Genomic DNA, 57,671 nt, shown 5'->3' with positions numbered 1-57,671 from the left:
CGTTGCAGTGTAATTCCCCAGCCTGAACCCGGGCTGTAAGCAGCCGGTTTTAATGGCGGTGTCAGAATATGGCGCAGTGTCAGTTCTTTGCTTTTTGCCATCTGTAATAAACGGACCGATTCCGGCAGGCGGGGCAATTCATCCAGAAGCTGAACCAGTGAGAGATAAAGCCGTTCTGCTATCATCGGGCTGTCCAGCAGGATAAAGCGTGGCGAGCTGTTTACCTGTTGTGAGAACAGGCAGGTATCCCACAAAATCAGTTCCGGTGCAGGCAGATCCGCGCCACATATCGCCATAGCACTGATTTTCGGCGCTGATTCGATAAGCCGGATATACGACGGTGTGATAGTCCGCCAGTGGCGGATCAGAGCATCATCACCTGCCGGGATAACGGTATCCGTGCCGCGCAGCAGAGCGGCATCACTCAGTCCGGGGCAAACAACATCATACCGCGTATTGCCCGGGTCCAGATGTCGGCACAGAGTAATCAGCCACTCCCGGTGGTGCCGGGTTTTAATGCGGATGGCCGATCCCGTAAGGCAGGCGGTAAGAAAGGTATCCAGAGTACTGAGCGGGTTGCATCCGTCATCAATGATAAGGATCTGTTCCGGTGCCAGCCAGGGAGCCAGTCCCAGATCTTTTTCTGCCTGATGCTCCAGCGCATTACTGTCCGCCAGCCATTGCAGGCGCAACTGACAGAAAGATTGTGTTGCAGGATCTGCTGAAAACAGTAATTTCCGGGTCTGCGGGTCACTGAGCCAGGCTTTTACCGCACTGATGCGTTGTCTGATTTCATCTGTCATCATATATACCCTTATTCATTCAAACTGCAGGTTCGTTGGCTGCACTCAGCTAACCGGGTCACATACTGATGTATGCTCCCCGTTTATCTTCCCTTGCCGCCTGCCTGCATTCTGAATGACGTTGGGTATCTCCTTATTCATTTAAACTGCAGGTTCGTTGGCTACGCTCAGCTAGCGGCACAGTGGTTTTCCGGGGATATAACAGTGCGGTGATAATGAAGCCAGGGCAGTGCGCAGCCGCACGGACAGCCGGTTCCCTGTTCACATTCATCCATTGTCAGCAGCCGTTGTGCTGACAACCGGGTAAGAAGCGGCGTTTCCAGTTGAAGAAGCCCGCGTTTTCCCGGGGCTGCGGGGTTGCCGTCGTCACCGATAAGGGCAAAGCGGGCGAATGCAGGGATATGAAAATGCCCTTCTTTGCAGCTGATATAATGCAGCGGGTGTTCAGGAACGCCGTAAATTTCACACAGATCAGTTGATGCTGCACGGAGTGTCAGCTGTAATTTTCCGGCCACTGCCGGACGATCAATGTGTTGTCCGCGCCCAGTTAAGCCTTTAACCGTCCCTTTCAGCAAAAACGGCTCAGGGCAGTGCTGCGCGAGATGTTCCATGTGATGTGTTAACCCTAAGATATAAACAGGATCTGACTCTTCTGCCCAGCGTTTCAGTACAGACCAGGCCAGTGCCGCGTCTGTGCCTCCGTCAGCCGATACGGCACAAACACACTCTTTGACCGGGGCGAATAATGTTAATCCCGGGAAAATAGCGGTATCACCATCCCGCACAGCAGTGATTAAACCGTCTGACAGCAACAGAAAACGCGATGGTGTAGTGGTTGTCAGTCCGTTCTCTCTGAGAATAGTCTTCATGGCGCGCTGAATGTGTCCGGCATTTTTATCATCAGCCTGTATTGCCGGACATATATCGTTAAAGAGTCCGGCAGGAATAACCGGGGACGGGTTGGCGTTATATAGCCGGGCATAAACTGAATTATGTTCACGGTGGTAATTATCCGCTTGTGTCAGCGCCTGCTGATAACGTGTTTCTGTTGACGGCGTGACAGCGTAATAAGGTGCGGGAATATCTGCAAGTTGCTCAATAGCCCGGATTGCCTCTGTATCGGCGGACTCCGGTTGTATTTTTATTGTCTGCATAATTCCTTCCGTGAAATAACTGATAAGACAGACCGGTTAGTATATAAGTGTTCCTCATCCGATGATTCTTAATTATACCCTTATTCATTCAAACTGCAGGTTCGTTGGCTGCTCTCAGCCAGCCGGGTCACATACTCATGTATGCTCCCCGTCTGGCTTCCCTTGCCGCCTGCCTGCATTCTGAATGACGTTGGGTATACCCTTATTCATTCAAACTGCGGGTTCGTTGGCTGCATAGCTGTTTTTGTGACAATACATTACCAGTATCCGAGGAATTTCCACCACAGGCTGCCGGTAACAATCCAGATAATCAGATTAACAATGCTCATCACAAGCCCTGTTTTCCACCATTCCCCGAGAGTGGCATAGCCGGAGCCGAAAATAATCGGCGCGGTTCCTGTGCCGTAATGGGTCAGTGACATCATCAGGGAGGATGAGAATGCCAGTGTCAGTCCGAGCAGCATAGGCGGGGCGCCGAGTGATAACCCGGCGGCATAAAAAGCAGCAAACATTGCGGTAATATGGGCGGTGGTGCTGGCAAAGAAATAATGAGAATAGACATAGAACAGAACCAGCAGCAACATGCCGCCCATCCAGCTGATTCCCATATGGTCGATACCGCTGCCGACAGTGAGTGACACCCATTTTATCAGCCCGAGTTTTCCCAGGAATGATGCCATCATCACCAGGGCGGCGAACCAGACGACCGTATCCCACGCGCCTTTGTTTTTCAGAATATCATCCCAGCAGAGCACACCGCTGCACAGCAGAGCGGTAAGGCCGATAAAGGCGGCGGTTGTCGGATGAACATTGTGCTCTGCGCCGAACAGCAGGCCCGGAATACCGGACCACAGCGCCAGAAGCAGGATAAATACACCGAGTGTGATTTTTTCCGGCAGGGAAACCGGTCCCAGTTCATTGAGCCGCGCGCGGGCGAAATCCGGCGCATCAGGTGTGGCGGTAATCTCCGGTTTATACAGAAAATAAATAACCAGCGGCATGGTGATGAGTGAAATCAGAGCAGGTAAAAAGGCGGCAATTGCCCACATTGACCAGCTGAGTTCGCTGCCGGCACCAGCTTCCTGAACAATCAGAGTGACAATCAGCGGATTAGGTGCGGTAGCCGTAATAAACATGGCGGAGGTAATAGGATTGGTATTGTAATTAACGAGTGCAAGATAGCGTCCTATTTTACCTGACGTGCCATCTTCGGCTTTTGAATTAAAACTGTCAGCGATGGAGCGCATTATCGGGTGAATTATTCCGCCGCCGCGCGCGGTATTACTCGGGGTCACCGGAGCAAGAACTGTTTCGGCAATGGCCAGGGAATACGCAATTCCCAGAGTCCGTTTGCCGAACAGTGAAATAAAATAATAGCCGATACGCGCGCCCAGCCCGGTCTTATTCAGGCTCAGGGAAACCATAATTGAAATACCGATAAGCCAGATCAGTTCATTGGAAAAACCACTCAGTGCATCATTAATTGCACCTTTAACAGAATCCGGATTAGTTACGCCGGTTACGGCAACCAGCGCAATGGCCACAATAGCGACAGCGCCGATAGGCAGCGCTTTACCTATAATCGCCGCGATAGTCCCGACAAACAGAGCGAGCAAATGCCAGGCATTTGGATCAACCTTGTCAGGAACAGGAATAACAAACCAGATAATTAAGGTAATCACGATAGCAATTAAGGCGGGAACCGGTTTAAGCGGGGTCAGTTTATTCATAAATCCATCCGTAGTGATTTTATTTAACTGCCGGTGGGTGAATGCTCAGTACTGATATATTATATTGATTTTCTGGTGGTTGTATTTTGACCGGAATCGATTTTTTACCATCAGCCGGCTATTTTTATGTTACAAAAAATAAACCGGCGTCAGTATTAATCATTGGCTGGCTGAGTGTAGCCAGCGAACCTGCGGTTTGAATGAATAAGGGTATAACTCAGAGGACAGGAATATAGTAATCGACCCGCAGCCGCTGCGGCAGATTGTCACTTATTTCTTCTGTGCGGGTATGTTTTTCAATATCAAGACCGGGGCGGCGGCATAATCCGAGCTGTGGTAACGAGTAAAGATACATATTGAAGGTAAAGTCGCGGTAATCACTGAATAAACCATCAAAATGAAACTTCGCGTATTTCCCACGGCTGATAACTGCCGGTGTGAGCTGATTTTCCTGACGGATTAACGCAGTATCATCAACACCAATATAATAGCTGATAGCAATACCTTCCGGATCATCGGCCATATTGTCCCAGGCGGTCCGGACATAACAGTGCTGAATATCCGGTGAGACTAATTGGAAAAAATCGCGCCAGAATGTACAGCGGATCTCTTCATGTAAATGCCCTATTTCATCTAATGATGACAGATAGTGATAACCCTTTTCATGCAAAGGGATAGCATTCAGAACCACAATTTCCGGTTGTGGCAGCGCGGTTACGTCTGTGCGCAGCGGGGGTTGCAGCGTGTTCAGATCCCAGTTCGGACTCTGGCGGTACTCTGTCGGCGTCATCTCAAACACCGCTTTAAAACGCCGGGCAAAGGATTGCTGAGAATCAAACTGATATTTAAGGGCGATATCCCCGATATTTTTTGTGGTCAGGCGCAGCTCAGTAGCGGCTTTGGTCAAACGACGCCTGCGGATATACCCGGCGAGTGTCAGGCCGGTAAATCGTTTGAAGATCCGCTGGAAATACCATTTGGTATAACCGGATCGCTGCGCAACCACATCCAGTTGCAGTGATTTATTCAGGTTATGCTCAATCCATAAAATAATGTCTTTTATCACACTGAGATAAAAGGCATTTTCATCCTGTTCTTTCTCCGGAACTGATGATAAATCAACGGGTTCGGATGTGGCGGTATTATGTTTCAGCATACGGATTTCCGGCTCATTGGCACACAAAAAAATACTGTGATACGATTACATACCAGCGGTATGTAACAGGGTTATATTTACCATGAACACATTGACCGGGCAACAGGAAAGTTCAGCGCGAACGCGCCTGGCATTGCTCAATTCGGCTCATCAGCTTTTTATTGAAAAGAGCTATCAGGCGGTTTCTGTTGATGAAATTGCCCGTGATGCCCGGGTAACAAAGGGCGCTTTTTATCATCACTTTAAAAATAAACGTGATGTGTTACTGCACTGCTATGAAGCACAATTACAGCGGATAAGCGCCCGGCTTGATGCCATTGTGCCGCCGGCGGATAAATGGCAGGAACTGGAAGACATTGTCAGTTGTTTTATTGATTACCTGCAGGGGCATTACCGCGGGCTTATTCCGATTCAGGAAGTTATGCCTGTGCTCGGCTGGTATGAATTTGAACATATTAACCAGTGTTATATCAGCGGGCGGGTTGATAGTATTCTCAGTGAGCTGAAAGCAGAGCGCTGTATTAAAAATTATAACATCGATCTGCTGTGCAGCTTAATTCACGGCTTTATGAGCCATATAACGCTCAATATTAAAAATCTGGTCGATTATCCGGGTTTTAAAGAAAATTTCATTGAAATTTATAACAATTTTCTGCAAACACTAAGGAAAACCCCCGGCTAAGAGGGATTTTTAAATGTCATATGAAGTATTTTCAGCCCGACCATTCCGAGAATAACACCCGCCGTTTTATCTATCCAGAATGCGCAGCGGTTAAATTGATGACGTACCGCCGGACGGGTCAGAAGATACATAATCAGACTGTCCCATATTAACACTGCCATTATCATCCAGAGCGCGATGCCGGTTTTAAATAATGCTGAGTTATCCTGACTTTCCAGTACGACAGTAAAGAGGCTTAAATAGAATAATAAATTTTTCGGGTTTAATAACCCTGATGATAAGCCAACCAGGAATTCCTTAAAAAAAGTACTTTGACGGCGAGATTCTGTATTTTCAGCAGCCTGCGCCATCAGAAAAGCATAATCTGATTTTTTTTGCCCGCAGTGCCTGCCACGCGATATAAAGCAAAAATAACCCGCCGAATAACTTTATGATGATCATTAAGGTGACTGATTGCGCGAGAATAGCGCCGGCACCGGCTAAACAGAGCATAATATAGAGCGCATTAGCCGTAACAATGCCGGAGACGACACCGAATGCGACCCACCGGGTATTACGCAGTGTACTTTTAATAATCAACAGAAAATCAGGTCCCGGGCTTATCAGTGCAATAAAATGGGCAAGAGCAACTGCCATAAAAATCATCATGCGGGCCATCCGGTAAATAAAATAATCTCTGAAAAAACATAACACTGAACGGGTTACGGTTGTACGTTAATATGCAGAGAGTGCACATAATGCACAATAACCCCGCCAACGAACCTGCACCCTGAATGACGTTGGGTATATATCATTTATTTTTCTGATGATGATATTGTCTGAAAAATAAGGCTGATTGGTGATAGTAAAAAAAGAATCTGCGGTAAGAATGGGTTAATCCAAAGTATAGAAATAACTATTTAGCCATTCCGGTAATTTTTCGCATTATCCTGTTTTGACAGAGTCAATGTAGGTGGAGATTGTATCTGTACCCTGCAAATAATGATTGATAATATCGGGCTTATAATCCGAAGATATAATGAGATAGCAAATGAAAACCACATTAAAATTAAGTGTATTAAGCGTTGCTGTTTTACTGGCAGCAGCATGTGACAGCCTGGATCCTGATAGTACAAAAAATGAGTTCTGGTACAGTAATCCGGCGAACAGCGCGCTGACATTTAAAGTGGATGATAAAGATTATGCCCTTGAGCCGGGAACGACCGGCAGCGTTAAATTATCACCCGGTATGCACAGCATTCAGAATGCAAAAGGTGAGAAATACACTTTTATGGTGTATGAAAATAACAGTGGCGGCATTATTAACCCGGATAATCACGTTTATTATATGTTATCGGAAATATATGCGACAGAAGGTCAGAGTGCCCGTTTTAAACCGGCGCTTTTTGATGTCACCATTAATGGTCATGAATTACAGATGCCGGTGCGCAGCAGTAATGCGGTAATGATTGACCATAACCTGTTTAATTGCAGCTATCCGGTTGGTAAGCCATTCCCGGATGAAATTACCACCGGTGACCGCAAGTCTGTCGGTAATATTAAAACAAAATGTTTTGATAAGGCGGAATTAGTCGCTTATATCGCGTCTGATTATGGTCAAAAATTGGCTCCGGCGGCTCCCGGAGATGAAATCAAAGACAGTGTGAATATGACCTTTGATTATACTATTCCTGTGCCTGCTTTTAAGGATGCAGAGACACAGAAGCAGGCTGTAAAATTAACCGGTCTTCTGACACAGATAAAGGAGTCAGATAATGCGGATATTCACGATAAGCTCAATGATGAAATCCACCAGACAACAATGGCTTTGGTTTCTGCTTCGGCAAAAAGTGGCTCTTCAAATACCGTTGCAGAGAATGAGTATCACAATGATTTTATGAAACAGACAGGTAATTTCCGTGGTTATGGCGTTCTGCCAAAATAAGCGGATTACAGGATGATTTTTCAGAGAGGGCGGCACAGTGTGCTGCCTTTTTTTTTATAAATAAAATTAATAGAAAAGAAGATGTTGGTGTTTTTATCAGCAACAAAAAATTAAACAATAAAGCGCGCCATATCAAATAAAAAAGGAGTATGATTTTCTGAGAGCCATATTTCTTAATGAAAAACAGGCCGTTCGTATAAAAACCAAACATCATTGTTAATGTGATGTGAATGACAGTAATAAAGTAACTTTATTGCGTAACATCGATTACGTGATCCTTAATCTGCAACAAAATAATGGCTGAATTGTGTTCGGTTCAGTGGGTAAAATTACGCATTGCTATGTGAATGGCGGTGTATTTTATTGATCATTTTGTTAAAGGCAGACGTCAGTATTGTTCTTAACTCCCCCTCTTTCTGTGTATGGTTTTTTCTGTTGCAGGCAATAACAGAGATAATCAATCAGATTTATTTAAGTCTCCCGGGAGAATAATACACATCAGCATAACGGAGATAGTATGAAGTCAAAAAATTTAACGACCTGGATTGTCGTCGCATTATTTTTCGGGGTGATCGTCGGATTTGCTTTGAATAATCTGGCAACGGCTGACTTTAACCAGCAGTATTCTGCCGATATTTCAATTGTCACTGATATTTTTTTACGCCTGATCAAGATGATTATCGCTCCGCTTATCCTTTCCACATTGGTGGTGGGAATTGCAAAAATGGGCGATGCCAAAACCCTGGGCCGGGTTTTCTCCAAGACGCTGTTTTTGTTTATCTGCGCGTCATTTATTTCCATCACGCTCGGGCTGGTGATTGTTAACCTGCTCAAACCCGGCGCGGGTATTAACTTTGTGGCACCGGCGGATACGGTTGTTGAGAATGTATCCGTGGTGGCTTTTTCGGTGAAAAATTTCATCGCGCACCTGATCCCGACCAGCATTGTTGATGCGATGGCGCGCAATGAAATATTGCAGATTGTTGTATTTTCAATCTTTATGGGGATTGCCCTTTCAGCGATAGGTGAAAAAGGCCGGCCGATTCTGGCGCTGCTGGAATCCGTTGTCAGCCTGATGCTGAAACTGACCGGCTATGTGATGCTGTTTGCACCATTAACGGTATTTGCGGCTATTTCAGGCATGATTGCCGAACGCGGGCTGGTGGTATTGCTGAATGCCGGGATTTTTATGGGTGAATTTTACCTGACCCTGGCAACATTGTGGCTGGTATTAATTGGTCTGGCGGTGCTGATTACCGGGCGCTGTATTTTGCGCCTGACAAAAGGGATCACTGAGCCTGCTTTGCTGGCATTCACCACTTCAAGCTCTGAGGCCGCTTTTCCGGGCACGCTGAAACAACTGGAGCAGTTTGGTGTTTCCAATAAAATTGCCAGTTTTGTCCTGCCTATCGGCTATTCCTTTAATCTTGTCGGTTCAATGGCGTATTGCTCTTTTGCGGTTATTTTTATCGCGCAGGCGTGCAATATTGACATCTCTGTGGGCGACCAGGTCACTATGCTGCTTATCCTGATGCTGACCTCCAAAGGCATGGCAGGCGTGCCTCGGGCATCGCTGGTGGTGATCGCCGCCACACTGACGCAGTTTAATATCCCGGAAGCCGGGCTTATCCTGCTGATGGGGGTTGATCCGTTCCTGGATATGGGGCGCTCAGCAACCAATGTAATGAGCAATGCGATGGGTGCGGCGATTGTCGGACGCTGGGAAGGTGAGCATTACGGGGAAGGGTGTCACGGAAAGCCACCGGTAACCTCTGTTCAGGCATCTGCTGACGATTTAACAGAGCAGGAGCCGGTCAGAACCGTCATCTGAACCGGGCTTCACATGCTGTAAAACCGCAGGCCGCACTTTCCGGCCTGCGGTTTTTCTTATCCGGTACGGAATATCCTATGACCGGCTTAACACTTTTACACTTTTGTTATTTTGTATTTAGCAGACTGGATCTCATTTTTATTAAAATAAAGTTTAGTTTATTATTTTATAAATTTATAACTATCATTAAATATGGTTTTAATATGTTATTTTATCATTTTAAATTCGTTAATTAATATTGTATCCGATTGTTTTTATGGTTATTTGTTATTTCAATGAAAATATAGTGATAAGTGCCGGTTTATTCTTTAAATTCACCAACTTCTTCATTTTAATCATTTGTTTTCAACAGTGATAAACAACCATAATCAGTCAGGATATGTCTATTTTTAAATCTTATGTCGGATGTTCTTCATTCTCTTTCTGATTTAATACGAGTGAATATAATGACAAATAAAACTTTTGAGTATCAGGATCCTTTCCCGTTATCTGAAGATAAAACGGATTATTATTTGCTGAGCAAGGAGCACGTTTCAACGGTGACATTTGAAGGTCGTGAAATGTTAAAAGTTGAACCGCAGGCTCTGACACTCATTGCTGAGCAGGCCGTCCATGATGCCTCCTATTTCCTGCGCCCGGCGCATCAGCGCCAGGTTGCCCAAATATTAAGTGATCCGCAGGCCAGCGAAAACGATAAATATGTTGCGCTGCAACTGCTGCGTAACGCCGAAATTTCGGCGAAAGGCGTGCTGCCGAACTGCCAGGATACCGGAACGTCCACGATTGTGGCGAAAAAAGGTCAGCAGGTATGGACCGGCGCAAATGACGCCGAATGTTTATCCCGCGGTATCTACAATACCTTCCGTCGTGAAAACCTGCGTTACTCGCAAAATGCAGCGCTGGATATGTACCGTGAAGTGAATACCGGCACTAATTTACCGGCGCAGATTGATATTTTCGCGACCGAAGGGGCGGAATATCACTTCCTGTTTGTCAATAAAGGCGGCGGCTCAGCAAATAAAACGGCACTGTACCAGGAAACAAAAGCCATTCTGGAACATGACCGTCTGAAAGCCTTTCTGATTGAGAAAATGAAATACCTCGGTACAACAGCCTGCCCGCCGTACCATATCGCATTTGCTATCGGCGGTACTTCACCCGAAATGAACCTGAAAACCGTAAAACTGGCATCCACCAAGTATTACGACAACCTGCCGGACAGCGGCAATGAGCTGGGGCGTGCATTCCGTGACAGAGAGCTGGAGCAGGAGTTGCTGGAAGCGACCCGCGAATTTGGTTTCGGGGCACAGTTCGGCGGTAAATATTTTGCGCATGATATCCGGATTATCCGCCTGCCGCGTCATGGCGGTTCATGTCCTATTGGTCTGGCGCTCTCCTGTTCATCTGACCGTAATATCAAAGGGAAGATAACAAAAGACGGGATCTGGCTGGAGAAACTGGAGTACAACCCGGGAAGCTACATTCCGGAGTCCATGCGTACTGAAGATGAAAGCAACATGGTTAATATCGACCTGAACCGGCCGATGGCAGACATTCTGAAAGAGCTGAGCAAGTATCCGGTTTCAACCCGCGTATCACTCAGCGGACCGCTTATTATTGCCCGTGATATCGCGCACATGAAGCTGAAAGAGCGTGTGGACAGAGGCGAAGGCTTACCGCAGTACTTCAAAGATTATATGGTGTACTATGCGGGACCGGCGAAAAAACCGGAAGAGCTGGTTTCCGGCTCCCTGGGGCCGACAACCGGTAACCGTATGGATCCGTATGTGGACTTGTTCCAGTCGATGGGCGGCAGTATGCTGATGCTCGCGAAAGGCAACCGCAGTCAGGCAGTGACAGATTCGTGTAAAGCACACGGCGGTTTCTACCTGGGCAGTATCGGCGGATCAGCGGCTATCCTGGCACAGGAATATGTGAAGAGCCTGGATATCCTGGAATACCCTGAACTGGGTATGGAAGCGGTCTGGAAAATGGAAGTGGAAGGGCTACCGGCATTTATCCTTGTGGATGATAAAGGGAACAACTTCTTCGAGCAGGTTCAGACTAAAAAATGTGATAAATGCGTGGCGGGTCAGCCTGCCTGATCTAACACTTTCCCTGAGGAGTTTGCATGAGTGACGAACGTTATCAACAACGACAACAGAAACTGAAAGATCATGTCGATGAGCGCGTTGCCGCTGCTCAGAAAACCGGTGGCGTTCTGATGGTATTCACCGGAAACGGGAAAGGGAAATCCACAGCGGCTTTCGGGACGGCCACCCGCGCTGTCGGGCATGGCTTGAAAGTCGGTGTTGTGCAGTTTATCAAAGGTCAGTGGGAATGCGGCGAGCGCAATATTCTGGAAAAACTGGGCGTTGAGTTTCATATCATGGCGACCGGTTTTACCTGGAACACGCAGGACAAAGAAGGTGATACCCGGGCGGCACAGGAAGTGTGGCAGTACGGAAAGGCAATGTTACAGGATGCCTCTTATGACCTGATTGTCTTTGATGAACTGACCTACATGGTGCGCTACGGGTATATTGATCTGGATGAAATTATTTCATTCCTGAAAAATCGTCCGGAAAATCAGAGTGTGATTATTACCGGGCGGGGCTGCCACCGTGATATCACAGACTTGGCCGACACCGTCAGTGAGCTGCGTCCGGTCAAACATGCTTTTGATGTCGGTATTGCAGCGCAAAAGGGAATTGACTGGTAAGTCTCAGCTCTGCTGTGAATCCTGCTGTATATATTATGAATATCGCCTCTGTTATTTACAGGGGCGATTTTTTTATATGACTATATAAAAAAATACTAATGATTAAATGGTGGTATAACCGCATTTCATTATCAATAAAAATGAGTTTTTGATCTCAAAATGAGAATATTCTGTGATTTTTCAGAATAGACTGCTTCCGGTGGATGAACAAAAATTGTTATTTTCTGAGAGGTTACATAAAGCTAATTAATAATAAATGGATAGGGAAATGATGAAACTGAAAACAGCTCTGGCTATTGCATTAACAACAACAGTACTTGCAGGGTGCCAGAACATGAATTATGACGCGCTGGCGCAATCCGGCGGACAGTTATTTCAGGCCGCAACATTAACGGATGCGGATATGGTGAAACTGACTGACGGCGCCTGTAAAGAAATGGATGCGCAGAACAAGATTGCACCGGCATCAAGTAAATACACTGCCCGTATGAATAAAATTGCCAAATCATTAGGCTCTAATATTGATGGCACCAATGTTAACTATAAAGTGTATATGACAGAAGATGTGAATGCCTGGGCAATGGCAAATGGCTGTGTGCGCGTATACAGCGGCCTGATGGACATGATGACTGACAATGAAATTGAAGGTGTTCTGGGTCATGAAATCGGTCACGTTTCCCTTGGTCACTCCCGTAAAGCGATGCAGGTTGCTTACGGCACCGTTGCAGCAAAAACAGCGGCAGGCTCTGCCGGTGGTGTTGCGTCACAGCTGAGCAACTCTCAGTTTGCTGATATGGGTGTGAAGTTAGTGAATTCGCAGTTCTCTCAGCATCAGGAATCAGAAGCGGATAATTACTCTTACGATCTGCTGAAAAAACGCAATATTTCTACTGAAGGGCTGGCAACCGGGTTTGAAAAATTTGCCGCTCTGGATAAAGGCAAGAGCAGCATGTTTGACTCTCACCCGCCATCAACTGAGCGCGCTGAGAATATCCGCAACAGAATTGCGAAAGATAAAAAATAAGTATCAGCGTCTTTGATGTAAAAAGAAATGATGCAAAAGAAAAAGTGATACCGCGAGGTATCACTTTTTTCGTCCGGTATTAAGGCAATATCAGTTCTTTTTCCCGTGATTTCTGGTGGATCCAGTCACTGAATTTACGCAGATTCAGGGATCCTTTTTTGTCCTCTTTATAGGTGAGAACAAAGCGGTTGCCGGTGCTCATCGGCAGGTCGCACGGAATAACCAAATCGCCGTTTTCCAGATCTTTTTGTATCGCAAATCGCGGCAGAAGTGCCACACCGAGATTGGAGCGGATCGCGGAGATAAGCATAGAGAGCAAATCAAAGCGCGGACCGACACGGGTTTTCGGGTTATGAATTCCGGAAAGCTGGAACCAGTCACTCCACGCGTCCAGCCGTGTGGTCTGGTGCAGCAGGGTAAATTCTTCCAGTACCTGGCTGGTGGTGAGTTTTACACTGTCATCACACAGCATCCGGCTGCATACCGGTACCAGTTCTTCTTCAAACAGATATTCAAAGTCCGGCCACGGGTTACAGAAATCTTCCCGCATAATTGCCGCGTCATATTTCAGGCTGGTAAAATCTGATGGTGTGGTTAATGCACTGATACTCAATGCGATTTCCGGATGTTTCTCACGAAATCCCTGAAGATTAGGGATAAGCCAGTGTGTACTGAATGTCGGCGTGACCGCCAGTTCAAACAGTTGCTGAGAGGATTGCCAGGACATAATATCCTGCGTGTCTTTTTCCAGTTTATCCAGCGTTTCATGCACCAGCCCGAGGTAATGTTTTCCCGCATCACTGAGGAAAATACGTTTACGGACGTGATGGAACAGCGAGACATTTAAAAATTCTTCCAGCCCGGCTATCTGGCGGAAAACGGCACTCTGGGTCAGTGATAACTCTTCGGCTGCCCGCGTGTAGCTTTCATATTGTGCGACAGCCTCAAAGGTTATCAGCAAATCCGTTTTTGGGATCTTCTTTCGCATTGCGTTTTACTCCCTAAAAAAATATCCATTTTACCGGGTCGGAGACGGCGGCAGCGAGAAACCACTGGCGGCCTGATGTCCCATATGGCAGTACATACTGCACGCGGCGTTGATGACTGACATTGCTAATGCCGCGCCACTGCCTTCACCCAGGCGGAGATCTAAATATAAGAACGGTTTGAGTCCGAGTTGCTCTAAGGCGATACCCGCGCCTTTTTCCGCAGAAAAATGGGACGGGATCAGATAATCACGGACTTTTGGTGCCAGGCGACAAGCGGCTATCGCACAAGCGTAGGATAAAAAACCATCAAGGACAACCGGGATACCGCAGGCGGCGGCGCCGAGGATAACCCCGGTCATTCCGGTCAGGTCGTACCCGCCGATTTTGGCAAGCACATCAACTGCATCCGCCGGGTCCGGCTGATTCAGCGCGATAGCCTGACGCACTATCGCCTCTTTGTGAGAAACGCGATCCAGTGGCAGATTAGCGCCGATCCCGACAGTATCATGCGGATCAAGCCCGCACAGCACACTGATCATGGCAGAAGCCGGGGTGGTATTGGCAATGCCCAGCTCACCGGTACCGATCACGCGGATACCTTCCGCCACGCGGGTTCGGACTAATTCTGCGCTGGAGATCAATAGATGTTCGGCATCCTGATAAGACATCGCCGGACCTTTGGCGATATTGCCGCAGCCCCGTGCCAGTTTCAGGCTGATCATGCCGTCGATAGGCTCACAATCAATGCCGATATCCACCGGCAGCACGCTGGTTCCGCTGCTGCGGGCAACCGCACAAACACCGGTCAGTTGCTTTTGGATATTACGCGCCTGGATAGCGGTAACATTCTGTGGTGTGACGGCGACGCCTTCTTCAAATACGCCGTGATCCGCACACATCACAATAATTTCTTTTGGTAAATCATCGAGGTTATCGATACCCGGCATACCCGCGAGGAGAACAGCAAGGTCTTCAAGCCGTCCCAGGCTGCGCGGAGGCTTGGCTAATCCTCCGATATGTTGCTCTGCCGCCTGCATAGCCGCGTGATCCAATGGCGGTATTGCACGGATCAGGTCTTCCAGTGTCGTCATTGTTTTTTGCTCACATTATTATTTTTATACCCTTATTCATTCAAACTGCAGGTTCGTTGGCTGCATCCTGAATGGCGTTGGGTATATAATTAAACAACAGGCGTATAAGGTGACCGCCCGTTAAATACTGATAACGTCATAAATCCGGCGCGGCATTCGACCACACTGTAACTGTCCTGCGCACAGGGAAACTGCCACATAGCATCAGCGGGCAGACCAAACCAGCGGGCGATCATCAGTCCCAGAACGCCTTTATGTGCCACGATAAGATGCGTGCCGGGGTTCTCTGCTGCCTGTTGGCGCAGAGTGTCAGCAAGCGTCTGCACACGCTCGGCGAAGACCGGAAACGGCTCTCCGTTTGTAGGCGTTGCGTTCTGCCAGTCATTTATCCAGCCTTCCCAGTCAGCCGGGAAACGGGTGGCAATCTCACTGAAATGGCACATTTCCCAGTCGCCGAAGTCCATTTCATTCAGATTCGGTTCACTGGTATGTGCTTTTCTGTCCGGCGCAATTATTTGTTCTGCGGTTTGTTGTGCGCGCAGTAACCCGCTGGTCAGCACGCTGTCAATATGTACCTGCTTCAGATAGTCCGCGACGGTGGCGGCCTGGCGGTGACCGGTGTCTGTCAGGGGAAGATCGGTGCTGCCGTAAAATAAACAGTCCCGGTTACCGGTGGTTTCACCGTGGCGGACAAGAATAAAGCGGCTGAGGCTCACCGGTCACATCCAGAAGAGCGCGAGCAGAAACAGAATCTCTCCGCACTCTTCAGCAGCACCGAGGGTATCTCCGGTTTGTCCGCCGAGGTGATGGCAAAAATAGCGCCCGAGCCCGTAAATAATAAAGGCGGTAATAATCAGCGCGCCGAATGCTTTCATGCCGCCCAGCAGCGTAACAATGACGGCGCCGGTTGCCAGCGTGGTAATAAACCGGCGCAGACTGATACGTCCGATATAAATATTGCCCATACCTTCCCCTTCGCGGGCGTAGCGCTGGTTATACATCAGCAGCGACATACAGGTACGCCCGGCGACCGGAGCACAAATCAGCAGTCCGGCGGCGGTCATCAAAGAGAGGGGATGTAACATAAGGACTTCATAAGCGGCGGCTGATTTTGCCATCAGCGCAAAAACCAGCGCCAGACAACCATGCGTACCGATGCGGCTGTCGCGCATAATCTCCAGCATCCGCTCCCGTTTGCGGGCGGAAAAAATACCGTCGCAGGTATCCGCCAGACCGTCGAGATGGAACCCGCCGGTCAGTAACATCAGGGCAAATACATATCCGAGTGCTGCAATCAGCGGGCTTTGCGCGGAGTAATCTATCCAGACGGTGAACAGTGCGGCGATGACGCCGACAATCAGACCGGCGACCGGAAAGTACGGAACCCCGCGGCGGTACTCCTGAAATTCAGTCCCTTCACTCCAGCGCGCCGGCACCGGTATCCGGGTGATAAATTGCAGTGTCGCCCACAGATATTTCAGGTTCATTTGATTTGAACTCCGATCCCGGAAACAACCAGCCAGACCTGTTCTGCCTGACGGGCAAGCTTTTGATTAATACGCCCGGCGATATCCACAAAGTGGCGCGCCAGGCGGTTTTCCGGCGTGATGCTCATGCCCAGCTCATTAGTGACGATATACACCGGGCATCCGCTCTCTTTGCAGGCATCGATGATATGGTCGATTTCGCTGTTGATGCCAATTTCCAGTTTTGCATAATCCAGGGTATCGGGATCAGCGCCCCCTGAGGCATCATAAAGCAGGTTGGCGATAAGCGTGGTGATGCATTCCAGCATAATCCCTTCACCGGGTTTGCGCTCATAACGGATGGCATCTGCAATGTTTTTAAACCCTTCCCAAGTGCGCCAGTGCTGCGGACGGTCAGCTTTATGGCGGGCGACACGCGCCGCCATTTCATCGTCAGTAATGACAGAGGTGGCGATATACAGTGCGCTGTGACACCTCTCCGCGACAAGATTTTCGGCAAAGCTGCTTTTGCCGCTGCGGGCGCCGCCGGTGATAATAATCATGCTGTTTTTTCCTTGTGCGCGCGCATCAGACGGGTGATTTCTGCGATATCCAGATGCTCCCGCATCTGTGCGGCGAGAATATTGAACTGCTCTTCCTTGTGCAGGGCATAATCAAAGATACTTTCGGGCAAGGGTTCAAGTCCTTTAGATTCACGTAATTTATTGAGCAGAGGGCGGGTGAAATTAGTTCTGTCGAATATTCCGTGCAGATACGATCCCATCACGCTGCCGTCCGGGCTGACTGCGCCATCTGCATGGTTGCAGGGCTCCCGGTTTTTCTGATGCATGTGCGCAAACGCCAATGCATCCGGACCTAATTCTGATACACCCATGTGGATCTCATAACCGCTGACCGGCTGTGTGGTGCATGCCGACCAGATACCCGGCAGTGTGCTGCTGATGGTTCCGGCGGTTTGTGTGGTATTTTTTTCCGGGGAGAAGCGGGTGGTGATATCAAGCAGCCCCAGTCCCGGTAAATCTGACATGCCGGATTCGACATCGTCATAAATATGTTTACCGAGGATCTGATACCCGCCGCAAATACCGGCAACCGGCGTGCCTTTTGCGTGTTGTGCGAGGATCGCTTTATCCATGCCTTTCTGGCGCAGCCACAGCAGATCACCCAGGGTATTTTTACTGCCCGGAATAATCAGCAGATCCGGTTCGCCGAGGGCTTTCGGGTCTGATTCATAGCGCAGACGGACATCCGGTTGCGTGGCAAGGGCATTAAAATCAGTGAAATTAGCAATGTGCGGCAACTGAACTACCACAATATCCAGCACTTTTTCTGTTTTGCCGTCATATTTACCGACCTGCAATGCAACGCCGTCTTCATCTTCCAGATCGACATCCAGCCACGGTAACACGCCCAGAACAGGAACGTTGGTGAGCCCTTCGATCTGTGTGATCCCGGGCATCAACAGAGCAACATCGCCACGGAATTTATTGATGATAACCCCGATAACCCGGGCGCGTTCCTGATCACTGAGCAGTGCCAGTGTGCCGTAAATAGACGCAAATACCCCGCCGCGATCGATATCTGCCACCAGGATCACGGGCGCGTCGATCATCTCCGCCATGCCCATATTGACGATATCGCCGTCGCGCAGATTGATCTCCGCCGGGCTGCCCGCACCTTCCAGCACAATGATGCCATGCTCAGCGGCAAGGCTGTTATACACCTCGTGGATCATTGTCCGCAGTTGGGGTTTATAGTTGTGATATTCCACCGCGTCCATGTTGCTGGCGACTTTGCCCATCAGTACCACCTGCGATTTGCGGTCAGAGGTGGGTTTGAGTAAAACAGGGTTCATGCGCACATCCGGCTCAATACCGGCGGCTTCCGCCTGAAAAATCTGGGCGCGTCCCATCTCCTTGCCGTCACGGGTGATCCCCGAGTTCAGTGCCATGTTCTGTGATTTAAACGGGGCGCAGTGATAGCCGTCCTGAGAGAAAATCCGGCAGAATCCGGCGACTAATACACTTTTTCCGACATCGGAAGCGGTGCCCTGGATCATCAGTGAAACTGTCATGCCATTACCTCTCGTGTCCCGGCGGCGGGAGTTGTCTGCTGTTGCAGTTGTGCAAACAGCGCCTGTTCAGTTTTACACAGCGGCAGACCGGTTTCACAGTGAAGTTTGACCAGCCAGGGCTGTTCCAGACCGGCGGCGGTTATCATCTCTTTTTGCAGGAAAACCGCTTCCGGTGTGCCGTGACCGCACACTTCGCCGTGCGACATCACGTAAATACCATCACAAACCTGATAGATAAGGTCAATGTCATGGCTGGAAATAACAATGTGTTTGCCTGCGGCGGCAATGCGGGCGAGCAGGGCGATCATATGCTGCCGTCCGGCGGGATCAAGTCCGGCAGTGGGTTCATCGAGCAGCAGATAGTCTGATTCCATCACCAGCGCACCGGCGATCGCGACCCGTTTTTTCTGCCCGAAACTCAGGTGCTGAATCGGCTTATCGCGGAAAGAGAGGGCATCAACCAGACGCAGCGCTTCATCTGTCCGGTGTTTTATCTCTGCTTCATCCATCCCTAGGTTGCGCAGGGCAAAGGCGATATCGCTGTCCACATCAGTATAAAAGATCTGTAAATCCGGATCCTGAAAGACCGTCACAACGTGCGAACGCAGATCAAGAAGGGCTTTTTTGTTGTAATTCAGCGGTTTGCCCTGCCAGAGAACCTGTCCGTGCTGCGGTTTGAGAATACCGGATAAATTCATAAACAGGGTAGATTTTCCGCAGCCGTTTGCGCCGATAATTCCCGTTACCTGATGTTCACTGAAATCCATAGTCAGGTTTTTCAGAATATTATCATCCTGATAGCGAAAAGTAAGGTCATTAACGGCTAATTGAGGGCGCTGGTTCATATATGAAAATTCCCCTGATATAACTTCACATCGAGTGCAACTGACATTTGCTGATAGCGCATCATGACTCTGGAAAACAGCATGGTTACCAGCATCGCCAGCGAGCGGTAGCCGGTACGCAGGTTGCGGTAGCCGAAGCGCAGAGACTGTGCGTGATAAATGATTGCCGCTTCTTCCAGAAAGATAAAAATAAACCGCCAGGTCAGCAGAATTTGTTCGATAAGCACCAGCGGAATGCGTCCGTGTTTCATCAGTTTAATCAGCTGTTCAAACGGCATATTGAGCATAAACCAGAATGTCGCGGCAAGAGCCGCCATACTGCGCCAGAATGTCAGATTTGCCGTTGCGATACCTGCGGGATCTAATCCTATCCAGTACTTTCCGGTCTGAATACTCCACAGTAAGACATCCGGCTGGCGGGCAAAGGAAATAATAATCGCCACCAGACCGACCGCCAGAAAACTGAACGGGATCAGCAGCCATTTCAGATAGCGCAGCGGTGATACCCGCAATAACCAGCAGGTAAAAGCTGCGATAATAATAAGTAAAGCCGCCTGGCCTGCCGGAGGCAGGCTCATCGCCAGCACCATCATCAGAACGTAGAGGGCGAATTTCGCCCTCGGATCACGCTGACGCCAGCGGCTTTGGTAACTCAGCGCATCAAGGCTTTGCATTTTTCCGGCCGCTGCGGTAATAACCGAGCACGTAGAAAATAACTGCGGTGCCTAAACAGCCCTGTAAGGTAAATAACAGGCTCTCGATTTCACCACTGGCCGGTTCGTACAGAGATTCAAACCAGGGTTCATAATCCGGCGCGATAGCAAGGATCTGCTGCTCTGCCTGATCGTCTGATCCGCCATACTCACCACCGTGATCGATAAAAAAACGGGATGATAAAAATAGCGATGGTCAGAAACAGTAAAATCAGTGTCTTTTTCATGCCCGTACCTCATTTCCCACCAGGTTTCGTTTCACTAACTGGTCATAAACCATCACAGTGAGCAGACCTTCAGCAATGGCAATCGGCACCTGAGTCAGACAGAAAATACTCATGAATTTCAGGATAGCCGCACCCATGCCCATTTGCGGATCAGGAAAGGCGACACCGAGCTGAACAGAGGTGACAAAGTAGGTGGTCAGATCGGCAAACACTGCCACAAGGAAGACGCAGACATCTTTACGCCAGCCGAGTTTGGTGGTGAAACGCCAGATGAGATAACCGACCATCGGGCCGATAACCGCCATCGACATGCCATTGGCACCGAGTGTGGTCAGCCCGCCGTGTGCCAGCATCAGTGCCTGGAACAACAGAACAATAGAGCCGAGCACCGCCACAACTGACGGTCCGAACAGAATAACCGCCAGCGCCACCCCGGTCGGGTGAGAGCAGCTTCCGGTGACTGACGGGATCTTCAGTGCGGAGAGCACAAAGATAAATGCGCCGCACAGCGCCAGCAGCACTTTCTGGTTGGCATCTTCCTGAACAATCGCTTTGAGACGGACAATCCCTGCCACAAGGAACGGCAGGAAAATCAGCCACCAGGCAATCGCCCACATCGGCGGTAAAAAGCCTTCCATGATATGCATGGCAAAGGCTTCCTGAGGTGCGATCATCAGCAAAATTGTGACGGCGGCACCGGTTAACGAGAACTGCGTGAGTTTCTGTTGCATAACAACCTCACCGAATTATTTCCGGGTTTTATTAATTAATACCGTTGAGAAATAAGGCAGTGTCTGTTCGTCGTCGATCTCATCCAGGCGTCTCCAGCACTGTTCAGTTTCCAGTGTGGCGTCGGCCATCAGGATGGCATGATCAAATAAATCATGGCGGCGGAGCAGATCGCGTACCTGTTGTAAACGACCATAAACTTTCATTAAAACAATACAATCGTGATGGGTAATCGCATGCTCAAGTTCTTCGGGCGATGCGGTACACGCCATAACGGCAAGGCTCTGGGTTTCCATCGCCAGCGGCACAACTGCGCGTGAGGCGATGGCGGCAAACGAGGTCACGCCCGGCACAACTTCCAGCCATGGCTGGTTGCCGATGCGTTCCAGTAAGGAGACCCAGGTACTGAACAGCATGGAATCACCTAGGGTAATGAAACCGACTTTTTTGCCGTCAGCCACATCTTCCTGAATTGCTTTTGCAACATCATCCCAGACTGCTTCTTTCGCTTCCTGCGGGGCTTTCATCAGGAAGTGATAGGTTTTCACCGTGGTTTTTCCGGTGATATAAGGGGCAACAATAGTATGTGCCAGGCTCGGGGCATCTTTTTTCCCGGCCGGTGCATACAGAATATCCAGCTCACTGATGATCCGCGCACCGCGTACCGTAATCAGGTCGCTGGCACCGGGACCGGTGCCGATAGCGTAGAGTCTGCCCTGTGGTTGTTCTGTTTGTTCGCTCATGTATGTAAGGACCTTACTCCGCGTTATCCATTGTTTGTGCGAGATGTTCGACAAACATCTGGCGGATCATGTTGTTTTCGCCCATGCCCTGTAACCATGGCACAGCTTCAATACCGGCCTGCTCAAGCTGTGTGCGCCATGAATCTTCTTCATCAGACGCCATGTCGTTAATGGCATGATCACCGGCCACCAGCATCAGCGGCATCAGATGCACTTTACGGATATTGTCAGCTTTCAGACCTTTGATAATTAAATCAATTTCCGGATAGCTTTCGACGGCACCGACACGACCCGGAAAACCGCTGTTGGTCATCATGTGATCAAGGCAGGCGTATGCGGAGAACGCATGGTGCGAGGCACCGTGCCCCATAAAGACCACGCGCTCGTCGTCTTTGAGTTCCGGCATCTGGAAATGCAGGGCATCAATCAGTTGTGAGTAATCGTCAAAGCTGCTCAGCAGGGGTTTACCCACGCGCAGATAACGGAAGAACGGACGGTATTTTTCGACCTGACTGACAATTTTTTCGTATTCATCACCATTAATCACATGCAGCGATTGTATCGCCACATCTTCATAACCCTGCTCGTGCAGGTGGCGCAGTGCTTCTTCGGGGTTATCGATATGCAGGTTATCGCGCGCTTTTAATTTGCGGATAATCATACCGGACGTAAAGGCACGGAAAAAATCACGGCCGGGAAACGCTGCCGCGAGCTGTTTTTCACAGCTTTCAATATTTTTTTCCCGGGTTTCCGCGTAACTGGTGCCGAAACTAATCACTAATAACGCTTTTTTCATCTCATAACCTCAGTAAATCAACAGACAGAAAAACGGGATACCAAGTACTGCTCTACCCCGGAAAGATTATTTAATTCAGTCACATCACCGGGCACCTGTGTCTGCGGGCGAACCACGACAATGCAGGGAATGCCCAGCGCCAGGCAGGGGGCGACTTTTTCACTGAATCCGCCCTGTGCGCCGGACTCTTTGGTGATAACCACATCTGCATTGCAGTAGCGGTAAAAGGATTCATTAAACTCAGCAGAAAACGGGCCTTTCAGGGCAAAAATCTGGTCGATAGTCAGCCCGTAAGATTCACACTGTGCGAGAACATCCTGTGTCGGTAAAACGCGTGCCAGCACGGTTTTACCCGGCAGGCGCGCAATATAGTCCGCCAGTTGTTTGCTGCCCGTTGTCAGCAGAATCCGCTCCCCGAGCTGCATCGCCAGTTCACAGGCGCTGTCAATGGAGTCCACTTTATGCACCAGCGGGTTATCAACGGCGTCAATGTGACTCGGGCGGTTATAACGCACCAGCGGAATTCCCAGCTCGCGCTGCACCTGTAAGATATTCTCACTGAGTACAGCGGCGTATGGATGGGAGAGATCAGCCAGTACGCCAATCTCATGACGGCGGCAGAAATCTGCCATCTCATTTGCATCCATCCGGCCTTCGACGATCTCACCCTGTAACCCCGCAGCCTGCTGACGACCTGCCGGTGTGGCGACAGAGAGCCGGTAAGCGACTCCCTGTTCATCCAGGCGCCCGCAGAGCAGGCGGGCATCTCCGGTCCCGCCGAAAATCAGCAGCCCGCGCGGGATCACAGTACGTATCCCCGTGGTGTGATCATCAAATCATCACTGATATAGGTGGATTTATTACCGACGATCACCAGGCTTGTCATATCAACGCGCTCATATTCCATCTCACCGAAGGTGGTTATCCACTTCTCTTCTTTCTTACGCGCTGCCGCTTTGACAACACCGACCGGCGTTGTGGCTGCTTTGTACGGCGCCATCAGTTCAAATGCACGCGCCAGGTGACCTTCACGACCATGGCTGCGCGGGTTATAGAAACAGATAACAAAATCCGCATCAGCTGCTGCAATAACACGTTTTTCGATGACTTCCCACGGCGTCAGCAGGTCACTCAGGCTGATGTGGCAAAAGTCATGCATCAGCGGCGCACCCAGCAGGGATGCGGCAGCGATACTGGCGGTAATGCCCGGCACGACGCGCACTTTGATATCACGTTTTTCTTTGGTGACAATTTCGAGGATAAGCCCCGCCATGCCGTAAATACCGGCGTCACCGCTGCATACCATCGCAACGTTTTTACCTTCCTGTGCCAGATCGATTGCCAGACGGCAGCGCTCAATCTCTTTACACATCCCGGTTTTGATCACTTCTTTATCGCCTACCAGAGGTTTCACCAGATGGGTATAGGTTTTATATCCCACAACCACTTCCGCTTCTTTCAGTGCGGCGATGGCTTCCCCGGTCATCATGGCTTCGCTGCCGGGACCAATGCCTATAACGGTTAACATATTATTTCTGCTCCTAACGTAATGGTGATCCCCTGGTCTTTACGGGTTTGCCCGATCAGGTGACCACGGCTCATCAGCCATGCCACCGGTTGGGAAACACTCCCTACGCCCACGGTTTTCTTAACAAATTCGGATGCCGGGAACTGCGCCGCAACGGGCGACAATTCTTCAGCACTGAAAACAGTAAATGGCACGCGGTAATGCTCCGCGAGTGCCAGTAATGCCGGTTCTTCTGCTTTTAATTCGATGCTGCCGATAGCCCGGACGGACTGCGGCAGCAGATTATTTTCTGCCAACTGCTCTGCAAACAGGTGCAGGACCGCCTCAGTTGCGGTTTCTTTCCGGCAACCCATGCCCGCGATAATCCGGCGCGGAATAAGCTTATAAACCGGTACTGAGAGTAATAGTTCTTCGCTGCGGTAGCTTACACACACCAACGCATCCAGTTCCGGAAGATTGCGCAGGTTATCCACCTGTATCAGTCCGGGAGTGGCGTACTTATCCTGTTCACCGGCAACATCCGGATGCCACCAGATCCCGATACGCTGCCCGCTGACCATCATCTGATTGAGGGTTTTGACGGTTTGGCGGAAATCCGTAAACGTGGCATCCATCTCTTGTGCCAGCAGATCAAAGCTGGTCACCTGATTGACATCAGTAGCGGTCGTGATAACCGCTTGTCCGCCGATCCGCTCTGCCAGCCAGACCGCCAGTTCATTTGCGCCGCCGAGATGTCCGGAGAGCAGGCTGATAACAAACTGCCCTTTTTCATCCATCACAATGACAGCAGGGTCGCTCATTTTGTCTTCAATTACCGGCGCGAGAACGCGCACCGTGATACCGGTTGCACCAATTACGATTAATGCATCGTTATCACGGAATGCCTGTTGCAGCGAGGCTCTGAAACCACCGATAAAGGGCTCAAAGCCTTCCGACACCAGTTTTTCGCTGGTGTAACAAGCCACCGGTAGCAACGGGCGGATTTTCTCCGCCAGTGCTTTGCCGCCCGGTGTCAGGCAAAACAGCGCAATGCGCTTACTCTGTGGCTTTCCGGTATTCATGGCTGAAGCCTGCATCGTACAGTTTGGAATAATGGTATTCGTTGCCCAGGAACGGACCGACCAGAATCAGAGCAGTTTTGCGGATTTTCGCATTACGTACCGCGACAGTGATATCTTCCAGCGTGCTGCGCAGCACCTGACAGTCAGGCCAGGTGGCTTTATATACGACGGCAACCGGAGTTTCGATCGGATAACCGCCCTCGGTTAATTGTTCAACCACACCGGAGATATCCTGTACGGAGAGGAAAATCGCCATAGAGGTCTGGTGAGCGGCAAAGCTGCGCAGACTCTCTTTCGGCGGCATCGGCGTGCGGCCTTCGATGCGGGTGATAATCAGGCTTTGTGACACTTCAGGGACGGTATATTCCACGCCCAGTTCTGCGGCAGCGCCCAGGAAAGAACTGACGCCCGGGATAGCACTGAAGCCGATATTGTGCTCATTAAGCACTTCGCCCTGTTCGCGGATAGAGCCGTAAATGGAGAGGTCGCCGGTCTGTAAGCGCACCACCAGTTTGTTACTTTTCACACCATCAACCATGACAGTGATGATATCGTCCAGGGTCATGCCCGCGCTGTCATAGCTGACAACACCGTCTTTGCAGTAATCCAGAAGCTCTGTGTTAATCAGTGATCCGGCATAAATGACGATGTCAGCCTGCTGTAATATACGGTAGCCTTTCAGGGTGATAAGACTGATATCCCCGGGACCGGCGCCCACAAACCAGACTTTTTGGTGGTCAAACTGTTCAGCCACAACGGGCCTCCTTACGACAGGAAATAAGATAGGTAGGGTTATTCGGTTTAAAATAGTAACTGTGTCCGAGCGTGGTCATGTGACCTGCCTGTAATTCACAGCAATCCAGCTCAGTGACTTCGCACTGTTTCAGATGGGTAATCGCCTGCGTCAGGTTATCCAGCAGGATAAAGGTCATGACCAGGGTGCCGTCGTTATGCAGATGGTCAAGCGACCAGTCGATAATCTCTGTGAGATTGCCGCCGGTGCCGCCGACAAATACGGCATCTGCTTTTTCGGCGACGTCCACCGGCGCATAGGCTTCAATCAGGCGGATCTGCGGGCACTGAAAGTGGCGGCAGTTCTCTTTGATAAGTGCGACGGCGTCCGGTTTTTTCTCGATGGCAATAATATCCAGCGCCGGATAGCTTAGTGCCGCTTCAATAGCAATGCTGCCGGTACCCGCGCCCACATCAATCAGACGCGCAGCGCCCTGTAAATCCAGCCGTGAGAGCGCAAGCGCCCGCACCGGCTCTTTGGTCATCGGGATTTGTTGCCCGCGCAGAAAAAGTTCATCTTTCATCAGTAAACCTCACTGCCTTTTTTGTCGATTAACACCACATTCATGTCGTAATCGCCCATGACCTCATCTGCATTAAGAATGCTTATCCGCTCATTTCGCATCGACAAATTCTCACCAATTATCAGGCGGCGGTTCTGGCGGCGCTGAATAATCTCAGCGGCAATTTCTTTGGGACCGATGTTTTTGTCTGTGACCATACCAATGCGCTCATGTCCGAGCAGCCAGTCAAAATCCGGACAGCGGTTATGGCTGCTGGTGAGATAGATATCATTCATATCCATGCCCACTTTGGCGCACAGATACTGCACCGAGCTAATCCCCGGGATTATCTGCACTTGCTCCGGTGAAAAGGTGTCACAAATTCGTTTGCCGATACCGAAATACATCGGGTCGCCGGATGCGAGGATCACAATACGTTGATTAAGACGTTCCGCTATCCAGTGCATCAGCCCGCTGACATCGGCATCAATCACTTTGGTTTCAACATGCAGATCGGCAAATTCATTCAGGTGACGCTGTCCGCCGATTAAAATATCCGCGCCGGAAATTGCATCTGTTGCCCGCCGGGTCAGATACGCCTGTGACCCCGGACCCACGCCGGTTACATAAATCATCGGAATCCCTCCGTAATGGCGCTCAGCGGACGGTTTGTCCCCAGCACCTGATTATCAAATGAGAACAAAATGGCATCGCATTGCGGCGGGGAATCAGAAAAGCGCAGCATCTGATTAACACGGTCGCAGATTTTCTCTGCAATACGCGGGTAAACCGCCTGAAAGCCCTGTGCATTGATAAGCTCAATTGCCGCTTCTGTTGTGGTGCAGTCGTCAACTTCCTGTAACAGGGAGAGCGGTGCGCCGATTAAAGCAAGATTTGAAATGAGTGTTTCCATCCTCGCATCCGCAATATGGCTGTGAGTGTGGAAAATACCGGCGGCGATTTTAACCAGCTTGCCGAAATGCCCGAGGATCACGACATGTTCGAATTTCAGCCGCGTGACTTCCTGCAACATGTAACCCACAAAATTACTCATGGTGACGACATAGTTGCCGTCCAGCCCGAGCTGTTCATTAACAAAACGCTCGCCGTGGTTGCCCGGCACTAAAAAGATCCGCGTCAGACCCTGCGCACGTTTCATCTCTAATTCAATGGAGAGCGATCGCTTCCAGCTCTCTTCCGACATAGGTGTGACAATGCCGCTGGTACCGATAACGGAGATCCCGCCGAGAATACCGAGCGTCCGTTATAGGTTTTTTTTCGCGCGCTCTTCGCCTTCGGGGGCAAAAATCGTGACATCTGCGCCCCGGTTTGGTCCGATGGCTTCACGGACTGCCGCTTCGATTGTCTGGCGCGGGGTTTTGTTGATCGCGGCATCACCAATCGGCAGCCCGACCCCGACTTTTGTCACCCGCCCGACTCCTTCACCACCATCTAAGGTGATGATTCCGCTGTCATTGATAACCACACGGGCAAAAATCAGCATACCGTGAGTGGCATCAATATCATCACCGCCATCTTTGCGGATAGCGGCGGTGGCGGTTTGTCCGCAAATCAGCGGCTCTTCCACATTCAGGGACAGCGCAACACCGGAAGGTGTGACGATAGAAACCTGCTGAATAACTTCCTGACGCAACACCATCAGCGCAGCGACTTTCGCCGCCGCTGTTGCACAGGAGCCGGTTGTATAACCTTTACGCAGTGCTTTGCCCTTGTGCCAGACAACACCGGTTCCGTTGTCATCTGTGGCTGTGGTGTTTTCCTGCGTCATGATTACGCCTCCGGCATCCGGTAGAGGATGGCGTTAATAATCGCGGCGGCAACATTACTGCCACCTTTGCGCCCGAGGGCGGCGATGCACGGCAAATCGCTTGCTGCCAGCGCATCTTTTGATTCTGCCGCGCCCACAAAACCGACCGGGACACCGACAACGGCAACCGGTTTTTCTGCATGCTCCATAACCCGGAACAGCGCGGTCGGCGCATTACCGAAGACGAAAATTTTCTCACCCGGCTCCTGCATAGCGATATCAACCGCTGCCATCGAACGGGTGATTTGCTGTGCTTTTGCTGCGGCAACCACACGCGGGTCGCTGACATAGCAGCGGCACTCTGAGCCATATTGCGCCAGGCGGTTTTTATTGATCCCTGACAGCGCCATGGTGGTATCGGTATAAAGAGTACAACCGCGGGCGATACCGTCGCGGAGAGTCTCAATCACACCCTCAGAAAAATGCAGAATATCCAGCCAGTCAAAGTCAGCCGTTGTGTGGATAGCGCGCTTGATAATGGCGGCGTGATCATCACTGGTAAAGCGGTACTCCGGACGCGAATCCCGGATAATGTCATCAATGATCAGGAAACTGTTTTTTTCGATTTCCTGCGGTTGTTGTATATAACTCATCATTTTCCCTTACAAAATCCACTGTGACAGAAGATAAACGACAGCAAACAGTGCCAGCGCGGCGGAGGAAGCAACCCACATCAACCGGATGGTGCTGAGAATATCGTCTGCATTAATTTCCCGCGTATCGTCGCCGAGCCATGGTTTGTCAACTAACTGACCAAAATAGGTATTCGGACCGCCGAGGCGGACACCGAGCGCACCGGCAACCGTTGCTTCTGACCAGCCGCTGTTCGGGCTGCGGTGATTGGCGTGGTCGCGCAGTCCGGTGGTGTAAGCGAGTCGGTTATTGAGTTTTAAGATGCGGGCGGCAAAGGTGAACAGCAGCCAGCTCAGGCGTGCCGGAATATAATTGGCAACATCATCCGCGCGGGCGGAAAACATCCCGATATCGCGGTATTTATCATTTTTATAGCCGACCATGGAATCCAGGGTATTGACAGCTTTGTATGCCATCGCCAGTGGTGCGCCGCCGAGTAATAAGAAGAACAGCGGAGCTATCACGCCATCGACGGTATTTTCTGCAACCGTTTCAGTGACTGCCCGGGTGATTTGCGGTGGCATCAGTTCGCTGGTGTCCCGCCCGACAATCCATGAGAGTTTTTCGCGGCTTTCGGCTAAGTTCCCGGCTTTCAGGGCGTGATACACCCGCATGGCTGAGTCCTGTAAACAGCGGGTTGCCAGCGCGGTGTAAGTCATCCAGACAGTAACCAGCCAGCCGAGACTGGTTTCGAGATAAAAGGCCAGCGCCAGCATGGCGTAGCTGATAATCCAGGTGCCGCCGACAATCACAATCCACAATACGATACCGCCCCGGCGCAGTGCGGCGTCACTCCGGCAGCGGCTGCGGATCATACTTTCTGTTTTGCGGATAGCATTGCCAATCCAGCGGATAGGGTGCGGCCAGTGCTCCGGGTCACCGAGGCGCCAGTCGAGGAGAAAGGCAAGCAGCCAGCTGAGCAGTGTCATAACACGCCCCGCGCAAGAGAGAACCAGTGATCGAGTAATCCGGGACGCTGGGCAAAATGCACATGCAAATAACCGGCAAAGGTATTTCCGACCTGATAACCGCCAGTCCAGCGCTTTTGTACTTCGCCGTCGCGCTCTTTGATAAATTCAAACGCAGGAGGCAGATCAGTCATGAAATCAGAATAATGGAACTCATGCCCGCGCAGGCGATCACCGGCTTTAACCAGTGTGGTGTCCGTCAGCGCGGTTCCCTCACAGTAGCCGAAACGTTTGAGACGGTTACCCATTGTGCTGTGTCCGCTGATAATGCCGGTCATCGGGTAAGTCTGGTTGTTGCTGTCGGTCAGGGTATCACCGAGATACATCAGACCGCCGCATTCCGCATAAACAGGAACACCGCGCTGGTGGGCGGCAAGTAACGCATCCCGCATCTCTTTATTGGCGGACAGTTGCTCTGCGTAAACTTCCGGATATCCCCCGCCGATATAAATCATATCGCATGCGTCAGGCAGTTTTTTGTCATGCAGCGGGCTGAAAGTGATGATTTCTGCGCCACAATGGCGGATGAGATCCAGATTATCGGGATAATAGAAGTTAAACGCGGCATCCTGTGCAACTGCGACGGTCAGCCCGCGTCCGGCGTCCGGGGTGGTCAGTACCGGTGCGGTGCAGGTCTGCGGTGCCTGCCATTGTGTGAGTGTGAGTAACGTGTTGATATCAGTTGTTTTTTCAATCTGTTCAGCCAGCCGCTGCCAGCGCTCTGTCTGTTGTGTCTGCTCCTGTGGCGGAATAAGCCCCAGGTGGCGGGAAGGCAGTTCAATATCTGCCATAACCGGAATATAGCCGAGAACAGGTATATCGCAATAATGTTCAATTGCGTGTTTCAGAAGTTGATAGTGGTTGTCGCTGTTGACCCGGTTAATCAGCACACCGGCAATATTCAGTGTCGGGTCGAAATGCTGAAAACCCATAACAGTGGCGGCAATCGACGTGGAAACCGCTTTGCCGTCGACCAGTAAGATGACCGGGCAGCCGAGTTGTTTTGCCATCGCGGCAGTACTGCAATAGTGCGGATCGGTACCAAAACCATCATAAAGTCCCATCACGCCTTCAATAACACCGGCGTCTTTATCCTGCATATAATGATGAAACTGAGAAGTCAGGATGGATTCCGGCAGCATAAAGGCGTCCAGATTACGGGAGGGGACACCGGTCACTGTGGTGTGCCAACTGCTGTCGAGATAGTCAGGACCAACTTTGCAGGGCTGAACAGTCAGTCCGCGCGCACTCAGTGCCCGCATAATTCCCAGCGTAATGGTGGTTTTACCGCAACCACTACTGGTTCCGGCAATAACAAAAACCTGTTTTTGTGCCTTATTCATACGCTACCTTTGACACTATATTGTTGCCAAAAAAAACGTCCTGATAACAGGAAAGCAAAAAAAGGTTAAATAAATTAACCCGGTGACTGTCTTTTTATTTTCATGATCATTAGCAAAATGAAAAATGCTGAACAGCGACATGAAAAAATTAATGATCATTTAATTAACATTGCCGATTTTTGATATAGTAAATTTGTTACGGCTATTTATATTCGGGTTTAATAAAACATAAAACTCTGTTTTTATATATCGACATATTGCAGTTTGTGATGTTGTTCACATAAATACTTGATTTGTGATCAAGACAAATAAAAGTAGATCTATTTAATTTCACAAATAGGTATTAATATGTAAAATAAATATTACCGTTATCGTAAGTTGTTAGTTTAAAATAAAATAATGGTAATCTATTTGTTGTTGGTGATGACTTTGTTTTAGGTGGGTTATGTAAAAAATCATTTATTTCATGCACTTGAAAATCATGAAACTTCTTGATTTTTTTCGTATGAACTCTTCCGTAGCGTGAACGTATTATTGAGACGTGAATCATGTATTTTTTTTCTGTTATTATTCAATAATACAAAATATTAAACAGAGTTGTCTTTATTAAGCATTTATCGTGAGCAGATCAAAGAATATCGGTAATGATTAATTAATACTGCTGTTCATCTATTAAGACATCATTAATAAGACGTATTTTTAATAGTCGTCAGGGTGTGAGTATTACTAACGCAAATGATGATGATAACAATGATGTTGTTTCTTTCTGTTGATTACTTTAATTGATAAGGCAATAAAATGAGCGAAGGTAAAGTATGGCTTGTCGGAGCCGGACCCGGAGATGCATCATTAATTACCGTTAAGGGACTTCATTGTATACGCCATGCCGAAGTATTAGTGCATGACCGTCTTGTCAATCCTGAGTTGATCACTTGCGCGCCGTCCGGATGCAAAATTATTAATGTCGGCAAAACACCGAACCATCATCCGGTTCCGCAGGATGAAATTAACGACATTCTGGTAAAATATGCGTCAGAAGGCAAAAATGTTGTCCGTCTGAAAGGCGGGGATCCGTATGTATTTGGCCGTGGCGGTGAAGAAGCAGAATCACTGGCACAAAAAGGGCTGGATTTTGAAGTCATCCCGGGGATCAGTTCCTCTATCGGCGGGCTGGCTTACGCGGGGATCCCGGTCACACACCGCGATCACGCATCCAGCTTCCACGTAGTTACCGGACACATGTGTCAGGGGAATGAGCCTCAGAACTGGCAGGCACTGGCCGCACTAAGTGGCACGCTGGTTATTCTGATGGGAATGACCCGCCTGGCAGAAATCAGTCAGTTATTAATCGACAACGGAAAATCACCTGATACCCCGGCGGCGGTTGTAATGTATGCAAGCCAGCAGCGTCAGCAGGTGGTTACCGGCACACTGACTACATTACCGGACGAAGCCGCGCGCCTTAAATTGCATCCGCCGGCACTGATTGTAATCGGGGATGTGGTTAATCTGCATCAGGTTCTGTCATTTGCTGCCACACAAATTGATATTACGCAGGAACCCCCGCTGGAAGCAGTGTCATAGTGTTATCCTTAAAATAAACGGGCACCCGGCTGTACACAGATGATACTGCGTGCAGCCTCAGATTTGGAGGAGGCTATGAGCGAACACGGTGGTAATGTAGTTGAAGTGGCTGAGCATCTGGGTATCTCACCCGCATCAATCTTCGATTTTAGTGCCAATATTAATCCGCTGGGACCACCCGACAGGGTTAAAGCGATTATCCGCGACAACTTATCTGTTATTGAACGCTACCCTGATATTGAATACCGTTACCTGCATGCCGCGCTGGCTAAAGGTGCCGGATGTGAGCTGGGGCAGGTCATTGCCGGGAATGGTGAAACTGAACTGATTTACTCGCTGGTGCGCCATCTGAACCCGCACAGCGCACTATTATTAACCCCCGGATTTGCCGAGTACCGCAGAGCACTGGAACACTTGGGCTGTGACATCATTGAGCACGCGCTGACAGAAGATAATGACTTCCAGCCGGATGACTCCCTGCTGGCAGATATTGAAGCCCGCCGCCCGGATTGTGTTTTTATCGCCACCCCGAATAACCCGACCGGTCTGATGCCGGATATTGCATTGCTGCATAAACTGGTTTCTCTGTGTGAATCCCGCCATATCCATCTTATTGTCGATGAAGCCTTTATTGATTTTCTGCCGGAAGGCTCACCGCTGACCGCACGTCTGCCGGAAACCCGCTATCTGTATCTGCTGCGCTCCCTGACTAAATTTTTTGCCATTCCGGGGCTACGTCTGGGTTATCTGCTTTGTGGTGACAGTCATGTCATCAGTAATCTGAAAGGATGGCGGGAGCCGTGGACGATTAACGGACTGGCGGCGCTGGTCGGGGAAGTTCTGCTGGATGATAAAGAGTATATCCGTAAAACTCAGGAACTGATTGCCTCACAGCGTGAGTATTTGTGTCAGGAATTACGGCAGTTTCCGCTGCTGAAAATCCGCGAGCCGACAGCAAACTATATTTTTATCCGCTGCCTCAATGGTGTGGAATTACAGTCTGCGCTGCTTAAATATAAGCTGCTTATCCGTCGCTGCCAGAATTATCCGGGGCTTGATGGCTCATATTACCGCATCGCTGTCCGCAGTCAGGCGGAAAACCGCCATCTTATCGGCGCATTAAAACAGGTATTCCAACATGGCTGAGGCACATTGTCCGGCATCCTGTGGTGAATTATTACAGGGGTGGATCCTCGGGGGCGAGAAACTGGTTTCCTGCCCGATCAACTGGTTCAGCTATGTATCTGTCACCGAAGATGTACCGCTGGGGCTGGAGCGCCCCCGTATGCGCCAGATGCTGGAGCGGGTACTGAAGCACCTGGATATTGTTCCGGAAGCGACCGGCATGCTGCGCATTGAATATGACTCAACAATCCCTGTCGGCAAAGGGCTGGCGAGCAGTACCGCAGATATTGCGGCAACCGCACAGGCAACGGCGCGGTTTTACGGACACGAATTATCACCGGAAACCCTGGCCGCACTGTGTGTGGATATCGAGCCGACAGACAGCACGCTTTTCTCTTCCCTGACTCTGTTTGATCATCAGACTGCCGGAACACAAATCTCTCTCGACTGGGCACCAGACCTGAAAATACTGTTACTGGAAAGCCCGGATATTGTGCTGACCGAGGATTTTCATAAGCGGGATCGCCGCGCGGCATTGTTAGCCCGTGAAACTCAGCTGGAACAGGCGTGGAAGTGCCTCAATATTGCCTGTGAACAGCAAAGCCCGCAACGTCTGGGGGAAGCTGCCACACTGAGTGCGATAGCCAGCCAGGATCTTCTGCCCAAGCCCGGTTTTAACGGGCTGTTTGAACTGGCAGAGAAAAATAAAATTTACGGGCTGAATGTCGCACACAGCGGCAGTGTTATCGGGCTTATCTACGATGATACACAGCACGATAAAGATTTTATTTATGACTGGATCCAACGCCATCAGCTGGATAAATTTTATCCGCAAGTGCATGAGGTATGCATGACGCCAGGCGGCGTTCGCTAATCCCATGTCATCCGCGTCATCCTTCAGCCTGTGGCTGCGTTGGCTGCGCTCAGCTATCCGGGTCACATACTGATGTATGCTCCCCGGCTATCTTCACTTGCCGCCTTGCCACAGACTGAATGATTTAGCGGATATCTTTCACCTTTTTTTAAATCTTAATTCTTTCGAATTGAATTTTATCTCTGTCTTTTATAAATGCGTATATAAAAGGCAGATAACGGGCAGGGAAACGAAAAGCATGCGCGCCATGGATGGCGCGCCTGAGCTTACAGGGATGTATTTACAGCGACTTTTCGTTTTGCCCGTTATCAGCCTATCCACCGAAGCTGAATTGGCGCTCCCCGATCCGCGTCATCCTTCAGCCTGTGACTGCGTTGGCTGCGCTCAGAAATCCGGGTCACATACTGATGTATTCTCCTCGGTTTTTTTCACTTGCCGCCTTGCCACAAACTGAATGATTTAGCGGATATATTTCACCTTTTTAAAATCTGAAATCTTCATTCTTTCAAATTGAACGCGATCTCTGCCTTTTATAAATGCCCATGTAAAAGGCAGATAACGGGCAGAGGAACGAAAAGCATGCGCGCCATGGATGGCGTGCCTGAGCTTACAGGGATGTATTCACAGCGACTTTTCGTTTTGCCCGTTATCAGCCCGATCCGCGTCATCCTTCAGCCTGTGGCGGTGTTGGCTGCATTCAAAAAACTGGGTCACATACTGATGTATGCTCCCCAGTTTTTTTCATTTGCCGCCTTGCCACAGACTGAATGATTTAGCGGATACATTTTTATCTTTGTTTTTAAGTCTTAATTCTTTCAAATTGGGCACTATCTCTGTCTTTCATAAATGCCTATGTAAAAGGCAGTTTCCGGCGCTGTACCGCAAAGTCAGCAGCGGAGTGCTGCGCATCTGACGCGGGCGGGATATGATGCGAAAAATACTTTCTGACCGAATAATCCGGAGAAAAAACATTATGCTGCGCTATCCGTTGTTTTGTGACTTACAGGGAAAAACGTGTCTGGTTGTGGGCGGGGGAGAAGTTGCCCTGCATAAATGTCAGGCTCTGTTACAGGCGGGCGCTAATGTCATTGTGGTTGCGCGCTATTTTCACAGTGACTTTGCTGCACTGGCGGAACATCCGCAGCTGACATGCACGCAAGCGCCGTTTGACAGCACATTGTGGCCGGATGACTGCTGGCTGGCATTTGCCGCCACTGATTCACCGGAGGTTAATCAGCAGGTACTGGCTCTGGCAAATACGCACCGCTGCTTTTGTAATGTGACTGACTCGCCGGAAACCGCCTCATTTATCTCTCCTGCGACAATTGATGTACTGCCGGTACAGATAGCGCTGACCTGCGGCGGTAATCCCGTATATACCCAATTCCTGAAACACCGGGTGATGCAGGCAATACCCTTCGACGCCCCGGTGAAACTACAGCTTGCCGCCCGTGTACGGGAGCAGGTGAAAGCCACAAATGCCTCCCGTGATGCCAAGCGGCTGTTCTGGCAAAAATTCTTCACAGATACCGCACTGGAGCAGCTTTTATCATTACAGGATGATGACCTGCTGGCAGATTACCTTTCCTATCTGCTGGCACAGTTTACCGAAGAGCAGGGTACGTGCTGAAACATACTTTAAGATTGTCGCCATGAGCATATACCCTTATTCATTCAAACTGCAGGCTCGTTGGCCGCGCTCATCCAGCCGGGTCACATACTAATGTATGCTCCCCGGCTATCTTCCCTTGCCGCCTTCCTGCATCTTGAATGACGTTGGGTATAGATGCCCGGTATATATTGATAAAACCAGGCTTTTATTTATGGATAAGAATAATATTATTACCCCATTTTTTGAGCTGAATGGTTTAGTTTAAAATTATAATGCGTAAAACAACCAAAATAAACCAACGGCATTATCATATTAATAGTAATTAATTTACTTTTCCGTATCATTTATTTTTTATATGTTTCATAATAATGGTGTTTCATCATTAAATAAGATGTGCGTCACACTATTAAGGTGATGTGTATCAAAATATATTCATATCAAATATACTGCAAAATATAGTTTAAATATTAAAATTTAATTGTTGATTTTATTTAATCTAATAATATAACGATGATCACAAAAACAAGAATGATTTATTATCCATTATATTTAAATAATTGTTAATTAAAGTTTTTATATGTTTATTTTAATGGTATCTATATGATTTTTATCATAAATTTAATGTGATCTGCGTCTTGTTTTGTACCTTGCTAAAAACCATTCCGTTTTTGCAAGATATCCTTACTTTATATCAATTGTTTTTAATTCCCCTGAATTGCACATTAGAATCAGTGGAAAGTTAAGGGATTAAATAGGAATGAATACATAATTTGTACTTAGTTATCTTCTTAATTAACGCCAAACGGATTTTATAAAAATTGTATTGACTTTAATTCCGAACATTTAGTCTATTTAGAGGTATATCATGCAGAATCCTACCATTGTTATTGGTGTAATTGGTGCCGATTGCCATGCCGTCGGTAACAAAGTTTTAGATCGCGTTTTCGCGCAACACAATTTCAACGTGATCAATCTTGGTGTCATGGTAAGCCAGGACGAATATATTGATGCCGCCATTGAAACCGGTGCGCAGGCAATTGTTGTTTCTTCTATTTACGGACACGGTGAAGTTGACTGTTTAGGGATGCGCGACCGTTGCATCGAACGTGGTCTGGGCGAAATTCTGCTGTATGTCGGCGGTAACCTGGTTATCGGTAAACAGGCACCGGCTGAAATCGATAAAAAAATTCTCCGCAATGGGCTTTAACCGTGTGTTCTTCCCGAATACTGACCTGGAATTTGTCTGCGATGTCATGAAGAAAGATATCGAGAAAAGCCTGTCAGCTAAAAAAGAAGGAATGACCGCGTAATGATCTCTGTCTCTATAGATATCGGTTCTACCTGGACGAAAGGTGCCGTGTTCGACGTGGGCAGTGATGATCATATTGATGTAAAGAATTATGCCCTGACCCCCACGACGACTGACCATCTGGCCGACGGATTTTTTACGGTACTGAATAAAATCCTCAAGGTGTCCGATGCACGTCCTTTACTGGAAGCAGGAAAGATAGATATCAGCTATTCCTCTTCTGCAAAAGGCGGGTTAGCGGTAGCGGCACTTGGTCTGGTTCCGACTATAACCCTGGAGTCAGCGAAAGTAACCGCTCACTCAGCGGGTGCAAAAGTATCACAGCACTTTGCTTATAAACTTAACCGGACTGATATCCGCGCACTCGAACAGACACCTCCGGATATTTTTCTCTTTACCGGCGGGACGGATGGCGGCGATGTCGGGTACGGATTACAGAATGCCAGAATGCTGGCGGAATCTGACCTGAACTGCTCCATCATTTATGCGGGTAACCGCGATATTCAGGATGATGTTGCTGAGATCCTCAGCCATAAAGATCTGACTATCGTAAACAACATTTTACCCAGTCTGGATAGCCCGAATCCGTTCGATGCACGTAAAGCTATCTGTGACATTTTTCTTAAAAAGATTGTTAAAGGCAAGGGACTGGACGTCATTGTTGAACAGACAGGTGAAGAGCCTCGTCCGACACCGTTCTCTGTCTTTGAATTAGTGCAGCAAATCCGTGACACCATTCCCGGCTGGGAAGAGTTTGTTCTGATGGATATGGGTGGCGCAACGACGGATATCTATTCGTCCTGCAACAACAGTTTACTGCCGGATACTATTTTACACGGTATTCCGGAGCCGAAAGTGAAGCGGACGGTGGAAGGTGACCTCGGTATGCGGGTGTCAGCAGTCATCGCCGGTGAAGCAGGCCGTGGGTTAGCAGAAGCACAGTTTGTCAACCATCCGGAGCAACTGGACGCGTTTTACCGGTATACCCATTACATCAATGCGCATCCTGATTATTTGCCACAGACAGACGACGAACGGGTTTATGACCATCTGTTAGCCGGAATTTGCGTCGCCCTCGGTACAGAGCGCCATGCAGGGACCAAACAACAGGTCACAACATGTGCAGGAACGGTGGATTTACAGATCGGACGTGATTTATCACGCGTTCGTAAAGTCATCGGCACCGGCGGCTGGTTATCACGCACGGATGATTTTGCCATTCAACAGTATATGAAGTACCGCAAATTCGATAACAAAGGCCGCCAGATTTTGCTGCCGGACGAATTTGAGTATTACCGGGATTCACAAGGATTATTTCCTCTGTTAGCCAATGTCGCCTGTCGGCATCCGAAAGCAGCAGCTCAGACTGGCGTACAGATTTTGACCAGATAGCGATATTATTGGAGCCATTAAATGGAACTGAAAAATAAGAAAATTGCGATCGATGACTTTATGTCTGAGCGCAAAGACGTTTTAAAGACCTGGGTAACAGGGAAAGATGTAACCAATTTCGAAGATGGCGTGAAATATCAGTCGACTATCTCTGCTGATAAGAACTTTGCGAAAAAATTATTTGAAGCAGATCGCGATGGCATCACATTAAGCCAGCCGCGCGCCGGTGTGGCATTAATCGAAGAGCATATCGAGCTGCTGAAAAAATTACAGGTTGAGTGTGACCTGCTGCCGACAACTATCGATGCATATACCCGTCTGAACCGCTACGAAGAAGCGGCTGTCGGTATCCAGAAATCTGTTGAAGCCGGTACATCCAAACTGAACGGTCTGCCGGTGGTAAACCACGGTGTGGCAGCTTGTCGTCATATTACTGAATCCCTGGATAAGCCTCTGCAAATCCGTCACGGGACACCGGATGCCCGTCTGCTGTGCGAAATCTCCATGGCGAGTGGTTTCACCAGTTATGAAGGCGGTGGTATCTCTTATAACATCCCTTACGCAAAACGCGTCACGCTGGAAAAATCTATCCGTGACTGGCAGTACTGCGACCGCGTAATTGGTTTATATGAAGAAAATGGTATCCGTATCAACCGCGAACCATTCGGTCCGTTAACCGGTACGCTGATCCCGCCATTTATTTCTCACACTGTGGCGATTATCGAAGGTCTGGTTGCACTGGAGCAGGGCGTTAAATCTATCACTGTCGGTTACGGTCAGGTAGGTAACTTAGTGCAGGATATCGCGGCAATCCGCTCTCTGCGTGAACTGTCCCACGAATTTTTCCGCTCTTACGGTTTCGAAGATTATGAACTGAGTACCGTATTCCATCAGTGGATGGGTGGTTTCCCTGAAGATGAATCCCGCGCAGCGGCAGTTATCTCCTGGGGTGCGGCGGTCGCCGGTATGTCCGGTGCAACTAAAGTTATCACCAAATCTCCGCATGAAGCATTCGGTATCCCGACTGCTGAAGCGAACTGCCAGGGGCTGCGTGCTTCCAACCAGATGCTGAACATGATGCGCGACCAGAAATTCCCGCCTTGTAAAGACGTGGATCTGGAAGTGGAACTGATTAAACGTGAAGTTCACGCTGTCATGAAGAAAGTGCTTGAGCTGGGTAACGGTGACATTGCAGTCGGTGCTGTCCGCGCATTTGAAGCCGGCGTACTGGATATTCCGTTCGCTCCGGCGATGTGTAACTCCGGCAAAATGCTGCCTATCCGCGACAACAACGGCGCAATCCGTGTGTTCGACGCAGGTGCCGTTCCTCTGCCGGCTGATGTACTGACTATGCACCAGGATTTCGTTGCTGAACGCGCCCGTGTTGAAGGTCGTGAAGCTTCATTCCAGATGATTATTGATGACATTAACGCAGTATCTCACAGTAAATTGGTAGGAAGACCATAATGAAAATTAAACATGCATTGTTCACGGCGGGTAACTCATCTTTCTATTTTGATGATCAGCAGGCAATTAAAGACGGCGCAGGTCACGATGGTTTCGTTTATACCGGTAAGCCGGTAACGCCGGGCTTTACTGCAATTCGTCAGGCAGGTGAGTGCGTATCAGTTCAGTTAGTCCTCGAAAATGGTTCTGTGGCTATCGGTGACTGCGCCGCTGTTCAGTATTCCGGTGCGGGTGGTCGTGACCCGTTATTCCTGGCGGAAAACTTTATTCCGTTCCTGGAAAAACATATCAAACCACTGCTGGAAGGTCGTGATATCAGTGAATTCCGCGCTAACGCCAAGTTCTTCGATGAACTGAAAGTGGAAGGCAAACAACTGCACACGGCTATTCGTTATGGTCTGTCCCAGGCACTGCTGGACGCTGCGGCATTAGCAACTAACCGTGTGAAAGCGGAAGTTGTCTGCGACGAATGGCATCTGCCGGTTGTCGCTGAGCCGATTCCTCTGTTTGGTCAGAGCGGTGATGACCGTTATAACGCCGTTGACAAAATGATCCTCAAACACGTTGATGTGCTGCCACATGGCCTTATCAACAACGTAGATGAAAAACTGGGTCGTCAGGGTGAGAAACTGCGTGCATACGTTTCATGGCTGGCAGAGCGTATCGTTGAATTACGCACAGAAGACAGCTACAAACCTTCTCTGCACATCGACGTTTACGGCACTATCGGTATCATTTTCGACAAAGATCCAATCCGTTGCGCGGATTATATCGCAAGTCTGCAGGAGCAGGCCGGTGATTTGGAACTGTACATCGAAGGTCCGATTGATGCAGGTAACAAACCAGACCAGATCCGCCTGATGAAAGGCATTATGGATCACCTGAAAAAACTCGGTTCAAAAGTCAAAATTGTTGCTGACGAATGGTGTAACACCTGCCAGGACATCATTGATTTCACAGATGCAAAATGCTGTGACATGGTTCAGATTAAAACCCCTGACCTGGGTTCAGTTCATAATATCGCTGACGCAGTGCTGTATTGCCAGAAGAACGGTATGGAAGCATACCAGGGCGGTACCTGTAACGAAACCGACGTCAGTGCGCGTACCTGTGTTCACATCGCTATCGCAACACGTCCGATGCGTATGCTGATCAAGCCGGGTATGGGCTTCGACGAAGGTATGAATATCGTTAACAACGAAATGAACCGCACACTGGCTGTACTGAAAGCAAAAGGGTAAGGAAACATTATGTCTGAGACATTTAAAATTCTGTCTCCCACTGCCATTCTGGGGTACGGATTTCCCGAAGAGAGTTTCATGAAGGCGATGGAAGAATCGCCGGACCTTATCGCCGTTGACGCCGGGTCTTCTGATCCGGGTCCGCACTACCTCGGTTCAGGTAAAGCCTTTACCGACCGTGCCGGTGTGAAACGCGACCTGCGTTATATGCTGAAAGCCGGTGTGAAAAACAACATTCCGGTTGTTATCGGGAGTGCGGGTGGTTCCGGTGCGCAGCCGCATCTGGAATGGTGTCGTGAAATCATCCTGGAGCTGGCGAAAGAAGAGAATCTGTCTTTCTCTATGGCGCTTATCCCGGCTGATGTTGATAAGAAAACCGTTCATGAAGCACTGGATGCCGGTAAAATCACACCACTGCATTTCGTGCCTGAACTGACCCACGAAGTTATCGACGAAAGTACGTATATCGTTGCACAAATGGGTATCGAGCCGTTCCAGGAAGCGCTGGCAGCGGGTGCTCAGGTTGTTCTGGCCGGTCGTTCTTATGACCCTTGCTGTTTCGCGGCACTGCCGATTATGAAAGGGTTTGACGAAGGTCTGGCACTGCACTGCGGTAAAATCCTGGAGTGCGCGGCAATCGCAGCAACACCGGGTTCCGGTTCTGACTGTGCGATGGGTATCATCGACAAAACCGGCTTTACCCTGAAAGCGTTCAACCCAATCCGTAAGTTCACTGATACCTCTGCAGCGGCGCATACCCTGTATGAGAAATCAGATCCCTATACTTTACCGGGTCCCGGCGGAGTGCTGGATCTGAAAGAGTGTAAGTTTGAAGACCTGGGTAACGGCCAGGTTCGTGTAACCGGTTCACGCCACGTTGCAACGCCGTACACGGTTAAACTGGAAGCAGCACGCCCGGTTGGTTATCGCACCATCACCATCGCGGGGACACATGATCCAATCATGATCGCCGGAATGGATAAGATTTTGGTTGAAGTGCGTAAGAGTGTTGAGAAAAACCTCAGTATTGACCCTGACAGTGTGAAAATGAATTTCCACCTGTATGGTAAAAACGGTGTGATGGGTGATGCAGAACCGGAAACCGTGACTAAGAGTTATGAGCTGGGAATTCTGTTAGATGTTGTCGCACCGACTCAGGAGCAGGCTGACAGTATTTGTTCTCTGGCACGTTCCACCATGCTGCACTACGGGTACGACGGTCGTATCGCTACAGCGGGTAACTTAGCCTTCCCATTCTCGCCATCGGATATTCGTGCCGGTAAAGTATATGAGTTCTCTATCTATCACCTGATGGAATATACACCGGACATTAAATTCAAATTCCGGATGGAGAATGTGACACCAGAAGGAGTGGCGAAATGAAACAGTCAATTTTAGAATTAGCAAAAGTTGTGCGTTCTAAAAACTCCGGCCCGTATGAAATTGTAATGGATATTTTATTCAAGGATAAAGCAACTTATACCGCGGTAAAGAATTCAAAACAGTTTAATAAAGAAGTCGTGGCTGGTTTATATTGTGTTAAACCTGACTTTATCGATAATATTGTTTGGTTTGACCCGGCTAATGCTGTGAAAATTGTAATGCCGAGACATATTGTTTCTGGTGCCGTCGGCGATACCGATGTTTATGGTGCTCAGCAACATGCGCCTTTGTTAAAACTGGAATTTGATATTTAATTAATATCAATACTCCATTATCTCTATAGTACGACAACTCGGTGTGGTGAGAGAAGAGATTATCTCCCTCTCTCTACATCGATTTCAGAAACAGAAATCGTCATTTTTCTCAGTAGGTTGTCTAAATTTATTTAATATTGAAAGCCATGGAAGGCCGGGTAAAAATAACTGAAATAAAATTTCAGAGGATATTAAGTGAGTTGAGAATAAATGCGACCCAACACAGAATGGAATTATTATGAAATCGAAGAGTTTAACCACTTGGATAGTCATTGGTCTTATTGTAGGTATCATTGTCGGCTTTAGCTTTAATGAAATGGCAACTGCTGAGTTTAATAAGGTCTATGCAAAAGATATTTCAATTATTACTGATATCTTCTTAAGACTGATTAAAATGATTATCGCACCATTGATTATATCAACACTGGTTGTTGGTATTGCGAAAATGGGTGATGCGAAAACGTTAGGTCGTGTTTTCTCTAAAACATTATTCTTATTTATCTGTGCATCGTTTATCTCAATCCTGTTAGGGCTGGTTATTGTTAACCTGTTCCAACCGGGTGCCGGTATTAACTTTGTGGCAGATACTGCGGTTGCAGTTGAAGGTCTGGTTGAGCCTGTTCCATTCTCGTTCAAAACCTTTATTGCTCATGCTATCCCGACCAGTATCGTTGACGCCATGGCGCGTAACGAAATTCTGCAAATCGTTGTGTTCTCAATCTTTATGGGTATCAGCCTCTCCGCTATCGGTGATAAAGGCCTGCCGATTGTGAATGTACTTGAATCCCTCGTCAGCCTGATGCTGAAATTAACCGGCTATGTCATGCTGTTTGCACCGCTGACTGTATTTGCCGCGATTTCGGGCATGATCGCAGAACGTGGTCTGGGTGTTCTGGTCAGTGCCGGTATCTTCATGGGTGAATTCTACTTCACACTGGCGATGCTGTGGTTCATTCTGATTGGTCTGGCTGCTCTGGTTGTTGGCCGTTGTATCTTCCGTCTGACTAAAAATATTACTGAACCGGCACTGCTGGCATTCACCACATCAAGTTCTGAAGCTGCATTCCCGGGAACCCTGGAAAAACTGGAAGAGTTCGGTGTTTCCAACAAAATTGCCAGCTTCGTACTGCCTATCGGTTACTCTTTTAACCTTGTCGGTTCAATGGCTTACTGTTCATTTGCAGTTATCTTTATCGCACAGGCATGTAATATCACCTTAACAATGGGTGAGCAGATTACCATGCTGCTGATTCTGATGCTGACATCCAAAGGGATGGCGGGTGTACCGCGTGCATCTCTGGTGGTTATCGCGGCGACACTTAACCAGTTCAACATACCGGAAGCAGGTCTGATACTGCTGATGGGTGTGGATCCATTCCTCGACATGGGTCGTTCAGCCACTAACGTGATGAGTAATGCGATTGGTGCTGCAATGGTTGGTCGCTGGGAAGGTGAGCACTATGGTGAAGGCTGCCGTGGTAAACCAAAGACTATTATTGAACCTCCGGTGTCGCAGGCAACCACTGCCTGACCACTGAGAGCGCAACATAATGCAGTCAGAGCGGTACGGTAAGACATATTATCCGTACCGCCCGTAAAACAAATGTGTTGTTAGTGAAACGCAAAAGGACCTCCGCCTTTTGCGTTTTTTTTTATTGTTGCGAAATAGCACAGTGTGCAACCTTAAGTTAAATGTCATAATCGGGCTACGCTATAAATTTATGGGATATCATGGATGGACGATAATATTGCACTGAGTACCGACGCGTTTAATAAACAAAAATCACTGCTGCCTGATCAAACGATTAATAATGTGATATTCCACGGAAAGACCGGTGATTATTTCTCACTCTGGCTGAAAAATATCATATTTTGCATACTGACTTTAGGTATTTACCTCCCCTGGGCGATGGTCAGTCGCCGGCGTTATTTTATGAATGCCACTGAAATTAACCATACCCGCTTTGAATATCATGCAAAACCGACAGAAATTTTATTCGGTTTTATTCTTACCGGCGTATTGCTGCTGCTTATCCCGGTTTTAACATCGGTATCTCCGACATTGGGATTACTGATGATGCTTGTTGTTATTATCCTGATGCCTTACGCCCTGATCCGGTTGTGGCATTTTAATGTACGTAATACGTCCTTCCGGGAACACCGTTTCGCCTACCAGTGTCATTACATGCGCCTTTATTTGGTGGTATTAATTCTTCCGGTTCTGCTGCTTGTCGTGACAATGGTGTGCAGCGTGATGTTTTCGCAGTGGTATGTAAAAGTATCCACCGGACCGGCGGTTGATGATGTATTCAGCCTGATGCTGACGACCAGTGTCATACCGTTGACCGGATTATTTCTTATCTGGTCGGTGCAGGGCAAACAGCTTTGTGAATTACTGGTTAATAATCTTTCATATAACAAAACTGCATTTTCACTCAGCCTGTCGTATAAACGGCTGATGCTGATAAGCCTGATCACGGTATTATTGTTATCGCCGTTTGTGGCAGCCGGGTTTTCACAACTGAGTGACCTGACTTTTCTGATGATGATCCCGCAGGAAATGTGGACAGAAAATCTCCGCGCGATGGTGATAATAAAAATTTCGCTGTTCTATCTGTTGTTTTTTTGCGGTGCGATGACTGCCGGTATCTATTTCCGGGTGTCCTGCTGGACATATGTTATTAATTCAATGACTCTGGGCAATCTGCGCTTTCGCTGTAATATGACGTATCTGTCTTATTTATTTCTGATCCTGAGTAATTTCCTGCTGATAATATGTACCCTGGGATTTGGCTCCGCTTACGCCGATATCCGTCATGCCCGTTATCTGGCACGGCATATTTGTATTGTTGGTGATATGGATAGTATTTCAGACAGTAATAAAAGTGAAATACAGGCAGACCGCAGCCGTTATGATAATGTCGTGGTTTCTGTGGACTGACAGGCTATAAACGCCGCCACTGTAAGTGCGGTACGGTAATACATATTATCCGTACCGCTTTTTGTGTTTTTTATTGCTGTGGTGCCGTATGAATACGGATCGCTCCACCTTCTGTCCGTACGGCAAAATGAGCAACAGAATAGGCGGCATCCTCAAGACACAGACCATCCGTTAAGCGAAAGTGCTGTTTTTTCAGCGGGCTGACAATCCACAATTCATTGTCATGTTCTGCGATTAACCCGCGTGACAACACACTGGCTTTTGCAAAGGGGTCAATATTGCTTAATGCAAAAATCTGGTCGTCATTGTAAGGGCGGAACAGCGCAACCTGCTCTCCATTTACCAGTGCACAAACGCCGGTTCCCGGCGTGATATCACTTATCTGACATACTGTTATCCAGTGGCTCATCATTACTCCTCCCCGATAAGTGTTACGGCTATCCGCTCTTCAGGACGGGCCGGGCGATGTTGTAAGCGCTCACTGACTATTTGTACATCCGGGTCCGGCAGCGGGCTGTTAATAAAGTGATTAAAGCGCTGACGTGCGTGCGGATTATCCACGGTTTCCTGCCATTCGCAGATGACTTTGTTGCGCAGATGGGTCAGTTCCTGCTCCAGTTGGGTATTCAGCCCGAGTTTGTCGCTGACAATCACATCGCGCAGATAATCAATGCCGCCCTCCAGGCTTTCAAGCCAGGTGGATGTCCGGTTCAGTTTATCCGCGGTACGGATATAAAACATCATAAACCGGTCGATATAATTTATCAGTGTCTCTTTATCGAGATCTGCCATCAGCAGATCGCCGTGACGTGGTTTCATACCGCCGTTACCGCAGACGTACAGATTCCAGCCTTTGTCTGTGGCAATAATCCCGATATCTTTTCCCTGTGCTTCTGAGCATTCGCGGGTGCAGCCGGAGATACCGAATTTCATTTTATGCGGTGTGCGGATGCCTTTATAGCGGTGTTCCAGTTCAACACCCAGCCCGGTACTGTCCCCGACACCGAAGCGGCACCAGGTTGACCCGACACAGGTTTTTGCCATACGCAGTGCTTTGGCGTAGGCATGCCCGGTTTCAAACCCGGCGGCAATCAGTTTTTCCCAGATAGCCGGAAGATCCTGTTTATGTGCGCCAAACATTGCCAGACGCTGAGAGCCGGTAATTTTGGTGTATAAATTGTATTCCTGTGCAATGGTACCGACAGCAAGCAAACCCGCCGGGGTAATTTCTCCGCCCGGTGAGCGGGGGATCACGGAATATGTGCCGTCTTTTTGTATGTTGGCGAGGAAATTATCGTTGGTATCCTGGAGGGAAACCAAATCATCCCGCAGGATATAATCATTCCAGCAGGACGCCAGCAGAGAGCCGATGGTTGGTTTACATACTTCACACCCATAACCTTCGCCGTATTTTTTCAGCAGGTCATCAAAGGTCTTTATTTTTTCCACGCGGATCAGGTGATACAGCTCCTGGCGTGAATATGCAAAGTGTTCACAAAGATGATGATTAACCTCAATACCCAGGTTAGTCAGTTCGGCATTCAGTACCTGCGTTATCAGCGGAACACAGCCACCGCAGCCGGTGCCGGCTTTGGTTTGTGCTTTGATAGCGGCGACTGTCTGGCAGCCGTTTTGAATGGCCTGAATAATGTCACCTTTGGTGACATCAAAGCAGGAGCAAATCTGCGCACTGTCAGGCAGGGATTCAACACCAATAGCCGGTTTACTGCCTGCATGAGCCGGTAAGATCAATGTATCCGGATTTTCCGGAAGTTCGATACGGTTCAGTGCCAATTGCAGTAAAGTACCGTAATCTTCAGTATCACCTACCAGCACAGCTCCCAGCAGATATTTATTATCCTTACTGACAATAAGGCGTTTATACACCTCATTAGCTTCATCCAGATAAATATAGCTGTGGCAACCTTCTTCGTGGCCATGTGTGTCCCCGATCCCGCCGACATCCACACCCAGCAGTTTCAGTTTTGCACTCATATCTGCGCCGGTAAACTGATTATCACTGCCCAGCAGGCTATCAACCGCGACCTGTGCCATTTTATAGCCCGGGGCCACCAGTCCGTAGGTTCTGCCGTGCCACGATGCACATTCGCCGATGGCATAGACATCCGGGTCAGAAGTCTGACACTGGTCATTAATCACCAGACCGCCGCGTTCGGCAACAACCAGCCCGCACTGACGGGCAAGCTTATCCCTTGGGCGGATCCCGGTGGAAAATACGACAAAATCGGCTTCCAGCGACGATCCGTCAGTAAAGTGCAGAATCTTACGGCTGTTGCCGCTGTCTGAACGGGTGATTTCTGCGGTATTCTTATGGGTGTGAACGGTCACACCCATCCGCTCAATTTTTTGTTTCAGTTGCTCACCACCCAGTGCATCAAGCTGCTCCGCCATTAACACCGGCGAAAACTCGATTACATGGGTTTCAATACCTAAGTTTTTCAGTGCTCCGGCGGCTTCCAGCCCTAATAATCCGCCGCCGATAACCACACCTTTGCGGCTGCGGCGGGCGCAGGCTTCAATGGCATTGAGATCTTCTATCGTCCGGTAGACAAAGCAGTCCTGCGTATCATTGCCTTTGATAGGCGGGATCCACGGGTACGATCCGGTGGCAATCACTAATTTGTCGTAATGGACGGTGCGCCCGGTATTGGTGTGCAGCACTTTTTCCTGCCGGTTAATGGTGATTACCCGCTCGCCGGTCAGTACGGTGATAGTGTGCTTTTCATAAAACCCCGGTTTAACGAGGGACAGCTCTTCCGCCGTGTGATGGGAAAAGTAAGAGGAAAGATGCACCCGGTCATAGGCTACGCGCGGCTCTTCACAAAAAACGGTAATATCAAAATGTCCGCTTCCGGCTTTATCGGTCAGTTCTTCAATAAAGCGATGCCCCACCATGCCGTTACCGATTATCGCTAACTTGACGTTGCTCATTTAAGCCTCATATTTTGTATGGATTAAGGCTAAAAATACGGCGATCAGGGTTTTTCTCATTGATGTATATCAAATGCAGCTTAATCAATTCAGCCAATGTAAAACAAAGATATGATTATTTTTTGTCAATACCTCTCAGGTGGTAGATGTGGCTACGGTTATGCCGCTGAATAGTCAACGGCATAACCGGTATCCGAAAGCGTAAGTTATTTATTACTGTGCAGCTAATTCAGCCCGCGCCTTACGCTTTTTAATATTAATAATTAAAATACCGGAAGCAAAAGCACCACAGAAAGCAAATAATGCCATTAAACCAAAGACGATTTTATAGCCCGTTATGCCCGGGTAGATATCCAGAATATGACCATACAGACTGAAGCAGAACATGGCAGGTGCGTAGCCGATAAAGCTGCCCAGCGCCATGGCAGAGCCGGTATTGGACTCTTTAATATTGGCTTCACCGATAGGTGCAAAGAAGATAGCGCGTTGCGTGAAGACGATGGTTCCGAAGCCCAGCGTACACACCATGCCTAAATAAACCGGCATACTTTCATGCGGCAGGAAAATAAAGATGACTAATACAATGACGCTGAGAATAAAGGTATAGAACAGGTATTTGGTTGGTGATTTTAATATTTTATCAGCAATTAACCCGCCGATAGGACCGCCGACCATTTTCAGGCAATATTGATTCAGAATACCGTAAATACCGACTAACGCGATGGGCAGTGCATAAATATTACTCAGGAACGGAATAAAAAAGGTTAATCCGCAATAGACGGCATAGACAAAGAAAATACTCAGGGCAATAAGCCACACTGTACCGTCTTTTAATACTGCGCCCACGCCCGGCTTTTTCTCTGTGCTTTCTTCTTTGGTTATTTCTTTTGTGACAACGGTTTTGTCATCTTTCAGGAACAGGAAGATAACGCCACCAACAAGAATAGCCATGCCGGAATAGAATAAAATCCCCATTTTAAAACCCAGTAAACCACTGCCGAACCAGGTAAATACCGCCAGTGCGGAAAACGCCACAATGGTATCGACAACGCCGCGACCGGTTTCAAAGAAACCAAAAATTCGTCCTTGTTGCGAGCTGTTACCCAGCAAACTGACGGATTTTAATAATACCGGCCAGTTGAGCATGTCACAGGTAACACCAAATAATGCCCAGACAAATAATATCCCCCAATAGCCCGGCATAGTGGATAAGTAAATACCCAGTAACCCGGTTGCTATTAATGAAAATGAAATTGTCAGGCGGCGGGGCAATTTATCTGAAAAATAGATAGATAAAAAGAAACCTATGGTAGTGACGACGGAGTTTACCGACATCGCATTACCTATCTGACCATTGGTCAGATGAAAGAATTCCTGCATCGGAATATAAAATGCATCTTTAAGTGAAGGCAGTTTATATATAGTACCGCCGCATAAAACTAATAAGCTGAATATTGCCCATCTTTTTTTTATCAAGCATAGTGCCTCCCGCCTGAAAAGTAATTTACTTTTTCAGCCAGTGTGAATTGTTATTTTAAGAGTTTGCTGTGTATAGAACAGGTAGTTGTTTTATTCTTTTATTTTTTTATACTCGTCATACTTCAGGATGCTCGGGTGTTGACTGCGTTCAGCTCGCCAGGTCACATAGTTTATCTATGTTCCCCGTCTATCTTCACTTGTCGCCTACATGCATCCGGAATTATTTAGAGTATAGAATGGCCTCTGCTTTAATTTCATTTATTATTTTACGGACATAACGAATCTGATTAATGGCATCCTCTTTTTCCTGGGCTAAACGGGCACTGATTTCATTTTCCGGCAGCGGTGTTTCACTCATCTGACGCCACGGGATCCACGGGTCGGCAACTTCATCTGCAAAACGGAATGCCGGTGCGTAATAATCAACTTCTTCTTCCAGCCCGTAAGAAATGACCTGCGGACGCTCTTCGCCCAGGCATATCAATGCCTGTAGCATCTCTTTAAACGGCAGATTTCCCTCGCCGGAACGGCAGGCTTTATGACCGAAACCCTGTCCTTCTTCCAGGATCACCGCATCTTTGATATGCACCTGAGTGATGTGTCTCTGCATGGCAGACAGCGCATCCATCGGCAATTCGCAGGCATTGATCATATTACCGAAATCAAATAACAGAGTAAGCTGCGGGAAACCGGCATTTTTTTATCAGCTCAACCAATTCATGATTTTTTAAATCTTCATGTTGTTCGAGGACAAATGTCAGGCCGCTGTGCTGATAATGTTCTTTGAGATAACACAGGTCGGCGGCAATGGTTTTTAACACGTCAGAAAGAGCACCTTCATAACGCGGATAGAAACGGACAGAACTTGCGCCGGTTTTCAGGGCAATTCTGACAGCGTCATCAAGGGTTTTATTGTCTGACGCACTGGTTTCAATATTAATATCGAGATTATAACGCGTTGCTTTTTCGCCGAACTCTGCCAGTTTTTCGTCATTCATGGTGGACAGCGATTGTGTTTCACCATCCAGCACATGTATTTTGACACCCGGCAAATTATGCTCGTGTGCAATATCAAGAAGATCGCCTGGCAGCAGTTTTTCAAAACGCATATTCAGGTGGTAAGCATACGCGTGCAGATACAGTGGCAAATTATCTGCACGTTCAATAATCCGGCGGGCTTCATCTGATGTCATGGGTATATTTCCTTATCTCAAAGCTCAACAAAAAAATTAACAGATTCAAAGCGCCAGTATTCGATATCTATCTGAACAATATTATGTGCAGAATCGCAGCGGTATTTTTCGACCCGGATCCCCGGCGAATTGGCGGTGCAGCCGATTTCTTTACTGGCCGCTTCAGGCATACGGGCAGGTTTAAATGCCAGGCGTGCCGTGGTGGTGGTGATGTGGTATTCCTCTTCCCAGATAGCGGCAAAAGAGTGATTATCCAGTTTGTCGGTAAATCCGGGACCGACTGCCGGGTTGATATACGTCTGGTGCCAGAATACTTTGTGCCCGTCGAGCGCGCCCCAGCCACAGATGCAATAAACCGGCTCTCCCGGCGCAAGCCCCAGTTTTTCAGCTATTTCCGCAGGCGGGTTGGTTATCAGTGATTTATCGCTGTATTCCCATGATGGCTCCCGCCCCTGTGCTCTCGCCGCCTGATTAAAACTGGCGGGTGATTTCGGGTTGTAATTAAATCGCGGAAGCGCGGCAAACCAGCCACTGCGGTTTTTGCGGAAAATTTTCCCGTCACTTTCCATGCTCAGCAATGCCTGGCGCAGTGACATCCGGTTAACACCGAGTTGTTCCGTCAGCGGGCGCTCAGCAGGTAATTTATCGCCGGGTGTAATTACACCGTCAGTGAGCAGTATTTCTAATTTTTCTCTGGCAAGGTCAGCTGCTGTTTGTGTGTTTTTCATATTATTTATTTTTTTGGTTTAAACCAAATTCATTGTAAGTTACGTGAGTCGCATTGTGCGCGCAAGTGAGGAACCCCGGGATAAGTGTCAATTTGGGAGATACTTCACATTCTGATACTTCCCGGTGACAGGGAAAATAACAGATCAATCCACTATCCGATAAATATTTGCTGTTCATAAACGTAATTGTATTCAGTAATAAATAAATAACCCACCAAACTACGTATCTATATGTAATTGATAATATGTATTTCCGTTATTTCCTGCCGATTTATCTTTTTTGTCACAATACAGTCATGATGAAACCTCACTATTTCCTCTCCATGATCTCTGCATGTTACAAATTAACATTTCTGTCAATTAGTGATCTGTTTCAACTTTTAGGCGTGCTTGCCGATTTTTGTTATCCCCTTTTTAAGAGTATGACTAGGATTGAATTAATTCTTATGAGGAGAGTGCGATGGAAAAGGAACGTATCATCCAGGAATTTGTTCCCGGTAAACAGGTAACCCTGGCGCATCTGATTGCGCATCCCAGCCCGGATCTGGCTAAAAAAATCGGGGTTCCCGGCGCCGAAGCCATCGGCATTATGACGCTGACACCCGGCGAAACCGCCATGATTGCCGGTGATATTGCCACCAAAGCCGCCGGTGTTGAAATCGGCTTTCTTGACCGTTTTACCGGTGCGCTGGTGATTTACGGCTCAACCGGGGCGGTAGAAGAAGCCCTGATTCAGACTGTACGCGGGCTGAGCCAACTCCTCAAATACGCTATTTGTGATATCACCCGCAGCTAGCCGGGTGCAGTTAAGGATGCCGTCTGAATGAAACGAATTGTGTTTGTGGGTGATGTGGGAGCCGGAAAAACGACATTATTCAATGCGTTGCAGGGTGATTTTGATCTCGCACGTAAAACACAGGCGATTGAATTCAATGAAGAAGGTCGTGTTGATACACCGGGTGAATATTTCAGCCATCCCCGTCTCTACCATGCATTGATTAATACGCTGGCAGACTGTGATGTTCTGATCTACGTCCACGCAGCAAACAATCCGGAGTGCCGTATTCCGTCCGGATTACTGGACATCTACTCTCACATGCGCCGTTTTGCCGTGATCAGCAAAATTGATGCAGCCGATGCAGATGTGCCGGCAACCCGTGAACTTCTGGCCTCGCGCGGCTTTGAAGAACCGATGTTTGCTATCAACAGCCTGAATCCTGACGACATTCTGCCAGTGAAACAGTTTTTGGCCTCACTCGACAGCCAATAAGAGGAATATCCGATGAAGAAATTAATAACGGCCAATGACATCCGGGATGCACACGCAGCGGGCAAAACCCGTCTCGAAGTTGTGCTCAAAGATAGCATTATCACCCCGGAAGCCCATGTCGTGGCTGACCAATTGGGTTTTGCCATCTGCGAAGTGACGACGGCACAAAATACCGCGCCGACAGCCGCACCGGTTGCAGCAACCGCCGGAACAGAACCCAATATTTCATCCGCAGAGCGGCAGAAAATCCGCGAATGCATTATTGCACAACTGCCCGCCGGTAATGTGACTGAAACCCTGATCGCCCAGTTGGTTGATAAAGTGGTTCAGGAGCGCATGGCGCAGATCAAAGCAAAAGTGGCGGCATTCAAACCTGCCGCAGATGAAAACACCGATACCCCGAATACCCAGAGCTACCGCAGTGTTACCGGCAAAGGCGGCATTAAAGTTGTCGACAGCAGTTCGGTAAAATTCGGTAATTTTGACGGCGCAGGTCCGCACCGTGTCGGGATTGCTGATTTAATCACCGCGCAGGATAACAGCAGCATGGCTGCCGGTTTTATGCAGTGGGACAAAGGCTTCTTCCCGTGGACACTCAATTACGATGAAGTGGATCTGGTACTGGAAGGTGAGCTGCATGTGCGCCATGAAGGCGAAACCATGATAGCGAAAGCCGGTGACGTGATGTTTATTCCGAAAGGCTCTGCTATTGAGTTCGGAACAACCTCCACCGTCCGTTTCCTCTATGTGGCCTGGCCGGCTAACTGGCAGGAGTGCTGAGGAGTATCGCCATGACCTTTATCACTGAAGACTGGCTGCGCGACAACTTTACCCTGAGTGAAGGCAGTGAAATTCATCTGCCTGCGGACAGCCGTATGACGCCGTCTGCCCGTGAGTTGATCGAAGGCCGTCGTTTACAGGTGAAATTTCAGGATAAACAAGGTCGTCTGTTTGTGGAAAAACCGGATGCGTCCGGTAAAACCGAAACAGCGGTTCCTGATCTGAAAGCGGTACACGGATTAACCAGTAAAGATAAAGCGGATGTTGCCGCCTGCGAGCTGTGCCATCAGCCGGTGGCGAAAAAGCCCGATACCCTGACGCATCTGAATGGTCACACTATGGTGGCAAAAAATGATCCGCGTCTGGCATTCCGTGCCGCGCTGGATGCAACCATTGCAGAAGCGGTCTGGTTACAGACTGAATTTGCCCAAACGCCGCTGAAAGGCTGGCTGGCAGATATCCGCTCTGTTCTCGGCAACATTATGCGTGCCGATGCACTGAACGAGCCGTTAGACGACCAGCGTATTGCTGACCTGAGTGCGGATGAGCTGCATAAGCTCTCTCATAACCCGCTGAAATACCTGGGTCACGACCATATTGTTCCGGATGTGAGCCACGGGCGTGATTCCGCAATACTCAATCTGCTGCGGACCAAAGTCCGTGAAACAGAAGTCAGTGCCGCGCGTATTTATATCGATTGTTATTTTCAGGTTATCCGTCCGGACATTATGCAGGCGCTCAACCGCCTTTCAAGTGCGGTCTATGTCCTGATGGTGATGGTGGTCCGCGAAGGCGGCTTTATGACCACACAAGCCCTGAAACAGGCGCTGACCAAAGGAGAAACACATGCTCATTGAACGATGTCGTCAACAGGCAAAACAGAACCCGCCACGGGTGGTTCTGCCGGATGCACTGGATGAGCGGGTTATCCACGCGGCGCGTTACCTGAAACAAAATGGTCTGGCTGAGCCGGTTCTGCTGGCAAACCCGTTTGCACTGCGTGATTTCTCACTGCGCACGGGTGTCATTATGGACGGACTGAGCACGATTGACCCGGACAATGCCGATGAATGGCGGGCTGAATTTGCTGCTGCGGTAACCGAACGTCTCGGCGAAAAAGCGCCGGAAGATGCGGATAAAGCTATGCGCCAGCCGCTCTGGTTTGCCGCTGCAATGGTTGCTGCCGGAAAAGCGGATCTGTGTGTGGCGGGGAATATCTCGTCAACGGCTGCCGTACTGCGCGCCGGACTGAAAGTGATTGGTCTGAAGCCGGGCGTTAAAACATTATCCTCAATTTTCATTATGTTGCCGCCGGGAACGGAAGGCAATGTACTCGGTTTTGCAGATTGCAGTGTCGTACCTCAACCCACTTCAGCACAACTGGCGGATATCGCGCTGAGCAGTGCTGAAACCTTCACCGCAATCACCGGCGAAACCGCGCGCGTCGCAATGTTATCGTTTTCATCCGCAGGCAGTGCCAAACACCCGAATGTGGCAATGGTGCAACAGGCAGTAGAAATGATCCACGCACGCGCACCGCAGTTAAAGGTGGATGGCGAATTGCAGTTTGATGCGGCGTTTGTTCCGGATGTTGCTGCAAAAAAAGCGCCAAACAGTGAGTTAAAAGGCCGCGCAAATGTCATGGTCTTTCCGTCACTGGAAGCCGGTAATATCGGCTACAAAATTGCCCAGCGTCTTGGCGGTTACCGGGCTCTCGGCCCGCTGATTCAGGGATTAAACGCACCGGTACATGATTTATCGCGCGGCTGTAATGCCCGCGACATCATTGAACTGGTGCTGGTAGCACAAACACAGTTAGCTCAGGCAGAACAACCTGTTCTCCGCCCTGAAGCAGAAAACGTTATTTAAACCGGTCCCTGATGGGATCTCAATGAGAGGAAGATATCATGGAAGCATTAGGACTGATCGAAACTAAGGGTCTGGTTGCATTAATCGAAGCATCTGACGCGATGGTCAAAGCAGCACGCGTTAAATTAGTCGGTGTTAAACAAATCGGCGGCGGTCTGGTAACAGCTATGGTGCGCGGTGACGTTGCAGCATGTAAAGCAGCTACCGACGCAGGTGCAGCAGCAGCTCAGCGTATCGGTGAACTGGTTTCTGTACACGTTATTCCGCGTCCGCACGGTGACCTGGAAGAAGTATTTCCTATCAAAATGTCCAGCGATCAATCTATCGATTAATTGTTGTTAGCGTGGCGTAGATCTGACGCCACGCTTATTTAATCTCCCCGGTTTTTTTGCTGTCACTCAGACGGCAGGGGATTTTTTTACCTGAAATCCGTAGCCGGCTGTATTCAGGCTGCTGAAATAGAAAGGAGGTGAACATGAAACTCGCTGTTGTTATCGGACAGATCGTGTGCACCGTGCGTCATCCCGGATTGGATCACGACAAATTACTGCTGGTGGAAATGATTGACCGCCAGGGGAATCCAAACGGTGAGGTGGCCGTCGCAACCGACAGTATCGGTGCGGGTAATGGTGAATGGGTGCTGATCGTCAGCGGAAGCTCGGCGCGGCGTGCTCAGAACAAAGAAGCATCACCGGTTGATCTCAGCATCATCGGCATTGTGGACGAGGCCGTTATGGAAAGTCAGGTGATTTTTCATAAATAAATCGCTGCAACGAGTCACA

55 protein-coding genes and 4 pseudogenes (1 of these 59 only partly in view) are annotated in these 57,671 nt (G+C 48.8%); 26 read left to right on the top strand and 33 right to left on the bottom strand.

Annotated elements, in window-relative coordinates:
• From AYY16_RS14925 to AYY16_RS14910, 4 genes are all read right to left on the bottom strand, one after another.
• A protein-coding gene (locus AYY16_RS14925; RefSeq protein ID WP_150385002.1) for an aldehyde dehydrogenase family protein crosses the window boundary here: on the bottom strand, positions 1-806 show its 5' portion. Its footprint begins 262 nt before the window's first position; 806 of the gene's 1,068 nt are visible here — the first part of the coding sequence; its start codon is at positions 804-806; its stop codon lies off the left edge, out of view.
• A 164-nt stretch (positions 807-970) separates the two neighbouring features.
• Entirely contained in the window at positions 971-1,957 is a 987-nt protein-coding gene (locus AYY16_RS14920) for a hypothetical protein (RefSeq protein WP_067368246.1), read from the bottom strand.
• Between the two features lie 257 nt (positions 1,958-2,214).
• Complete coding sequence (locus AYY16_RS14915; protein WP_067368243.1) at positions 2,215-3,687, bottom strand: DASS family sodium-coupled anion symporter; 1,473 nt, start codon at positions 3,685-3,687, stop codon at positions 2,215-2,217.
• Between the two features lie 217 nt (positions 3,688-3,904).
• Positions 3,905-4,843, bottom strand: a complete 939-nt coding sequence (locus AYY16_RS14910) for a helix-turn-helix domain-containing protein (protein WP_067368240.1) — start codon at positions 4,841-4,843, stop codon at positions 3,905-3,907.
• 82 nt (positions 4,844-4,925) lie between these two features.
• Between AYY16_RS14910 and AYY16_RS14905 the strand changes: the two genes are divergently transcribed.
• Positions 4,926-5,525, top strand: a complete 600-nt coding sequence (locus AYY16_RS14905; RefSeq protein WP_067368237.1) for a TetR/AcrR family transcriptional regulator — start codon at positions 4,926-4,928, stop codon at positions 5,523-5,525.
• Here AYY16_RS14905 and AYY16_RS21470 read toward each other — a convergent pair.
• Entirely contained in the window at positions 5,522-5,875 is a 354-nt protein-coding gene (locus AYY16_RS21470; RefSeq protein ID WP_268874155.1) for a LysE family transporter, read from the bottom strand. The genes AYY16_RS14905 and AYY16_RS21470 overlap by 4 nt on opposite strands.
• Complete coding sequence (locus AYY16_RS21465) at positions 5,859-6,173, bottom strand: LysE family translocator (protein WP_268874154.1); 315 nt, start codon at positions 6,171-6,173, stop codon at positions 5,859-5,861. Before AYY16_RS21465 ends, AYY16_RS21470 begins: the two co-directional genes overlap by 17 nt.
• Before the next feature lie 382 nt (positions 6,174-6,555).
• Here AYY16_RS21465 and AYY16_RS14895 point away from each other — a divergent pair, with 382 nt between their 5' ends.
• The 5 genes from AYY16_RS14895 (at position 6,556) to loiP (ending at position 13,026) form a co-directional block, all read left to right on the top strand.
• Positions 6,556-7,449, top strand: coding sequence for a hypothetical protein (locus AYY16_RS14895; RefSeq protein WP_067368234.1), 894 nt, complete (start codon positions 6,556-6,558; stop codon positions 7,447-7,449).
• A 517-nt stretch (positions 7,450-7,966) separates the two neighbouring features.
• Positions 7,967-9,280: a dicarboxylate/amino acid:cation symporter gene (locus AYY16_RS14890; RefSeq protein WP_067368231.1), complete on the top strand. Its 1,314-nt coding sequence runs from the start codon at positions 7,967-7,969 to the stop codon at positions 9,278-9,280.
• 446 nt (positions 9,281-9,726) lie between these two features.
• The gene (locus AYY16_RS14885; protein ID WP_067368227.1) at positions 9,727-11,385 is read left to right on the top strand and encodes a fumarate hydratase; all 1,659 of its coding nucleotides are present in this window, start codon (positions 9,727-9,729) and stop codon (positions 11,383-11,385) included.
• Between the two features lie 26 nt (positions 11,386-11,411).
• Positions 11,412-12,002 carry a cob(I)yrinic acid a,c-diamide adenosyltransferase gene (gene cobO / locus AYY16_RS14880; protein ID WP_067368224.1) on the top strand — a complete coding sequence of 197 codons (591 nt, stop codon included), beginning with the start codon at positions 11,412-11,414 and terminating at the stop codon, positions 12,000-12,002.
• Positions 12,003-12,273: 271 nt separating this feature from the next.
• Complete coding sequence (gene loiP, locus AYY16_RS14875; RefSeq protein ID WP_067368399.1) at positions 12,274-13,026, top strand: metalloprotease LoiP; 753 nt, start codon at positions 12,274-12,276, stop codon at positions 13,024-13,026.
• 79 nt (positions 13,027-13,105) lie between these two features.
• Here loiP and AYY16_RS14870 read toward each other — a convergent pair whose 3' ends face one another.
• The 22 genes and pseudogenes from AYY16_RS14870 to AYY16_RS14770 form a co-directional block, all read right to left on the bottom strand.
• Entirely contained in the window at positions 13,106-14,014 is a 909-nt protein-coding gene (locus AYY16_RS14870; RefSeq protein ID WP_067368221.1) for a LysR substrate-binding domain-containing protein, read from the bottom strand.
• A 30-nt stretch (positions 14,015-14,044) separates the two neighbouring features.
• Entirely contained in the window at positions 14,045-15,106 is a 1,062-nt protein-coding gene (cobT, locus tag AYY16_RS14865; RefSeq protein WP_067368218.1) for a nicotinate-nucleotide--dimethylbenzimidazole phosphoribosyltransferase, read from the bottom strand.
• Between the two features lie 89 nt (positions 15,107-15,195).
• Positions 15,196-15,822, bottom strand: a complete 627-nt coding sequence (cobC, locus tag AYY16_RS14860; protein ID WP_067368215.1) for an alpha-ribazole phosphatase — start codon at positions 15,820-15,822, stop codon at positions 15,196-15,198.
• 3 nt (positions 15,823-15,825) lie between these two features.
• A complete protein-coding gene (gene cobS / locus AYY16_RS14855) occupies positions 15,826-16,593 on the bottom strand; it encodes an adenosylcobinamide-GDP ribazoletransferase (RefSeq protein WP_067368211.1) in 768 nt (255 codons plus the stop codon).
• Positions 16,590-17,135, bottom strand: coding sequence for a bifunctional adenosylcobinamide kinase/adenosylcobinamide-phosphate guanylyltransferase (gene cobU, locus AYY16_RS14850; RefSeq protein WP_067368207.1), 546 nt, complete (start codon positions 17,133-17,135; stop codon positions 16,590-16,592). Before cobU ends, cobS begins: the two co-directional genes overlap by 4 nt.
• Complete coding sequence (locus AYY16_RS14845; protein WP_067368203.1) at positions 17,132-18,667, bottom strand: cobyric acid synthase; 1,536 nt, start codon at positions 18,665-18,667, stop codon at positions 17,132-17,134. Before AYY16_RS14845 ends, cobU begins: the two co-directional genes overlap by 4 nt.
• On the bottom strand, positions 18,664-19,512 hold the full coding sequence (locus AYY16_RS14840; RefSeq protein ID WP_067368201.1) for an ATP-binding cassette domain-containing protein: 849 nt from the start codon (positions 19,510-19,512) through the stop codon (positions 18,664-18,666). Before AYY16_RS14840 ends, AYY16_RS14845 begins: the two co-directional genes overlap by 4 nt.
• Positions 19,509-20,186, bottom strand: a complete 678-nt coding sequence (locus AYY16_RS14835) for an energy-coupling factor ABC transporter transmembrane protein (RefSeq protein ID WP_067368198.1) — start codon at positions 20,184-20,186, stop codon at positions 19,509-19,511. The genes AYY16_RS14840 and AYY16_RS14835 overlap by 4 nt, the downstream gene beginning before the upstream one ends.
• Positions 20,173-20,452: pseudogene (locus AYY16_RS19895) on the bottom strand (energy-coupling factor ABC transporter substrate-binding protein). Before AYY16_RS19895 ends, AYY16_RS14835 begins: the two are co-directional and overlap by 14 nt.
• Positions 20,449-21,183, bottom strand: a complete 735-nt coding sequence (locus AYY16_RS14830; protein WP_067368195.1) for an energy-coupling factor ABC transporter permease — start codon at positions 21,181-21,183, stop codon at positions 20,449-20,451. The pseudogene AYY16_RS19895 and the gene AYY16_RS14830 overlap by 4 nt, the downstream one beginning before the upstream one ends.
• A 15-nt stretch (positions 21,184-21,198) precedes the next feature.
• Positions 21,199-21,924 carry a cobalt-factor II C(20)-methyltransferase gene (locus AYY16_RS14825; protein ID WP_067368194.1) on the bottom strand — a complete coding sequence of 242 codons (726 nt, stop codon included), beginning with the start codon at positions 21,922-21,924 and terminating at the stop codon, positions 21,199-21,201.
• A gap of 13 nt (positions 21,925-21,937) precedes the next feature.
• Entirely contained in the window at positions 21,938-22,720 is a 783-nt protein-coding gene (gene cbiK, locus AYY16_RS14820; protein WP_067368191.1) for a sirohydrochlorin cobaltochelatase, read from the bottom strand.
• Positions 22,721-22,737: 17 nt separating this feature from the next.
• Entirely contained in the window at positions 22,738-23,526 is a 789-nt protein-coding gene (locus AYY16_RS14815) for a cobalt-precorrin-6A reductase (RefSeq protein ID WP_208020743.1), read from the bottom strand.
• Entirely contained in the window at positions 23,523-24,248 is a 726-nt protein-coding gene (locus tag AYY16_RS14810; RefSeq protein ID WP_067368188.1) for a precorrin-3B C(17)-methyltransferase, read from the bottom strand. Before AYY16_RS14810 ends, AYY16_RS14815 begins: the two co-directional genes overlap by 4 nt.
• The gene (locus AYY16_RS14805) at positions 24,242-25,309 is read right to left on the bottom strand and encodes a cobalt-precorrin 5A hydrolase (protein ID WP_067368185.1); all 1,068 of its coding nucleotides are present in this window, start codon (positions 25,307-25,309) and stop codon (positions 24,242-24,244) included. The genes AYY16_RS14810 and AYY16_RS14805 overlap by 7 nt, the downstream gene beginning before the upstream one ends.
• Positions 25,284-26,063, bottom strand: coding sequence for a cobalt-precorrin-4 methyltransferase (locus AYY16_RS14800; protein ID WP_067368182.1), 780 nt, complete (start codon positions 26,061-26,063; stop codon positions 25,284-25,286). The genes AYY16_RS14805 and AYY16_RS14800 overlap by 26 nt, the downstream gene beginning before the upstream one ends.
• Positions 26,056-26,625, bottom strand: coding sequence for a decarboxylating cobalt-precorrin-6B (C(15))-methyltransferase (locus AYY16_RS14795; RefSeq protein ID WP_067368180.1), 570 nt, complete (start codon positions 26,623-26,625; stop codon positions 26,056-26,058). The genes AYY16_RS14800 and AYY16_RS14795 overlap by 8 nt, the downstream gene beginning before the upstream one ends.
• Positions 26,625-27,239, bottom strand: coding sequence for a cobalt-precorrin-7 (C(5))-methyltransferase (locus AYY16_RS14790; RefSeq protein WP_067368178.1), 615 nt, complete (start codon positions 27,237-27,239; stop codon positions 26,625-26,627). Before AYY16_RS14790 ends, AYY16_RS14795 begins: the two co-directional genes overlap by 1 nt.
• Positions 27,236-28,393, bottom strand: a pseudogene (gene cbiD / locus AYY16_RS14785) (cobalt-precorrin-5B (C(1))-methyltransferase CbiD). Before cbiD ends, AYY16_RS14790 begins: the two are co-directional and overlap by 4 nt.
• Before the next feature lie 2 nt (positions 28,394-28,395).
• Complete coding sequence (locus AYY16_RS14780) at positions 28,396-29,025, bottom strand: cobalt-precorrin-8 methylmutase (protein WP_067368175.1); 630 nt, start codon at positions 29,023-29,025, stop codon at positions 28,396-28,398.
• 9 nt (positions 29,026-29,034) lie between these two features.
• Positions 29,035-29,994: an adenosylcobinamide-phosphate synthase CbiB gene (cbiB, locus tag AYY16_RS14775; protein ID WP_067368172.1), complete on the bottom strand. Its 960-nt coding sequence runs from the start codon at positions 29,992-29,994 to the stop codon at positions 29,035-29,037.
• Positions 29,991-31,376 carry a cobyrinate a,c-diamide synthase gene (locus tag AYY16_RS14770; protein WP_067368169.1) on the bottom strand — a complete coding sequence of 462 codons (1,386 nt, stop codon included), beginning with the start codon at positions 31,374-31,376 and terminating at the stop codon, positions 29,991-29,993. Before AYY16_RS14770 ends, cbiB begins: the two co-directional genes overlap by 4 nt.
• A gap of 798 nt (positions 31,377-32,174) precedes the next feature.
• On the opposite strand from AYY16_RS14770, the gene cobA reads away from it, so the two are divergent.
• From cobA to AYY16_RS14705, 13 genes and pseudogenes are all read left to right on the top strand, one after another.
• The gene (gene cobA, locus AYY16_RS14765; RefSeq protein ID WP_067368166.1) at positions 32,175-32,960 is read left to right on the top strand and encodes a uroporphyrinogen-III C-methyltransferase; all 786 of its coding nucleotides are present in this window, start codon (positions 32,175-32,177) and stop codon (positions 32,958-32,960) included.
• Between the two features lie 39 nt (positions 32,961-32,999).
• Positions 33,000-34,106, top strand: coding sequence for a threonine-phosphate decarboxylase CobD (gene cobD / locus AYY16_RS14760; protein ID WP_263317264.1), 1,107 nt, complete (start codon positions 33,000-33,002; stop codon positions 34,104-34,106).
• Positions 34,099-34,959 (top strand): GHMP family kinase ATP-binding protein, encoded by an 861-nt coding sequence (locus tag AYY16_RS14755; protein WP_067368164.1) that lies wholly within the window; start codon positions 34,099-34,101, stop codon positions 34,957-34,959. The genes cobD and AYY16_RS14755 overlap by 8 nt, the downstream gene beginning before the upstream one ends.
• A 579-nt stretch (positions 34,960-35,538) precedes the next feature.
• Positions 35,539-35,730, top strand: a complete 192-nt coding sequence (locus tag AYY16_RS14750; RefSeq protein WP_067368160.1) for a hypothetical protein — start codon at positions 35,539-35,541, stop codon at positions 35,728-35,730.
• Positions 35,731-35,932: 202 nt separating this feature from the next.
• Positions 35,933-36,589, top strand: a complete 657-nt coding sequence (locus AYY16_RS14745) for a precorrin-2 dehydrogenase/sirohydrochlorin ferrochelatase family protein (protein WP_067368158.1) — start codon at positions 35,933-35,935, stop codon at positions 36,587-36,589.
• Between the two features lie 847 nt (positions 36,590-37,436).
• A pseudogene (gene glmS / locus AYY16_RS14740) lies at positions 37,437-37,881 on the top strand (methylaspartate mutase subunit S).
• Positions 37,881-39,272, top strand: coding sequence for a methylaspartate mutase accessory protein GlmL (gene glmL, locus AYY16_RS14735; protein WP_067368155.1), 1,392 nt, complete (start codon positions 37,881-37,883; stop codon positions 39,270-39,272). The pseudogene glmS and the gene glmL overlap by 1 nt, the downstream one beginning before the upstream one ends.
• 21 nt (positions 39,273-39,293) lie before the next feature.
• Positions 39,294-40,739 carry a methylaspartate mutase subunit E gene (locus AYY16_RS14730; RefSeq protein WP_067368153.1) on the top strand — a complete coding sequence of 482 codons (1,446 nt, stop codon included), beginning with the start codon at positions 39,294-39,296 and terminating at the stop codon, positions 40,737-40,739.
• Positions 40,739-41,980 carry a methylaspartate ammonia-lyase gene (locus tag AYY16_RS14725; protein WP_067368149.1) on the top strand — a complete coding sequence of 414 codons (1,242 nt, stop codon included), beginning with the start codon at positions 40,739-40,741 and terminating at the stop codon, positions 41,978-41,980. The genes AYY16_RS14730 and AYY16_RS14725 overlap by 1 nt, the downstream gene beginning before the upstream one ends.
• A 9-nt stretch (positions 41,981-41,989) precedes the next feature.
• Positions 41,990-43,363: an acyclic terpene utilization AtuA family protein gene (locus AYY16_RS14720; RefSeq protein ID WP_067368146.1), complete on the top strand. Its 1,374-nt coding sequence runs from the start codon at positions 41,990-41,992 to the stop codon at positions 43,361-43,363.
• Positions 43,360-43,677, top strand: coding sequence for a DUF4387 domain-containing protein (locus tag AYY16_RS14715; protein WP_067368143.1), 318 nt, complete (start codon positions 43,360-43,362; stop codon positions 43,675-43,677). The genes AYY16_RS14720 and AYY16_RS14715 overlap by 4 nt, the downstream gene beginning before the upstream one ends.
• Before the next feature lie 238 nt (positions 43,678-43,915).
• A complete protein-coding gene (locus AYY16_RS14710) occupies positions 43,916-45,208 on the top strand; it encodes a dicarboxylate/amino acid:cation symporter (protein ID WP_067368140.1) in 1,293 nt (430 codons plus the stop codon).
• 204 nt (positions 45,209-45,412) lie between these two features.
• Entirely contained in the window at positions 45,413-46,618 is a 1,206-nt protein-coding gene (locus AYY16_RS14705; protein WP_067368137.1) for a YjgN family protein, read from the top strand.
• 70 nt (positions 46,619-46,688) lie between these two features.
• Here the strand turns inward: AYY16_RS14705 and nirD are convergent, their stop codons facing one another.
• The 5 genes and pseudogenes from nirD to AYY16_RS14680 all read right to left on the bottom strand — a co-directional run bounded on the left by nirD (position 46,689) and on the right by AYY16_RS14680 (position 52,970).
• Complete coding sequence (nirD, locus tag AYY16_RS14700; protein WP_067368134.1) at positions 46,689-47,027, bottom strand: nitrite reductase small subunit NirD; 339 nt, start codon at positions 47,025-47,027, stop codon at positions 46,689-46,691.
• A 2-nt stretch (positions 47,028-47,029) separates the two neighbouring features.
• Positions 47,030-49,570, bottom strand: coding sequence for a nitrite reductase large subunit NirB (nirB, locus tag AYY16_RS14695; protein ID WP_067368132.1), 2,541 nt, complete (start codon positions 49,568-49,570; stop codon positions 47,030-47,032).
• Between the two features lie 213 nt (positions 49,571-49,783).
• A complete protein-coding gene (locus AYY16_RS14690; protein WP_067368130.1) occupies positions 49,784-51,046 on the bottom strand; it encodes an MFS transporter in 1,263 nt (420 codons plus the stop codon).
• Positions 51,047-51,269: 223 nt separating this feature from the next.
• A pseudogene (locus AYY16_RS14685) lies at positions 51,270-52,242 on the bottom strand (sugar phosphate isomerase/epimerase family protein).
• A 17-nt stretch (positions 52,243-52,259) separates the two neighbouring features.
• Positions 52,260-52,970, bottom strand: coding sequence for a UTRA domain-containing protein (locus AYY16_RS14680; RefSeq protein ID WP_067368127.1), 711 nt, complete (start codon positions 52,968-52,970; stop codon positions 52,260-52,262).
• Positions 52,971-53,430: 460 nt separating this feature from the next.
• On the opposite strand from AYY16_RS14680, the gene eutS reads away from it, so the two are divergent.
• The 7 genes from eutS (at position 53,431) to eutN (ending at position 57,652) form a co-directional block, all read left to right on the top strand.
• Positions 53,431-53,766 (top strand): ethanolamine utilization microcompartment protein EutS, encoded by a 336-nt coding sequence (gene eutS, locus AYY16_RS14675; protein WP_067368124.1) that lies wholly within the window; start codon positions 53,431-53,433, stop codon positions 53,764-53,766.
• Between the two features lie 27 nt (positions 53,767-53,793).
• Positions 53,794-54,240 carry a EutP/PduV family microcompartment system protein gene (gene eutP, locus AYY16_RS14670; protein WP_067368115.1) on the top strand — a complete coding sequence of 149 codons (447 nt, stop codon included), beginning with the start codon at positions 53,794-53,796 and terminating at the stop codon, positions 54,238-54,240.
• Between the two features lie 12 nt (positions 54,241-54,252).
• A complete protein-coding gene (eutQ, locus tag AYY16_RS14665) occupies positions 54,253-55,020 on the top strand; it encodes an ethanolamine utilization acetate kinase EutQ (RefSeq protein WP_067368112.1) in 768 nt (255 codons plus the stop codon).
• Positions 55,021-55,031: 11 nt separating this feature from the next.
• Positions 55,032-55,877 carry an ethanolamine utilization cob(I)yrinic acid a,c-diamide adenosyltransferase EutT gene (gene eutT / locus AYY16_RS14660; protein ID WP_067368109.1) on the top strand — a complete coding sequence of 282 codons (846 nt, stop codon included), beginning with the start codon at positions 55,032-55,034 and terminating at the stop codon, positions 55,875-55,877.
• Positions 55,867-56,889, top strand: a complete 1,023-nt coding sequence (gene pta, locus AYY16_RS14655; RefSeq protein ID WP_067368106.1) for a phosphate acetyltransferase — start codon at positions 55,867-55,869, stop codon at positions 56,887-56,889. The genes eutT and pta overlap by 11 nt, the downstream gene beginning before the upstream one ends.
• Before the next feature lie 38 nt (positions 56,890-56,927).
• Entirely contained in the window at positions 56,928-57,221 is a 294-nt protein-coding gene (eutM, locus tag AYY16_RS14650; RefSeq protein ID WP_067368103.1) for an ethanolamine utilization microcompartment protein EutM, read from the top strand.
• A gap of 143 nt (positions 57,222-57,364) precedes the next feature.
• Positions 57,365-57,652 carry an ethanolamine utilization microcompartment protein EutN gene (gene eutN / locus AYY16_RS14645; RefSeq protein ID WP_067368098.1) on the top strand — a complete coding sequence of 96 codons (288 nt, stop codon included), beginning with the start codon at positions 57,365-57,367 and terminating at the stop codon, positions 57,650-57,652.
• Positions 57,653-57,671 lie beyond the last annotated feature (19 nt).

The organism is Morganella psychrotolerans (assembly GCF_001676155.1).
Taxonomy (GTDB): Bacteria; Pseudomonadota; Gammaproteobacteria; order Enterobacterales; family Enterobacteriaceae; genus Morganella; species Morganella psychrotolerans.
The sequence above is the reverse complement of the archived record's forward strand: the minus strand, read 5'-3'. Positions and strand labels throughout refer to the sequence as shown.

Coding starts and splice junctions, on each gene's coding strand:
- AYY16_RS14920 (WP_067368246.1), bottom strand. CDS start 1,957: ATGCAGACAATAAAAATACAACCGGAGTCCGCCGATACAGAGGCAATC.
- AYY16_RS14915 (WP_067368243.1), bottom strand. CDS start 3,687: ATGAATAAACTGACCCCGCTTAAACCGGTTCCCGCCTTAATTGCTATC.
- AYY16_RS14910 (WP_067368240.1), bottom strand. CDS start 4,843: ATGCTGAAACATAATACCGCCACATCCGAACCCGTTGATTTATCATCA.
- AYY16_RS14905 (WP_067368237.1), top strand. CDS start 4,926: ATGAACACATTGACCGGGCAACAGGAAAGTTCAGCGCGAACGCGCCTG.
- AYY16_RS21470 (WP_268874155.1), bottom strand. CDS start 5,875: ATGGCGCAGGCTGCTGAAAATACAGAATCTCGCCGTCAAAGTACTTTT.
- AYY16_RS21465 (WP_268874154.1), bottom strand. CDS start 6,173: ATGATGATTTTTATGGCAGTTGCTCTTGCCCATTTTATTGCACTGATA.
- AYY16_RS14895 (WP_067368234.1), top strand. CDS start 6,556: ATGAAAACCACATTAAAATTAAGTGTATTAAGCGTTGCTGTTTTACTG.
- AYY16_RS14890 (WP_067368231.1), top strand. CDS start 7,967: ATGAAGTCAAAAAATTTAACGACCTGGATTGTCGTCGCATTATTTTTC.
- AYY16_RS14885 (WP_067368227.1), top strand. CDS start 9,727: ATGACAAATAAAACTTTTGAGTATCAGGATCCTTTCCCGTTATCTGAA.
- cobO (WP_067368224.1), top strand. CDS start 11,412: ATGAGTGACGAACGTTATCAACAACGACAACAGAAACTGAAAGATCAT.
- loiP (WP_067368399.1), top strand. CDS start 12,274: ATGAAACTGAAAACAGCTCTGGCTATTGCATTAACAACAACAGTACTT.
- AYY16_RS14870 (WP_067368221.1), bottom strand. CDS start 14,014: ATGCGAAAGAAGATCCCAAAAACGGATTTGCTGATAACCTTTGAGGCT.
- cobT (WP_067368218.1), bottom strand. CDS start 15,106: ATGACGACACTGGAAGACCTGATCCGTGCAATACCGCCATTGGATCAC.
- cobS (WP_067368211.1), bottom strand. CDS start 16,593: ATGAACCTGAAATATCTGTGGGCGACACTGCAATTTATCACCCGGATA.
- cobU (WP_067368207.1), bottom strand. CDS start 17,135: ATGATTATTATCACCGGCGGCGCCCGCAGCGGCAAAAGCAGCTTTGCC.
- AYY16_RS14845 (WP_067368203.1), bottom strand. CDS start 18,667: ATGACAGTTTCACTGATGATCCAGGGCACCGCTTCCGATGTCGGAAAA.
- AYY16_RS14840 (WP_067368201.1), bottom strand. CDS start 19,512: ATGAACCAGCGCCCTCAATTAGCCGTTAATGACCTTACTTTTCGCTAT.
- AYY16_RS14835 (WP_067368198.1), bottom strand. CDS start 20,186: ATGCAAAGCCTTGATGCGCTGAGTTACCAAAGCCGCTGGCGTCAGCGT.
- AYY16_RS14830 (WP_067368195.1), bottom strand. CDS start 21,183: ATGCAACAGAAACTCACGCAGTTCTCGTTAACCGGTGCCGCCGTCACA.
- AYY16_RS14825 (WP_067368194.1), bottom strand. CDS start 21,924: ATGAGCGAACAAACAGAACAACCACAGGGCAGACTCTACGCTATCGGC.
- cbiK (WP_067368191.1), bottom strand. CDS start 22,720: ATGAAAAAAGCGTTATTAGTGATTAGTTTCGGCACCAGTTACGCGGAA.
- AYY16_RS14810 (WP_067368188.1), bottom strand. CDS start 24,248: ATGTTAACCGTTATAGGCATTGGTCCCGGCAGCGAAGCCATGATGACC.
- AYY16_RS14805 (WP_067368185.1), bottom strand. CDS start 25,309: ATGAATACCGGAAAGCCACAGAGTAAGCGCATTGCGCTGTTTTGCCTG.
- AYY16_RS14795 (WP_067368180.1), bottom strand. CDS start 26,625: ATGAAAGATGAACTTTTTCTGCGCGGGCAACAAATCCCGATGACCAAA.
- AYY16_RS14790 (WP_067368178.1), bottom strand. CDS start 27,239: ATGATTTATGTAACCGGCGTGGGTCCGGGGTCACAGGCGTATCTGACC.
- AYY16_RS14780 (WP_067368175.1), bottom strand. CDS start 29,025: ATGAGTTATATACAACAACCGCAGGAAATCGAAAAAAACAGTTTCCTG.
- cbiB (WP_067368172.1), bottom strand. CDS start 29,994: ATGACACTGCTCAGCTGGCTGCTTGCCTTTCTCCTCGACTGGCGCCTC.
- AYY16_RS14770 (WP_067368169.1), bottom strand. CDS start 31,376: ATGAATAAGGCACAAAAACAGGTTTTTGTTATTGCCGGAACCAGTAGT.
- cobA (WP_067368166.1), top strand. CDS start 32,175: ATGAGCGAAGGTAAAGTATGGCTTGTCGGAGCCGGACCCGGAGATGCA.
- cobD (WP_263317264.1), top strand. CDS start 33,000: ATGATACTGCGTGCAGCCTCAGATTTGGAGGAGGCTATGAGCGAACAC.
- AYY16_RS14755 (WP_067368164.1), top strand. CDS start 34,099: ATGGCTGAGGCACATTGTCCGGCATCCTGTGGTGAATTATTACAGGGG.
- AYY16_RS14750 (WP_067368160.1), top strand. CDS start 35,539: ATGCGCGCCATGGATGGCGTGCCTGAGCTTACAGGGATGTATTCACAG.
- AYY16_RS14745 (WP_067368158.1), top strand. CDS start 35,933: ATGCTGCGCTATCCGTTGTTTTGTGACTTACAGGGAAAAACGTGTCTG.
- glmL (WP_067368155.1), top strand. CDS start 37,881: ATGATCTCTGTCTCTATAGATATCGGTTCTACCTGGACGAAAGGTGCC.
- AYY16_RS14730 (WP_067368153.1), top strand. CDS start 39,294: ATGGAACTGAAAAATAAGAAAATTGCGATCGATGACTTTATGTCTGAG.
- AYY16_RS14725 (WP_067368149.1), top strand. CDS start 40,739: ATGAAAATTAAACATGCATTGTTCACGGCGGGTAACTCATCTTTCTAT.
- AYY16_RS14720 (WP_067368146.1), top strand. CDS start 41,990: ATGTCTGAGACATTTAAAATTCTGTCTCCCACTGCCATTCTGGGGTAC.
- AYY16_RS14715 (WP_067368143.1), top strand. CDS start 43,360: ATGAAACAGTCAATTTTAGAATTAGCAAAAGTTGTGCGTTCTAAAAAC.
- AYY16_RS14710 (WP_067368140.1), top strand. CDS start 43,916: ATGAAATCGAAGAGTTTAACCACTTGGATAGTCATTGGTCTTATTGTA.
- AYY16_RS14705 (WP_067368137.1), top strand. CDS start 45,413: ATGGACGATAATATTGCACTGAGTACCGACGCGTTTAATAAACAAAAA.
- nirD (WP_067368134.1), bottom strand. CDS start 47,027: ATGAGCCACTGGATAACAGTATGTCAGATAAGTGATATCACGCCGGGA.
- nirB (WP_067368132.1), bottom strand. CDS start 49,570: ATGAGCAACGTCAAGTTAGCGATAATCGGTAACGGCATGGTGGGGCAT.
- AYY16_RS14680 (WP_067368127.1), bottom strand. CDS start 52,970: ATGAAAAACACACAAACAGCAGCTGACCTTGCCAGAGAAAAATTAGAA.
- eutS (WP_067368124.1), top strand. CDS start 53,431: ATGGAAAAGGAACGTATCATCCAGGAATTTGTTCCCGGTAAACAGGTA.
- eutP (WP_067368115.1), top strand. CDS start 53,794: ATGAAACGAATTGTGTTTGTGGGTGATGTGGGAGCCGGAAAAACGACA.
- eutQ (WP_067368112.1), top strand. CDS start 54,253: ATGAAGAAATTAATAACGGCCAATGACATCCGGGATGCACACGCAGCG.
- eutT (WP_067368109.1), top strand. CDS start 55,032: ATGACCTTTATCACTGAAGACTGGCTGCGCGACAACTTTACCCTGAGT.
- pta (WP_067368106.1), top strand. CDS start 55,867: ATGCTCATTGAACGATGTCGTCAACAGGCAAAACAGAACCCGCCACGG.
- eutM (WP_067368103.1), top strand. CDS start 56,928: ATGGAAGCATTAGGACTGATCGAAACTAAGGGTCTGGTTGCATTAATC.
- eutN (WP_067368098.1), top strand. CDS start 57,365: ATGAAACTCGCTGTTGTTATCGGACAGATCGTGTGCACCGTGCGTCAT.